We start from the raw sequence: 57,671 nt of genomic DNA, 5'->3' as shown, positions 1-57,671 counted from the left end.
CTTACGGTTACGCATCTTCGCGCCAATCCAGAACACCATAATGACGGACAGTACTGCCGGGAAGAAGTTAGAGCCGATATCCGGATATTCCGCACGAACTACCGTGCTGTACAGCAGTACGCCGAGAATAAAACAAGCAGCAGCCAGACCCGGCAAGCCTACCGGCATAGTGCGATTAAGATAACGTTGATGCAGGCAGTAAACTGTCAGCACCAGGGAAATAATCGGGAATACAGAAAATGGCACAATGGAGCTAAACAGCGCTGCGAAAGTACCATTAATCGATAAGCCAGCAACTAACGCCAGCAGCAGCGTACCTCTATCTTGATTTGCTTGTTTCATTACTCGTCCTTCACATTTCCCGGAATAATTGCGGTTTTCTCTTGTTCACGGCGATACCAGTAATAAGCCCCTTTCGAAATCATTCGCAGTTGCAGTACCAGTCGCTCTTCTAATTGCCGACGTTGTTCGACGCCGACGTCCAACGCCTCGGCACCCGCACTGAAGACAATCGTCACCATGGCTTCGGCTTGCGCTTCAGTAAACGCACGCGGCATATGGTTTTCGAGTTCCAGATAGTCCGCAAGTTCCGCAATGAAGTGCTGAATTTCACGCGCAACGGCGGCACGAAACGCAGCGGAGGTGCCGGAGCGTTCCCGCAATAATAACCGGAAGGCGTTAGGATTATTACCGATGAACTCCATAAATGTGGAGACCGAGGTGCGGATCACACTCCCACCTTTGGCGATACGCTGACGCGCCTGGCGCATGAGTTGGCGCAGCATTAAACCGCTCTCATCAACCATGGTCAGACCGAGTTCGTCTACGTCGCGAAAATGCCGATAAAAAGAGGTGGGAGCAATGCCCGCTTCACGCGCCACTTCACGCAAACTCAGGCTGGCGAAGCTGCGTTCAGCACTTAATTGGCTAAATGCGGCTTCCACCAACGAACGGCGGGTTTTTTCTTTTTGTTGCGCTCTTACGCCCATCACGATGTCTGAATCCTTGCCAAAAGTACTGCTGGCACTATACCAGAGAATGAACATACTGGATTGCTCCAGTGTTGTGAATGAACCGTAACGCAATAAAACATATTTACTGCAATTCTTTGGCCGGTTCTTTTACGAACATCGGAAACCTGCCGCTTAAACGGTGAGTATTGGCGATAAAAATCCAATAAAACGTTCAAGGCAAAAGTAAGAAACAGACAAAGCAAAGGCCGCTCACGATATAGCCAGATAAATGACGGGGATCAATTGGCTTACCCGCGATAAAATGTTACCATTCTGTTGCTTTTATGTATAAGAACAGGTAAGCCCTACCATGCCACATTCCTACGATTACGATGCCATAGTAATAGGTTCCGGCCCCGGCGGCGAAGGCGCTGCAATGGGCCTGGTTAAGCAAGGTGCGCGCGTCGCAGTTATCGAGCGTTATCAAAATGTTGGCGGCGGTTGCACCCACTGGGGCACCATCCCGTCGAAAGCTCTCCGTCACGCCGTCAGCCGCATTATAGAATTCAATCAAAACCCACTTTACAGCGACCATTCGCGACTGCTCCGCTCTTCTTTTGCCGATATCCTTAACCATGCCGATAACGTGATTAATCAACAAACGCGCATGCGTCAGGGATTTTACGAACGTAATCACTGTGAAATATTGCAGGGGAACGCTCGCTTTGTTGACGAGCATACGTTGGCGCTGGATTGCCCGGACGGCAGCGTCGAAACACTAACCGCTGAAAAATTTGTTATTGCCTGTGGTTCTCGCCCTTATCATCCAACAGATGTTGATTTCACCCATCCACGCATTTACGACAGCGACTCAATTCTTAGCATGCACCACGAACCGCGCCATGTACTTATCTATGGTGCTGGAGTGATCGGCTGTGAATATGCGTCGATCTTCCGCGGTATGGATGTAAAAGTGGATCTGATCAACACCCGCGATCGTCTGCTGGCGTTTCTCGATCAGGAGATGTCAGACTCTCTCTCCTATCACTTCTGGAACAGTGGCGTAGTGATTCGTCACAACGAAGAGTACGAAAAGATCGAAGGCTGTGACGACGGTGTGATTATGCATCTGAAGTCGGGCAAAAAGCTGAAAGCCGACTGTCTTCTCTATGCCAACGGTCGTACCGGTAATACCGATTCGCTGGCGTTACAGAACATTGGGCTGGAAACTGACAGTCGTGGACAGCTGAAGGTCAACAGCATGTATCAGACCGCACAGCCGCACGTTTACGCGGTGGGCGACGTGATTGGTTATCCGAGCCTGGCGTCGGCAGCCTATGACCAGGGGCGCATTGCCGCGCAGGCGCTGGTGAAAGGTGAAGCCACCGCACATCTGATTGAAGATATCCCTACCGGCATTTACACCATTCCGGAAATCAGCTCTGTAGGCAAAACCGAACAGCAGCTGACCGCGATGAAAGTGCCGTATGAAGTGGGCCGCGCCCAGTTTAAACATCTGGCACGTGCACAAATCGTTGGCATGAACGTGGGTACGCTGAAAATTTTGTTCCATCGGGAAACAAAAGAGATTCTGGGCATTCACTGCTTTGGCGAACGCGCTGCCGAGATTATCCATATCGGGCAGGCGATAATGGAACAGAAAGGTGGCGGCAACACTATTGAGTACTTCGTCAACACCACCTTTAACTACCCGACGATGGCGGAAGCCTATCGGGTAGCCGCGTTAAACGGTTTAAACCGCCTGTTTTAACACTTTATCGAAATGGCCATCCATTCTTGCGCGGATGGCCTCTGCCAGCTGCTCATAGCGGCTGCGCAGCGGTGAGCCCGGACGATAAACCAGGCCAATAGTGCGGCGTGGTTCCGGCTTAATACACGGCAAATAAACAACCCCATCGCGTTTGCGCTCCGGCGGCACAGCCAGTGCAGGCAGTAAAGTGATCCCGCTACCTGCCGCCACCATGTTGCGCAGAGTTTCCAGGCTGGTCGCGCGGAAGTGTGTATCTTCATCCGCCCCGGCTTCAAAGCAGAAACCCATTGCCTGATCGCGCAAACAGTGACCATCTTCCAGCATCAGCAGTTTTTCCCCTGCCAGATCGGCCATCGGTACGCATTCGCGGTTCGCCCACGGGTGATCTTCATAGATAGCCAGCAACATTGGCTCATCAAACAACGGCACTTCAATGAATGCTTCGCTCTCTTTCACCAGCGCGAGGATCACGCAATCGAGTTTGCCGCTGTCCAGTTGCGCCAGTAACTGGTGGGTCTGTGCTTCATGCAGATACATTTCCAGCTTTGGAAAGGTCTGGTGCAGCATCGGAATAATATGCGGTAACAGGTAAGGCCCAACCGTGGGAATCAAACCAATATGCAGCGGCCCGGACATTGTCTCGCCCTGCTGGCTTGCCATCTCTTTAAGGACTTTCACCTCACGCAGCACGGTACGCGCCTGATCCACCAGCAGCATTCCCGCCTGGGTGAACAACACTTTACGGCTGGTCCGCTCCAGCAACATCACGCCCAGCTCATCTTCCAGCTTACGAATTTGCCCGCTAAGCGTCGGCTGGCTAACGTGGCAGGAATCTGCCGCACGCCGAAAATGACGGTGTTCAGCCAATGCCACCAGGTACTCAAGATCACGAATATTCATTATCCATCCTCCATCGCCACGATAGTTCATGGCGATAGGTAGAATAGCAATGAACGATTATCCCTATCAAGCATTCTGACTGATAATTGCTCACAGAAACGGAGCGGCACCTCTTTTAACCCTTGAAGTCACTGCCCGTTTCGAGAGTTTCTCAACTCGAATAACTAAAGCCAACGTGAACTTTTGCGGATCTCCAGGATCCGCTTTTTTTTATTCTACAGGCCCACAGCAAGAGAGCCTGATAGTAACAGTTACTCAATCCGATCTTTGACAATAAAGAAGTAACACAGCGCCCCGGTGAACGTCACACAGGCCGCGATAACCAGCGCCAGATTAAACGAGTGCGTGGTATCCACTACCCAACCGGTTACGATCGGAGCAAAGGAAGCAAAAACAAAACTGCCAAAGTTTTGAATCCCGGCGATGGAAGCCACTTTTGTTTCTGACACCATCACCTGCACCAGTCCCCATGCAGATGTTCCCGCGAAATGCACGCAGAACAGCGCCATTGAGATAAACGCTACAGCCTGGGCTGGCGAGGAGGATTGCACGACCAGCAACGTGCCTAATGCCGACATCATCAAACCGCAAACAATAGCCGTTTTACGCGTCTTCGCCAGGTCGTAGCCTTTTTTCGCCAGCCGATCGACAACAATACCGTTAACCCACATCCCGACCGCCGCCGCGAGGAAAGGAATCGCCGCCACCCAACCGGTTTTCGCCAGACTGAAGCCTTGCTCGGCTTGTAAATAACCGGGTAACCACGCGATGTAGAGCCAACCGGTATAATTGACGCCAGAGAAACCTAAAATCATCCCCCAGGTTGTCCGATGCTTAAACAGCGCCAGCCACTCGCTAAATTGTAATTGTGGACGCGGTTTAACCGGCGCGGAGAGATAGGTCCGTTCTTCGTCGGTCAGGACAAACTGCGCCCGGTTGCGATACCACGCGTACCAACAGATCCCAACCAGAATCCCCGCCACGCCGATGATGACGAACATTGCCCGCCAGCCCCATGCCAGCTGCATCAATACAAGAGCAGGAGGCGCAATAGCCTGACCGATAACGGTAGATGAGTTAAAAATCCCCAGCGCCGTGCCGCGTTCTTTTTGCGCATACCAGTCGGTGATCGACTTTACTCCCGCAGGCATAAATGGCGCTTCGCCAATACCCAGACCGATACGCATTAAAATAAAGTGGCTAAAAGAATTAACCATTCCTGTTAATGCCTGCATTAATGACCAGAATATTAAGCCTGCGCCTAAAACTATTCGTGGGCCAAAGCGGTCTAGCAAAATACCGGAAGGGAGTTGTGAAAAACCATAAGACAGAGAAAATGCAGAAAGCAAAACGCCAAATTCTGTCGCCGATAATCCTAACTCGCCACGAATCGCTTCGCCTGCCACGCTCAATGACGAACGGTCGAGGAAATTAACGATCCCCGCCATAAATAATAAAACCAGCGTTACTGTCTGAATACGACGAATCCGTTGCGGTTTATTACCCGCAACACTGGTTGACACATCAACGTCCATTTTTAGCTCCTTGAGCGGAATTAATCGATTTGCTGACTATTCAGAAAATAATTAAGCGAACCGTTATTACCAGTTCCACAATGTGCCATCTTCCAGTCGTGCGACGGGGAGATACGCCGGGTCATACGGATATTTCGCCGCCAGTTTCTCATCGAAAGAAATACCCAGCCCCGGTTCATCGCCTGGGTGCATATAACCTTCATCGAAGCGCCAGCTGTGCGGGAAGACTTCAAGCATTTGTTCGGAATAGCCCATGTACTCCTGAACGCCAAAGTTTGGCACCCAGAGGTCAAAATGCAGCGCCGCCGCATGACAAACAGGCGATAAATCTGAAGGGCCATGCGAACCGGTACGTACCTGATAAAGCGATGCAAAATCGGCAATCCGTCGCATCCCGGTAATGCCGCCTGCATGGGTAATCGTCGTGCGAATATAGTCAATCAGCTGCTCTTCGATTAACTGCTTGCAGTCCCAGATACTGTTAAACACTTCACCGACCGCAATCGGCGTCACAGTATGCTGGCGAATCAGACGAAAACATTCCTGGTTCTCGGCAGGCGTCGGATCTTCCATCCAGAACAGGCGGTAATCCTCAATGCTCTTCCCAAAGCGCGCCGCTTCGATAGGAGTCAGGCGATGGTGCATGTCATGCAACAGATGTTCGTTAAAACCGAACTTATTACGCACCGCTTCAAATAACTTCGGTGTAAAATCGAGATACTTTTCTGAAGACCACAACTGCTCTTCCGGCCACAGGCCTTTGGTTGCCGGTTCATACGCCAGTCCTTTGCCCTTCGCCAGGCCATAAGTGGTTTGCATACCCGGTACACCGCACTGCACACGAATCGCCTTAAAGCCCATCAGCTGGTGCTTTGCATAGTCTTCAAGGACTTCATCAATCGTGCGCCCGGTGGTGTGGCAATAAACCATCACGCCTTCACGAGAAGCCCCACCAAGCAGTTGATACAATGGCATATTTGCCGCTTTGGCTTTGATATCCCACAACGCCATATCAATGGCAGAAATGGCCGACATCGTGACGGGGCCACGTCGCCAGTAAGCACCTTTATAAAAGAATTGCCAGATATCTTCGATACGGCTGGCATCGCGGCCAATTAATTGTGGACAAAGATGATCTTTCAGATAAGAAGCGACCGACAATTCGCGACCATTTAATGTGGCATCTCCCAATCCACAAAGTCCGCTTGCAGTGGTTATTTTAAGCGTAACGAAATTACGTCTTGGGCAAGTAACAAAAACATCTGCAGCAATAATTTTCATTATTGCAATCTCCTGTGTTGTAAATAGATGCTTCAAACTTAATTTTACGCCTACTACCATACAAGAGAGAAAGAGCGATTATTCAACCGTGATCACATTAAAAATAAAAATTTCCGCCGAGGAGAAAAAACACCCTCAAAAACCACCTGAATAATTAACCATTATCGTTAAAACAACACGTTAAATAATCACATAACAAACTCCATTAATCATTAAATATGAGCGCAGCAATAGAAATGAATTATATTCAATTAATTAAAATATGTATTGATTGATGTATTGAAAATATGATTTTCATGGGGAGAGTGAAGGTAAAGAAGACGCAAGAATAAAAAGGAATATGACAAATAATAGTTCTGGTTGGGCGTTAAATTTAAGGTCACCAGAATGCTGACAAATTTCTGCCTGAGGCAGTCCGCCTACGTAGTGTCGCTACTTTATAGGCGTGGTAAGCTCCCCATTTTCAGGGGAGCAATATAAACCAATTACCCCAACCGCGCCTGCGCAAAAGCAATCGCCTGCGCCACCTGCTGCGGGGAGACGCCGCCTTTTGCCGCACGCTTGTCGAGGCACGATTGCAGCGACAGAATCGGATAGACATCTTCGCCAATCACCTCGCTGAATTTCTGCAACTCACTGAGCGGCAGTTCTTCCAGCGGTTTGCCCTGACGAATGGCTTCCACCACCGCTTCACCAACAATATGGTGCGCCTCGCGGAACGGCACACCTTTCGCCACCAGGTAATCCGCCAGTTCAGTGGCGTTCGCATACCCCTGCTGCGCCGCTTCCTGGCAACGTGGGCGTTTCACCTGAATCCCGTCCAGCACCAGCGCCGCCATATGCAGGCAGTCCAGCCAGGTATCGAGCGCATCGAACAGACCTTCTTTGTCTTCCTGCATATCTTTGTTATAGGCCAACGGCAGACCTTTCAGCGTCATCATCATGCCGGTCAACGCGCCCTGAACACGACCGCATTTACCGCGAATCAACTCCAGCGCATCCGGGTTTTTCTTCTGCGGCATTAATGATGAACCGGAAGTAACACGATCAGAAAGCTCCACAAAACCCGCTTCGCCGGTGTTAAAGAAAATCAGATCTTCGGCAAAACGCGACAAATGCACCATACCGATAGCGGCGGCAGATAGCAGTTCCAGCACGTGGTCGCGGTCAGAAACGCTGTCGAGACTGTTACGGGTCGCCGAGGCAAAGCCCAGCCAGCCTGCTAACTGTTCACGGTCGATTTCATAGGCCGTTCCCGCCAGGGCGCCACAGCCTAGCGGGCTGACATCCAGACGCTTAAGCGCATCCTGCAAACGGCTTTCATCACGCGCCAGCATCTCAACATAGGCCAGGCACCAGTGCGCAAACGTCACCGGCTGGGCGCGTTGCAGGTGAGTGTAACCAGGCATTACCGCGTCCTGATTATTCTGCGCGGTTTCCACCAGCGCCGATTGTAACTGTCGGTTAGCCGTCAGCAACTCGCTAACGGTATCCTTGCACCACAGTTTCAGGTCAGTCGCTACCTGATCATTACGGCTACGCCCGGTATGCAGTTTTTTGCCTAACTGGCCCACTTTGTCGATCAGTTTGCCTTCCACCCAGCTATGGATATCTTCGGCGTCGCTTTCAAGAATTTGTTGTGGCCTGGCGCGAACATCTTCCAGCAGCACATTGAGCGCCTCTTCCAGTTGCACCTGTTCTTCTGCGGTTAACACGCCTACCGTTACCAGCGCTTTGGACCAGGCCACAGAGCCAACAATATCCTGCTCCGCCAGACGGTAATCAAAGCGCAGTGAGTCGTTGAATTGTTTAAACCGTTGATCTGCTGCCTGGGTAAAACGCCCGCCCCAAAGTGCCATAACTCTGTTTCCTTATTTTGAAATTCAATGCCAGAAAGCTACGTCTCTGGCCAACAAAACTTAAGCTAAAATCCGCGTACCCATCGGCATACCGTTAAACAGTGCCGGAAGCTGTTCCGCATGACGCCAGGAGGCAATATCTACCGGGCGACCCAGCGTGCGCGCAGCGTCCAGCGCCGCGTTCACTTTCACTATCATGCCGTCAGTAATAATGCCCTGCTCAATCAGTTGTTCTGCTTTCGCTGCGGTCATTTCGGCAATACGTTGCCCTTTGCCGTCGAGAATACCGCTGACATCAGAGAGCAAAATCAGATCCGCGCCCAGCGTTGCCGCCAGCGCCGTCGCCGCCTGGTCAGCATTGACGTTCATCAGTTGCCCTTCGTCCGTTACGCCAATGGAGCTGACCACTGGTAGATAACCGTTTTCCAGCAACGTGTTGATAAGCTTAGGCGAACCTGGCTGCGCCAGTCCAACATGGCCTAACTCTTCATCGAGCTGGGTCACTTTTACGCTGTCGCCGTCACCGAGAAACAAACCTACGGCTGCAATCTGATGTTTCTTCGCCCATGCCAGCAGGGTTTTATTTGCCGTTCCCGCCAGCGCTCCGGTGATAATGTCTATCTGATCCGCAGGCGTCACCCGCAGGCCGTTTTTCTTTTTCACCGGCAGATTCAGTCCTTTCATCAGCTCATCCACCACGCAGCCGCCGCCGTGGACAATCACCAGCGGACGCTGATGTGACTCGCGATAATTCACCAGGGCGCTAAACAGACGTTCCAGCGCCTCTTCACTATCCAGCAGTACGCCGCCCAGTTTGATAATTAATGGATTCATCATTGCACCCCTAAATAAGAGACTGCGTTTCCGCATAGCCGAAACGAATATTGGCGCACTGTACCGCTTGTGCTGCCGCGCCTTTCAATAAGTTGTCTTCGGTCGCCACAATAATCAGATGTTCCCCCTGAACGGCAAAACCGATATCGCAGAACGGCAGCCCGACGACATTTTTCAGCGCCGGAACGCCTTTGTCATACAACCGTACCAGCGGTTTATGGGCATACGCCTGCTGTAACGCTTGCGCGACTTGCGCCTGGTTCACGCCAGGCTTCAGGCGGCAGGTAATGGTTTCGAGAATGCCGCGCGGGAAATTGCCCAGATGCGGGGTAAAAATAACGTCAGCACCGAGATGCGTGGCGATCTCCGGCTGGTGGCGATGGGTAAAGACACCATACGGTTGCAGGCTAACTTCACAAAAACTATTTGAAATCGCTGCCTTACGTCCTGCTCCGCTCACACCACTGGTGGCGTTGATAACCGGCCACTGATTGAGGTCAAGAAGATCGGCATCAATCAACGGTTTCAGCGCCAATTGCGCCGCCGTCGGATAACAGCCAGGCACCGCAATTAAGTTCGCTTCTTTTAATTTATGACCGCACCACTCCGCCAGACCGTAAGCTGCCTGTTCCAACAGTTCCGGGTATTGATGGCTAAAGCCGTAATATTTTTCATAGAAGGTGGCGTCGTTAACACGAAACGCGCCGGAAAGGTCGAACACCACACAGCCCGCTTCAAGAAATTGTGGCGCTAAATCGTGACTAACTTCATGGGCAGTAGCAAGAAACACCACGTCCACCCCTGGGCTAAACTCACTGATATCCGACATCGGCTGCAACGGCAGATCAACGATGCCTTTTAGCTGCGGATGCAAATCGGAGATTAACTTTCCCGCATCATTGCTTTGCGCTGAAACAGTCAAAGCGGTTATGTTCATATGCGGATGGCGATTTACATAGGTCACTAGCTCTGCGCCAGCGTAACCGCTGGCACCCACAATCAGCGTATTCAACATCGGGGCTATTCACCTTCTTATGTCTGGTTGCCTGGTTAAACGTAAAACATTCACCTTACGGCTGGTGGGTTTTATTACGCTCAACGTTAGTGTATTTTTATTCACAAATACTGCATGAATATTGATACTATCATGACCAGAGGTGTGTCAACAATGAAAAACAAATTACCGCCATTTATCGAGATTTACCGTGCTCTGATTGCCACACCTTCAATAAGCGCCACGGAAGAGGCACTCGATCAAAGCAATGCAGATTTAATCACTCTGCTGGCGGACTGGTTTAAAGATTTGGGCTTCAATGTGGAAGTGCAGCCCGTGCCGGGAACTCGCAACAAATTTAATATGCTGGCAAGTACCGGACAGGGAGCTGGCGGTTTGCTGCTGGCGGGGCATACCGATACGGTGCCATTTGATGACGGCCGCTGGACGCGCGATCCGTTTACGCTGACGGAGCATGACGGCAAGCTTTACGGCTTAGGCACCGCCGACATGAAAGGCTTTTTTGCGTTTATCCTCGATGCACTACGCGATGTCGACGTCACGAAACTGAAAAAACCGCTCTACATTCTGGCGACTGCCGATGAAGAGACCAGTATGGCAGGAGCGCGTTATTTTGCCGAAACTACCGCCCTGCGCCCGGATTGCGCCATCATTGGCGAACCGACGTCGCTGCAACCGGTACGCGCGCATAAAGGCCATATCTCGAACGCCATCCGTATTCAGGGCCAGTCGGGGCACTCCAGCGATCCAGCACGCGGAGTTAACGCGATCGAATTGATGCACGACGCCATCGGGCATATTTTGCAATTGCGCGATAATCTGAAAGAACGTTATCACTACGAAGCATTTACCGTGCCATACCCTACGCTCAACCTCGGGCATATTCACGGTGGCGATGCATCTAACCGTATTTGCGCTTGCTGTGAGTTGCATATGGATATTCGTCCGCTGCCAGGCATGACACTCAATGAACTTAATGGTTTGCTCAACGATGCATTGTCTCCGGTGAGCGAGCGCTGGCCGGGTCGTCTGACGGTCGACGAGCTGCATCCACCGATTCCTGGCTATGAATGCCCACCGAATCATCAACTGGTTGAAGTGGTTGAGAAATTGCTCGGAGCAAAGACCGAAGTAGTGAACTACTGTACCGAAGCGCCGTTTATTCAGACGTTATGCCCGACGCTGGTGCTGGGACCTGGCTCAATTAATCAGGCTCATCAGCCTGATGAATACCTGGAGACACGGTTTATCAAGCCCACCCGCGAACTGATCACCCAGGTGATTCACCATTTCTGCTGGCATTAAAACGTAGGCCAAACAATGTCGGATGCGATGCTTGCGCATCTTATCCGACCTACACCTTTGGTGTTACTCAAGGCGATTTTTTAACATTTCCATAAGTTACGCTTATTTAAAGCGTCGTGAATTTAATGGCGTAAATTCCTGCTATTTATTCGTTTGCTGAAGCGATTTCGCAGCATTTGACGTCATCGCTTTTACGTGGCTTTATAAAAGACGACGAAAAGCAAAGCCCGAGCATATTCGCGCCAATGCGACGTGAAGGATACAGGGCTATCAAACGATAAGATGGGGTGTCTGGGGTAATATGAACGAACAATATTCCGCATTGCGTAGTAATGTCAGTATGCTCGGCAAAGTGCTGGGGGAAACCATCAAGGATGCGTTGGGAGAACACATTCTTGAACGCGTTGAAACTATCCGTAAGTTGTCCAAATCTTCACGCGCTGGCAATGATGCTAACCGCCAGGAGTTGCTCACCACTTTACAAAATTTGTCGAACGACGAGCTGCTGCCCGTTGCGCGTGCGTTTAGTCAGTTCCTGAATCTGGCTAACACCGCCGAGCAATACCACAGCATTTCGCCGAAAGGCGAAGCAGCCAGCAATCCGGAAGTGATCGCCCGCACCCTGCGTAAACTGAAAAACCAGCCGGAACTGAGCGAAGACACCATAAAAAAAGCAGTGGAATCGCTGTCGCTGGAACTGGTCCTCACGGCTCACCCAACCGAAATTACCCGTCGTACGCTGATCCACAAAATGGTGGAAGTGAACGCCTGCTTAAAACAGCTCGACAACAAAGATATCGCCGACTACGAACATAACCAGCTGATGCGCCGCCTGCGCCAGTTGATCGCCCAGTCATGGCATACCGATGAAATCCGTAAGCTGCGCCCAAGCCCGGTAGATGAGGCCAAATGGGGCTTTGCCGTAGTAGAAAACAGCCTGTGGCAAGGCGTACCGAATTACCTGCGCGAACTGAACGAACAACTGGAAGAGAACCTCGGCTACAAACTACCCGTCGAATTTGTTCCGGTGCGTTTTACCTCGTGGATGGGCGGCGACCGCGACGGAAACCCGAACGTCACTGCCGATATCACCCGCCACGTCCTGCTGCTCAGCCGCTGGAAAGCCACCGATCTGTTCCTGAAAGATATTCAAGTTCTGGTTTCTGAACTGTCGATGGTTGAAGCAACTCCGGAACTGCTGGCGCTGGTCGGCGAAGAAGGTGCCGCAGAACCGTATCGCTATCTGATGAAAAACCTGCGTTCCCGCCTGATGGCGACACAGGCATGGCTGGAAGCGCGCCTGAAAGGTGAAGAAGTACCAAAACCAGAGGGTCTGCTGACGCAGAACGAAGAACTGTGGGAGCCGCTCTACGCTTGCTACCAGTCCCTTCAGGCGTGTGGCATGGGTATTATTGCCAACGGCGATCTGCTCGACACCCTGCGCCGCGTGAAATGTTTCGGTGTACCGCTGGTCCGTATTGATATCCGTCAGGAGAGCACCCGTCATACCGAAGCGCTGGGCGAACTGACCCGCTACCTCGGCATCGGCGACTACGAAAGCTGGTCAGAGGCCGACAAACAGGCGTTCCTGATCCGCGAACTGAACTCCAAACGCCCTCTTATGCCGCGTAACTGGCAACCGAGCGCCGAAACGCGCGAAGTACTTGATACCTGTCAGGTAATTGCTGAAGCACCGCAAGGTTCCATTGCCGCCTACGTGATCTCGATGGCAAAAACGCCGTCCGACGTACTGGCTGTACACCTGCTGCTGAAAGAAGCGGGTATTGGATTTGCGATGCCGGTTGCACCGCTGTTTGAAACCCTTGATGACCTGAACAACGCCAACGATGTCATGACCCAGTTGCTCAATATCGACTGGTATCGCGGCCTGATTCAGGGCAAACAGATGGTGATGATTGGCTATTCCGACTCAGCAAAAGATGCGGGGGTGATGGCGGCTTCCTGGGCGCAATATCAGGCACAGGATGCATTAATCAAAACCTGCGAAAAAGCGGGTATTGAACTGACGCTGTTCCACGGCCGCGGCGGTTCCATTGGTCGCGGCGGCGCACCTGCCCATGCGGCGCTGCTGTCACAACCGCCAGGAAGCCTGAAAGGCGGCCTTCGCGTGACCGAACAGGGCGAGATGATCCGCTTTAAATATGGTCTGCCAGAAATCACCGTTAGCAGCCTGTCGCTGTACACCGGGGCGATTCTGGAAGCCAACCTGCTGCCACCGCCGGAGCCGAAAGAGAGCTGGCGTCGCATTATGGATGAACTGTCAGTCATCTCCTGCGATCTCTACCGTGGCTACGTACGTGAAAACAAAGATTTTGTGCCGTACTTCCGCTCCGCTACGCCGGAACAAGAGCTGGGCAAACTGCCGTTGGGTTCACGTCCGGCGAAACGTCGCCCGACCGGCGGCGTCGAGTCACTGCGCGCCATTCCGTGGATTTTTGCCTGGACACAAAACCGCCTGATGCTCCCCGCCTGGCTGGGTGCAGGTACGGCGCTGCAAAAAGTGGTCGAAGATGGCAAGCAGAGCGAACTGGAAGCCATGTGCCGCGACTGGCCATTCTTCTCGACGCGTCTCGGCATGCTGGAGATGGTCTTCGCCAAAGCAGACCTGTGGCTGGCGGAATACTATGATCAACGTCTGGTAGACAAAGCATTGTGGCCGTTAGGTAAAGAGTTACGTAATCTGCAAGAAGAAGACATCAAAGTGGTGCTGGCGATTGCCAACGATTCTCACCTGATGGCCGATCTGCCGTGGATTGCGGAGTCTATTCAGCTGCGAAATATTTACACCGACCCACTGAACGTATTGCAGGCCGAGTTGCTGCACCGCTCCCGCCAGGCAGAAAAAGAAGGCCAGGAACCGGATCCTCGCGTCGAGCAAGCGTTAATGGTTACTATTGCCGGGATTGCGGCAGGTATGCGTAATACCGGCTAATCTTCCCCTCCTGCAAACCCTCGTGCTTTTGCGCGAGGGTTTTCTGAAATACTTCTGTTCTAACACCCTCGTTTTCAATATATTTCTGTCTGCATTTTATTCAAATTCTGGATATCCCTTCAGATATCCTTAAGGAATTGTCGTTACATTCGGCGATATTTTTTCAAGACAGGTTCTTACTATGCATTCCACAGAAGTCCAGGCTAAACCTCTTTTTAGCTGGAAAGCCCTGGGTTGGGCACTGCTCTACTTTTGGTTTTTCTCTACTCTGCTACAGGCCATTATTTACATCAGTGGTTATAGTGGCACTAACGGCATTCGCGACTCGCTGTTATTCAGTTCGCTGTGGATGATCCCGGTATTCCTCTTTCCGAAGCGGATTAAAATTATTGCCGCAGTAATCGGCGTGGTGCTATGGGCGGCCTCTCTGGCGGCGCTGTGCTACTACGTCATCTACGGTCAGGAGTTCTCGCAGAGCGTTCTGTTTGTGATGTTCGAAACCAACACCAACGAAGCCAGCGAGTATTTAAGCCAGTATTTCAGCCTGAAAATTGTGCTTATCGCGCTGGCCTATACGGCGGTGGCAGTTCTGCTGTGGACACGCCTGCGCCCGGTCTATATTCCAAAGCCGTGGCGTTATGTTGTCTCTTTTGCCCTGCTTTATGGCTTGATTCTGCATCCGATCGCCATGAATACGTTTATCAAAAACAAGCCGTTTGAGAAAACGTTGGATAACCTGGCATCGCGTATGGAGCCTGCCGCACCGTGGCAATTCCTGACCGGCTATTATCAGTATCGTCAGCAACTAAACTCGCTAACAAAGCTACTGAATGAAAATAATGCCTTGCCGCCGCTGGCTAATTTCAAAGATGAATCGGGTAACGAACCGCGCACCTTAGTGCTGGTGATTGGCGAGTCGACCCAGCGTGGACGCATGAGTCTGTACGGTTATCCGCGTGAAACCACGCCGGAGCTGGATGCGCTGCATAAAACCGATCCGAATCTGACCGTGTTTAATAACGTGGTGACGTCTCGTCCGTACACCATTGAAATCCTGCAACAGGCGCTGACTTTTGCCAATGAAAAGAACCCGGATCTGTATCTGACGCAGCCGTCGCTGATGAACATGATGAAACAGGCGGGTTATAAAACCTTCTGGATCACCAACCAGCAAACGATGACCGCCCGCAATACCATGCTGACGGTATTTTCGCGCCAGACCGACAAGCAGTACTACATGAACCAGCAACGTACGCAGAGTGCGCGTGAATACGACACCAACGTGCTGAAGCCGTTCCAGGAAGTGCTGAATGACCCTGCGCCGAAGAAACTGATCATCGTTCATCTGCTGGGTACGCATATCAAATACAAATACCGCTACCCGGAAAATCAGGGCAAGTTTGATGGCAATACCGATCATGTTCCGCCGGGACTAAGCGCAGAAGAGCTGGAGTCATATAACGATTATGATAACGCTAACCTGTATAACGATCATGTGGTTGCCAGCCTGATTAAAGACTTTAAAGCAGCAGACCCGAACGGTTTCCTGGTTTACTTCTCTGACCACGGTGAAGAGGTTTACGACACGCCGCCGCACAAAACTCAGGGGCGTAATGAGGACAACCCGACGCGTCATATGTACACCATTCCGTTCCTGCTGTGGACGTCAGAAAAATGGCAAGCGACTCATCCGCGTGATTTCTCGCAGGATGTTGATCGTAAATACAGCCTGGCGGAACTGATCCACACCTGGTCAGATTTGGCGGGCTTATCTTACGACGGTTACGATCCAACCCGTTCAGTGGTGAATCCGCAGTTCAAAGAAACTACCCGCTGGATTGGTAACCCGTACAAGAAAAACGCGCTGATCGATTACGACACTCTGCCGTATGGCGATCAGGTGGGTAATCAGTAAATGACCTTTGTATCGCGTCTGGCACTATTTGCCGGATGCGATACTGGCACAATGTTTACATCGAACTCCCATCAGGCCACACTTTTCAGGTGGCCTTTTTTCATAATGCCAGTTACTGTTTTCCCGTCTATGTACCTAAGGGAATAACATGTATCACGACGTCAGCTATCTGCTCTCCCGCCTGATCAACGGCCCGCTGTCGCTGCGCCAGATTTACTTTGCCAGCAGCAACGGTCCGGCGCCCGATCTTGCGTATCAGGTCGATTTTCCACGGCTGGAAATAGTGCTGGAAGGTGAATTTGTTGATACCGGCGCTGGCGCAACGTTAGTTCCCGGCGATGTGCTGTACGTTCCCGCTGGCGGCTGGAATTTCCCACAATGGCAAGCCCCCGCGACCACCTTTAGCGTGCTGTTTGGCAAACAGCAACTCGGTTTCAGCGTCGTGCAATGGGATGGCAAACAGTATCAAAATCTGGCGAAGCAACACGTCGCCCGACGCGGCCCGCGCATTGGTTCTTTTCTGCTACAAACGCTCAATGAAATGCAAATGCAGCCACAGGAGCAGCAAACGGCAAGGCTTATCGTCGCCAGCCTGCTTAGCCACTGCCGCGATTTGCTTGGCAGCCAAATCCAGACCGCCTCACGCAGCCAGGCACTATTCGAAGCTATTCGCGATTATATCGACGAACGCTATGCCTCCGCGCTTACCCGCGAATCTGTCGCACAGGCGTTCTATATTTCGCCAAATTACCTCTCGCACCTGTTTCAAAAAACGGGGGCCATTGGTTTTAACGAATACCTGAATCACACGCGACTGGAACACGCTAAGACGTTATTGAAAGGCTATGACCTGAAGGTAAAAGAAGTGGCGCACGCCTGCGGCTTTGTTGACAGCAACTACTTCTGCCGTCTGTTTCGTAAAAACACCGAACGCTCGCCGTCGGAATATCGTCGGCAATACCATAGCCAACTGACAGAAAAATCGACTACTCCAGAATAAGATGGGTTTGCTGCGGCGCAGAAAGCACTTTGCGCACCGCGCTCATTACCCGCTGCGGCTCACGCAGGAATGCGTAGATGCTGCATTGCACATAGCGGCAATGTTCAAATCGCTCGGCACCGGCAAGCTCGATATCCGTAATTAACAGCGCAACATCCGCCCGACGGATATCCTCGTCCGCTAAACGATTCTCCGTCCCCAGCGCGCCCTGAGTTTCAATGCTGACGCCCCACTTCTCTAACTGGCACAACTTTTCCAGCCGTTCCGCCGCCATATAAGTATGCGCCACGCCACTGACGCAGGCGGTTACTGCCACCAGGTATGCCATTTTAACCTCCCACGGTAACCTGAAATCCGGCCCGTTCTGCCATGTCACGCATCGTTGCCACATCAGCTGACGACGGCGCAGCAACATCTTTCATCGACCATGTTTTCCCCAGCAGACGGTATTTCGGTTCGCCGTACTGATGAAACGGCAACAGATGGATCTGCCTGATATTCAGCGGGATCAGCACGTCCAGCGCCTGCTGCATATTCTCCCGACTGAGCGTGAAACCTGGGATCAGCGGTAAACGCGGTATCACGTTGACACCCTCACTCACCAGCAAACGCAGGTTCTCCAGCACGCGCGGCAGGTTCATCTTCACCACATCCCGCGCCTGAGTTGCATCCATTATTTTTAAATCGAACAACACTTCATCGCACAATTTCGCCAGCGGTAACAGCTTGCTGGCTGGCGCGTCTCCGGCAGTTTCGATGGCGCATGACACGCCCCACAATCGCAGCCGTTGCAAAAAACGGGTAGCAAACTCCGCCTGCATTAGCACTTCACCGCCAGAAAGCGTGACGCCGCCGCCAGACGTGCGAAAGAAAATGTCATCTTTCATCACTTCCCGTTCCAGCGCGTCGAGGCTGATATCACGACCAATCCGTTCAAACGCGCCGGAGGGACATTCATCCGCATCGCGCAAACATTTCGCGCAGTGCAGACATTTCGCCTCTCTGCGTACCGTCTGGATTTTGCCGGAGATCGACTCCGGATTAGCACACCACGGGCAAAGATGCGGACAGCCTTTAAAAAATACCACCGTACGAATGCCCTCGCCGTCATTCAGTGAATAACGCTGAATGTTGAAAATGCGCGCCACATCATCGCGGCGCGTTTCCACAACGTTACAGCTGATGCGCTGTCCGGCGGATGATGTCATCCTGGATCTCCTTCGACAATTCGACAAAGAAGGCGCTGTATCCGGCTACGCGCACCACCAGCCCGGCATAGTCCTGTGGGCGCTGTTGGGCTTCCCGCAACGTGTCAGCGTTCACCACGTTAAACTGAATATGCTGTAACTTAAGCTGGGTAAATGCCCGTAAGAAGTCGGCTAGTTTGCGTAATCCCGCTTCACCTTCCAGGGTCGCCGGAGTGAATTTCACGTTCAGCAATGTACCGTTAGAAAGCAGCGTGTTATCGAGCTTGCTGACTGATTTCAGTACCGCCGTTGGTCCTTGTGCGTCCTGGCCCAGCATGGGTGACAAGCCTCCGTCTGCCAGTTGTTCCCCGGCAAAACGACCGTCTGGCGTCGCACCAACCACCGCTCCCAACGGGACATGAGCAGAAACGGTATACGATCCTGGCGTGAAGTAGCCACCGCGCGGGTTCTGGTAATTTTCCACTTCTTTGCAGTAATGACGCAGGAGTTCGGCGCTAATGTTATCCACCTCGTCGATATCGTTACCGTATTTCTCAAAGCGGTTAATTAAGCGAGCGCGGACTTTTTCGCCTTCTGGCGTTGCGAAGTTGGCTTTTAATACCGACAGCAATTCGTCAAAACTTAAACGCTGTTGCTCAAAAACCATCCCTTTCAACGCATGGAGAGAATCGCTCAGGTTGGCGATACCGATCCCCTGTACGCCGGAGAAGTTATAACGCGCGCCGCCATCGGTAATATCGCGGCCATTTTCCAGACAATCGCTGATAAACGACGAGAGCAGCGGTACAGGAGCCCAGTCACGATGGCCGATATCACAAATATTGCTGCCTTCAACCATCAGGGTGATGTAGTGGCTGATCTTGACGCGGATCTGTTCCAGCAAACCTTCATAACTCAGCGCGGCATTGCCTTCATTTTCATGCAAGCAGATTTCCATCACTTTCAGCAGGTTAAACATCGCGATGTCATGCAAGCCGTAGGTTCTGCCAGGAATAGATAATTCCACGCAGCCCACTACGGAATAGTCGCGCGCATCTTCCAGCGAAACGCCACGGTTGAGGAACGCTGGCACCACCACTTCATCGTTAAAGATTTGCGGAATCCCCGTGCCGAGGCGGATGGTTTCTGCGGTTTTCATCAGGAAAGGCGTGTCGATCAAGGCGTTAGTGCGCACGCCGAGGTTCGGTTGCGGCAATTGCACGCTTTGATAAGCATCGAGACAGAGGAACGAAAGCACGTTCACTGCGCTACGTCCGTTCTCGGTTAACCCACCGAGCAGGGCGGTATAGCCGGTTGGGAAACCTGCGAAATAACGCGCGCTGCTGGTGGAGCGCAACAGCACGATGTCATTGCATTTCACCCATAAAGATTCGAGCAGTTCTTTCAGGAACGCCGGATCTTCGCCCTGGGTTAATGATGCCTGATAGAAAGGCAACATATACTGGTCGAAGCGCCCTAAAGACAGCGAGCTGGCGTTGGATTCGTATTGCAGAATGATGTTCATGTACCAGAACAACTGACACGCCTGCCAGAATGTCTGCGGCTTATGTTCGGCGTTATGGCGGGAGTTCTCCGCGATAGTCAGCAGTTCTTCGCGACGCTGGGCATCGGTGCAGTTTGCCGCCATCGTTTCCGCCAGTTCGGCGTAACGCAAAATGTGTTTCTGCGAGGCTTCGAGCAATAACAGCGCAGCCTGATAAAAGTGATTCTCCGGCTGTTGCTGGCAATGTTGCTGCATCTGCGCCACCAGCTCACCCAGCCCGTGATTCAGCAGGCGCGGGTAATCAATAATGATGTGCCCCTGGCCTTTATCTGTCTGGTTGATACTGAAAATCTGCGTGCTGGTCGCGGCTTTTACTTCATCCGTCATCTGCCCGTTAATAAAATCTTTCATCGAGCGTTTTTCCCAGTATGGGAACAGCTCTTCGCGGTAGATACGTTTATCTTCTTCACTAATGGCGAAGCGGTCCTGCGGTCGCGTCGGAAATTGATCCAGCTCTTTCAGCAGCCAGTAAGGGTCCATTTCCGGCGACATAATCCCGGCGCGCGGTTTTACGGTACGGTTACCAGCAATCAGTTCTTCATCACGAATCGAAATTTCAACATGTTCAAGGATATACGCTGTTGCTTTCGCCCGGCGCAATATCACTGGATCGCCTTCGGTTTGCCGATGGCTGGCGGTATAAAGCAGCGCCCGCTCCAGCGAGATTTCACGGGTATTAGCAAACAGTGCAGTTTTAAGGCGAGAGATACGATTCGTCATGAGGAACTCCTGTGGGGAAGCGAACCCGCCCTTGCGAGCGGGATAAGGACTTAAGCGGTTTGTGCCAGGTGAGCTTCAATTTTGCTCATAATGGCGTCAGCACGTTTTACCGCGTCGCTGATGTTGACGCGCACAATGGTCTTGCCAGCAAAACGCTCTTCAAACTTGATGCCGATATCTTTGGTCAGAATCACCATATCGGCGCTCGCCACGTCTTCCGCAGTCAGTTCATTTTCCAGACCAATCGAGCCCTGAGTTTCTACTTTCACTTCCCAACCTTTCGCTTTCGCGGCACTTTCCAGCGCCTCTGCCGCCATATAAGTATGGGCAACACCAGATGGACATGCGGTTACTGCAATAATTTTCGTCATGGCTCGTTCCTCAATTAATTAATTTCAAAATCCAGATCCAGGTCGTCTTCCTTCTCATCAGTCGAAGGCCCATTTTTACGCGCCAGACTTTTCAGCACGTTCACACAAACTGCTGTCACTACTGCCCCGACAGCCACTGCTGCGATATAACCCAGCTTGCCTTCAACCACAGGCAGCACAATCAGACCACCCCAGCCTGCATAGCACTGCGCACCGACCAGCGCCGCAGTCACTGCACCACAAACTGAACCGACCATGATGGAAGGAATGACACGCAGCGGATCGGCAGCGGCGAAAGGAATCGCCCCTTCAGTAACACCAACGCACCCCATCACCAGCGCCGCTTTGCCGGTTTCGCGCTCTTCTGCAGAGAAATTTTTACGACCAATCAGCGTCGCCAGCCCCATGCCCAACGGTGGAACACAAATCCCAACAGCGGCAATAGCCACCACGGTATAAACACCCTGAGCAACGCAAATCAGCATGAAGGCATAGGCCACTTTGTTAACCGGACCGCCCATATCGAACGCCAGCATCAGCCCCATGATCACCGCCAGCATAACAATGCTGCCCTGCTGCATCCCCTGTAGCCACTGAGTCAGGCTGTTGGTCAACGCACCCACCGGCTCGCCCAGTCCCCACATCATGACACCAGCGGTAATCAGTGTGCCGACGATCGGAATGATGAAGATTGGCATCACCGAGCGCAGAACTTTATGCACCGGAATTTTCTTCAGATAATGCACCACGATGCCGCCGATAATCCCTGCGATCAGCGCACCAAAGAAGCCCGCGCCAAAGCTGTTACCAACCCAGGCACCGATGGCGCACGGAGCCAGCGCAGAACGTTCTGCAATGGAATAACCGATGTACGCTGCGAGGAAAGGCACCATCAGCGTCAACCCCGCAACGCCGATATCAAACAGTTTTTTTAGATTCGGATCGGCTACGGCATCCGGCACTGCGCCTTTGCCATACAACATGACGGAAACCGCCAGCAAAATACCGCCCGATACCACGAAGGGAATCATATGTGAAACGCCCGTCATTAAATGCTGACGGGTATTTTTCAGGATCTGCACCAACTCATTCATAAGCTGCTCCCGGGCTTGCAAAAGCCCATGTCCATATTTTTGATGGAGGAAACAATAGGCAATCGCAGGCGGAGCAAACAGTGGATAAAAAGGCCATTTACTGGACTTTTGTAATATCAGTACAAAAATGCGATCCGCCTCATAACTTGCGATAATCCGGAAGCCTGCCGCAAAACGGCATCTTGTGAGACGCGTCGCAAATTGACGGTTACATTACATTTGTCCAGCTTTTGGCAGATTTGTCACATGGCAGGCCGTTGCCGTGCGCTCTTATCCTGTAAACAGAGAACCGTACCGGGAGAAAGGCAATGGCCCTGATTGTGGAATTTATTTGTGAGCTACCTAACGGCGTACATGCCCGTCCGGCAAGCCACGTTGAAACGCTGTGTAATACTTTTTCATCACAAATTGAGTGGCATAACCTGCGCACTGACCGCAAGGGCAACGCCAAAAGCGCCCTTGCGCTGATTGGCACCGATACGCTGGTGGGCGATAGCTGCCAGTTACTGATTTCCGGGGCCGATGAACAGGAAGCGCATCAGCGTTTAAGCCAATGGCTGCGCGATGAATTTCCCCACTGCGACGCGCCGCTGGCGGAAATAAAATCTGACGAACTGGAGCCGCTGCCGGTATCATTAACCAACCTGAATCCGCGTATTATCCGCGCCCGCACCGTATGCAGTGGTAGCGCAGGCGGCATTCTGACGCCAATCTCTTCTTTAGATCTCAACGCGCTGGGTAACCTCCCCGCAACCAACGGCGTTGACGCCGAGCAATCCGCGCTGGAAAACGGCCTGACACTGGTACTGAAAAATATTGAGTTTCGTCTGCTGGATAGCGACGGTGCTACCAGCGCGATTCTGGAAGCGCACCGCTCCCTGGCTGGCGATACTTCCCTGCGCGAACATTTACTGGCAGGCGTCAGCGCTGGATTAAGCTGCGCCGAAGCGATTGTCGCCAGTGCGAATCACTTTTGCGAAGAGTTTTCCCGTTCCAGCAGCAGCTACCAGCAAGAACGCGCGCTGGATGTGCGCGATGTCTGCTTCCAGTTACTCCAGCAAATCTACGGCGAGAAACGCTTTCCGGCACCGGGCAAGCTAACGCAGCCCGCCATTTGTATGGCGGATGAACTGACCCCTAGCCAGTTCCTCGAACTGGATAAAAATCACCTCAAAGGATTGTTGCTCAAAAGCGGCGGCACCACCTCACACACGGTGATCCTTGCCCGTTCGTTCAACATTCCGACGCTGGTTGGTGTGGATATTGATGCCCTTACTCCGTGGCAGCATCAAACGATTTATATCGACGGCAACGCTGGGGCGATTGTGGTTGAGCCTGGAGAAGCCGTAGCCCGTTATTATCAGCAAGAAGCCCGCGTACAGAACGCCCTTCGTGAGCAACAGCGTGTCTGGCTGACCCAACAAGCCCGTACCGCTGACGGTATCCGCATTGAAATTGCCGCTAACATCGCTCACTCCGTCGAAGCGCAGGCCGCATTCGGCAATGGTGCGGAAGGCGTTGGTTTGTTCCGCACTGAAATGCTCTATATGGATCGCACCAGTGCACCGGGCGAAAGCGAGCTGTACAACATTTTTTGTCAGGCGCTGGAGTCCGCCAACGGACGCAGCATTATTGTGCGCACTATGGATATTGGCGGTGACAAACCCGTTGATTATCTGAATATTCCCGCAGAGGCAAACCCGTTCCTCGGTTATCGCGCCGTACGTATTTATGAAGAGTACGCCTCGTTGTTTACCACGCAGCTACGATCGATCCTGCGCGCCTCCGCTCATGGCAGCCTGAAAATCATGATCCCGATGATCTCTTCAATGGAAGAGATCTTATGGGTGAAAGAAAAACTGGCAGAAGCTAAACAGCAGCTGCGTAACGAACACATTCCGTTTGATGAGAAAATCCAGCTCGGTATCATGCTTGAAGTGCCGTCAGTAATGTTCATCATCGATCAATGCTGTGAAGAGATTGATTTCTTTAGTATTGGTAGTAATGACCTGACGCAATATCTGCTGGCAGTGGATCGCGATAACGCTAAGGTAACTCGTCACTACAACAGCCTGAATCCGGCATTCTTACGAGCGCTTGATTACGCCGTGCAGGCAGTGCATCGCCAGGGCAAATGGATTGGTCTGTGCGGTGAACTGGGGGCGAAAGGTTCCGTGCTGCCGTTGCTGGTCGGTTTAGGGCTGGATGAGTTGAGCATGAGTGCACCGTCAATTCCGGCGGCGAAAGCGCGGATGGCGCAACTTGATAGCCGCGAATGCCGCCAGTTACTCAACCAGGCAATGGCCTGCCGTACTTCGCTGGAAGTGGAACACCTGCTGGCACAATTCCGCATGACGCAACAGGACGCACCGTTGGTCACCGCCGAGTGCATCACGCTGGAAAGCGACTGGCGCAGCAAAGAAGAAGTGCTCAAAGGCATGACCGATAACCTGCTGCTGGCGGGCCGCTGCCGCTATCCGCGTAAACTGGAAGCCGACTTGTGGGCGCGCGAGGCCGTTTTCTCTACCGGTCTGGGCTTTAGTTTTGCCATTCCACACAGCAAATCAGAACACATTGAGCAGTCCACCATCAGCGTGGCGCGTCTGCAAGCGCCAGTGCGCTGGGGCGATGATGAAGCACAATTCATCATTATGTTAACCCTTAACAAACACGCTGCCGGCGATCAGCATATGCGCATTTTCTCGCGCCTCGCTCGCCGCATCATGCACGAAGAATTCCGTAACGCGCTGGTTAACGCCGCCTCTGCCGACGCTATCGCCAGCCTGCTGCAACATGAACTGGAACTGTAAAAGGAAACATCATGGAACTGTATCTGGACACCGCTAACGTCGCAGAAGTCGAACGTCTGGCACGCATATTCCCGATTGCCGGGGTAACAACTAACCCGAGCATTATCGCGGCCAGCAAGGAGTCCATCTGGGAAGTGCTGCCGCGTTTGCAAAAAGCGATTGGTGATGAGGGTATTTTGTTTGCTCAGACCATGAGTCGTGACGCGCAGGGTATGGTGGAAGAAGCGAAGCGCCTGCGCGACGCCATTCCGGGCATTGTGGTGAAAATCCCGGTAACTTCCGAAGGTCTTGCCGCCATTAAAATGCTGAAAAAAGAGGGTATTACTACACTTGGCACCGCTGTATATAGCGCCGCACAAGGGTTATTAGCCGCGCTGGCAGGGGCAAAATATGTTGCTCCGTATGTTAACCGCGTCGACGCCCAGGGCGGTGACGGCATTCGTACGGTTCAGGAGCTGCAAGCGCTGTTGGAAATGCACGCGCCAGAAAGCATGGTGCTGGCTGCCAGCTTTAAAACACCGCGTCAGGCGCTGGAATGTTTGCTGGCAGGATGTGAGTCCATCACCCTACCCTTAGATGTAGCGCAACAAATGCTCAACACTCCTGCGGTAGAGTCGGCTATAGAGAAGTTTGAGCACGACTGGAATGCCGCATTTGGCACTACTCATCTCTAAAGGAGCAATTATGGACCGCATTATTCAATCACCGGGTAAATACATCCAGGGCGCAGATGTCATTAATCGTCTGGGCGAGTACCTGAAGCCGCTGGCAGAACGCTGGTTAGTGGTGGGTGACAAATTTGTTTTAGGTTTTGCTCAATCCACTGTCGAGAAAAGCTTTAAAGATGCTGGACTGGTAGTAGAAATTGCGCCGTTTGGCGGTGAATGTTCGCAAAATGAGATCGACCGTCTGCGTGGCATCGCGGAGACTGCGCAGTGTGGCGCAATTCTCGGTATCGGTGGCGGAAAAACCCTCGATACTGCCAAAGCGCTGGCACATTTCATGGATGTTCCGGTAGCGATCGCACCGACTATTGCCTCTACCGACGCACCGTGCAGCGCGCTGTCTGTTATCTACACCGATGATGGTGAGTTTGACCGCTATTTGCTGTTGCCAAATAACCCGAATATGGTCATTGTCGACACCAAAATCGTCGCGGGCGCACCTGCACGTCTGTTAGCGGCGGGTATCGGCGATGCGCTGGCGACCTGGTTTGAAGCGCGTGCTTGCTCTCGTAGCGGTGCGACCACAATGGCGGGCGGTAAGTGTACTCAGGCAGCGCTGGCGCTGGCTGAACTGTGCTACAACACGCTGCTGGAAGAAGGCGAAAAAGCGATGCTTGCCGCCGAACAGCATGTAGTAACTCCAGCACTGGAACGCGTGATTGAAGCGAACACCTATTTGAGCGGCGTTGGCTTTGAAAGCGGTGGGCTGGCTGCGGCGCACGCGGTGCATAACGGCCTGACTGCAATCCCTGATGCCCATCACTATTATCATGGTGAAAAAGTGGCATTCGGTACGCTGACGCAGCTGGTTCTGGAAAATGCGCCGGTGGAAGAAATCGAAACCGTAGCTGCACTTAGCCATGCGGTAGGTTTGCCAATAACCCTCGCTCAACTGGATATTAAAGAAGATGTCCCGGCGAAAATGCGGATTGTGGCAGAAGCGGCATGTGCAGAAGGTGAAACCATCCACAACATGCCTGGCGGCGCGACGCCAGATCAGGTTTACGCCGCACTGCTGGTAGCCGACCAGTACGGTCAGCGTTTCCTGCAAGAGTGGGAATAATCTATGCCAAACTCCCGGCTTGTCCGGGAGTTTGAACGCAAAATTGCCTGATGCGCTACGCTTATCAGGCCTACGAAATATCTGCAATGCATTGAATTTACGTGTTTTTTATGTCTGACAAGGCGTTCACGCCGCATCCGGCACTCTGTGCCATTAATCTGATACTCCCACGTTGTTCGGGAGTTTTTATCCGCTTCTGGACATTTTCTCCACAGAACAATCGTTAGCCCGGAAGGTCGAATCTGTGAATATTTTTTCACGGACGAAACAGATGAAAGCTTCACTGGCGTTGTTCAGTCTTCTGACGGTATTTACCAGTTACTCCTTAAAATCTCCCGCTGTTCCACCAACCGTGGTACAAATCCAGGCCAACACCAATCTTGCCATCGCAGACGGTGCCAGACAGCAAATTGGCAGCACGCTATTTTACGATCCGGCGTATGTGCAGCTTACTTATCCTGGCGGTGATGTCCCACAAGAACGCGGTGTATGTTCCGATGTGGTGATCCGCGCCCTGCGCAGCCAGAAGGTCGATTTGCAAAAACTGGTTCACGAAGATATGGCGAAGAATTTTGCCGATTATCCGCAAAAGTGGAAGTTAAAGCGCCCGGACAGCAACATCGATCACCGTCGGGTGCCTAATCTGGAAACCTGGTTTACCCGCCACGATAAAACGCGCCCCACCAGCAAAAACGCCAGTGACTACCAAGCGGGCGATATTGTCTCCTGGCGATTAGATAATGGGCTGGCGCATATCGGAGTAGTGTCAGATGGCTTAGCCCGCGACGGTACGCCGCTGGTGATACATAACATTGGCGCAGGCGCGCAGGAAGAAGACGTGCTGTTTAGCTGGCGGATGGTGGGGCATTATCGGTATTTTGCTAAATAAGCGCTCGCCCCACCTGTAAAAAATTCAGATCCTTTTTACGCTGACGGCTTCTTTTTTCTTACGGCTCACCAGCGCCAGTGCCAGCACAATCAGCACAATACCGCTGCCTTCAACCGCGCCGGGATTCTCACCGAGCAACCACCAGGAAAAGAGTACGCCGCAAACGGGAACCGCCAGTGTACTTAAGCTGGCAATACTGGCGGGCAAGTTTTTCAGCACAAACAGCCATAAGCTCCAGGCCAGCGCCGTCGCCAGAATCGCACTGTAGGCCAGCGCCCAGAATACGGTGGGCTGCCAGTCAATTTCACGTTGCGGCACCAGTAAAGCGACCGCACTCATCACCAGCGCCGCATACAACATCTGCCAGGATGTTAACGACAATAAATCTACGCGCGGATGACGGGCGTAAAGGCGTTTAGCGACAATGGCACTCGCCCCCCAACTGACACCAGAGAGGATCGCCAGCATGGCGCTTTTCATCGAAGAGAAATCGAGTTGCCACGGCTGCAACACCAAAAATAAGCCGAAAGCGGCAATCAGAATCGCCAAATATTGCCCGCGTCGCAGGCGTTCACCGAGAAACAACGCGGCGAAAATCACCACCCAGAATGGCATGGTATAGCTCAGGATCGCCACCTTCCCCGCTCCGCCGCTCACCAGCGCCCACTGCGCCAGGCCAACCATCCCGCAGGTTTGTAACAGGGCAATGGCTAAGGTGTATTTAAAGGGCGTCGGGCGCATGCCGCGACCGCGTAATAAAAGGACGATGAATAAAACGAGAGCGCCGAAAATGCAGCGTAAAGCGGTAAAGTCGAAGGCACCGATGTAGCTGGTGACTTGCTTCATGAAAATCCAGCTATAACTCCAGATAAGTGTGAGCACAACCAGGCCACTGATTGCCAGTGGGTTGCTCTTTCCTGCGGCAGACATGAGAGATCCAGTGTGTAGTTTTCCTGTGGACACTATACGCCGGTAAAGAAACTTCAGCGACTGCCTGAAAGACAGTCGCTGAAGAAGGTCAGATTACAGCAGGTCGAAACGGTCGAGGTTCATCACTTTCACCCATGCCGCCACGAAGTCTTTAACAAATTTCTCGTGGGCATCGCTGCTGGCGTAAACTTCCGCCACCGCACGCAGGACTGAGTTAGAACCAAAGACCAGATCCGCACGACTGGCCGTGTATTTCACTTCGCCGGTTTCACGGTCACGACCTTCGAACAGCTCTTTCGATTCGTCAGTCGCTTTCCACTCGTAACGCATGTCCAGCAAGTTCACGAAGAAGTCATTGCTCAATACACCAACGCGGTCAGTGAAGACGCCGTTTTTGCTGCCATCGAAGTTGGCACCCAGTACACGCATCCCGCCCACCAGCGCGGTCATTTCCGGCGCGGTCAGAGTCAGTTGCTGTGCTTTATCAATCAGCAGTGACTCAGTGGTGGAAACATCCAGACGAGCGCGGTAGTTACGGAAACCGTCAGCAATCGGCTCCAACAGCTCAAACATTTCAATGTCAGTTTGATCCTGACGCGCATCAACGCGACCCGGCGCAAACGGGACATGAATGCTCAAACCTGCGGCGCTTGCGGCTTTCTCGACGCCAACCACACCAGCCAGCACAATGATATCCGCCAGCGAAGCTTTGCCAGACTCTTTCTGAATTTTCTCCAGAACTGGCAGGGCACGAACGGCTGCGGCGTTCACGTCCCAGTCACGTTGCGGCATTAATGCCAGACGCGCACCGTTGGCACCACCGCGTTTGTCTCCACCACGGAAGGTTGAAGCAGACGCCCAGGCCACCGACACCAGTTCGCTGACAGACAGACCAGAATCCGCAATCGCGAATTTCAGATCGATAATGTCCTGCTCGGTCGGGTTGTAGATCGGCTGCGGCAGCGGATCTTGCCAGATCAGATCTTCTTTCGGTACTTCCGGTCCGATGTAACGAGATTTCGGCCCCATATCCCTGTGCGTCAGTTTGAACCAGGCACGGGCAAAGGCTTCGTTGAACGCCTGCGGATCATTAAGGAAGCGACGAGAGATCTTCTCGAACTCCGGATCAAAACGCAGCGTCAGGTCGGTGACCAGCATTGTCGGTTTACGTTTCTTCGACGGATCGAACGGATCCGGAATAATTTCCGGTGCGTCTACCGCTTCGAACTGGATTGCGCCAGCCGGGCTGCGGGTCTGTACCCACTCATATTTGAACAGGTTCTCGAAGAAATAGTTGCTCCACTGGGTCGGTGTCTGGGTCCAGACCACTTCCAGACCAGAGGTGATGGCATCTGCGCCAACGCCGCTGCCGTAAGTGCTCGCCCAGCCTAAACCTTGTTCTTCAATCGGTGCAGCTTCTGGATCAGGACCTACGTTTGATGTCGGACCGGCACCGTGGGTTTTACCCAACGTATGACCACCCGCAATCAGCGCCACGGTTTCTTCGTCGTTCATGCCCATGTTGCCGAAGGTCGCGCGGATAGCTGCTGCCGCAGAAAGCGGTTCGCCGCTGTGATCCGGGCCTTCCGGGTTAACATAAATCAGGCCCATCTCGGTTGCGCCCAGCGGTGCTTTCGCCAGCGCTTCCGGATGACGGTGAGTCAGCCAGGCTTTTTCATCACCCCAGTTAACGTCCAGATCCGGTTCCCAGACGTCTTCACGACCAGCACCAAAACCGAAGGTACGGAAGCCCGAGTTTTCCAGCGCCACGTTACCCGCGAGGATAAACAGGTCTGCCCAGGAGATTTTCTGACCATATTTCTGTTTGATTGGCCACAACAGACGACGCGCTTTATCGAGGCTGACGTTATCCGGCCATGAATTCAGCGGTGCAAAACGTTGCTGACCACGACCCGCGCCGCCGCGTCCGTCGATGGAACGGTAAGTACCCGCACCGTGCCAGGCCATACGAATAAACAGACCGGCGTAGCTGCCCCAGTCGGCTGGCCACCACGGTTGAGATTCTGTCAGCAGGGCTTTCAGATCTTTTTTCAGGCCGTAGTAATCTAATTTGCTGAATTCTTTGCGGTAGTCAAAGTCCTCACCCAGCGGGTTAGAACGATTAGAATGTTGGTTTAACAGGTCAACACGGAGTTGATTTGGCCACCAGTCGCGAGTGGTTGTGCCCGCCCCCGCGCTCTGGTCGTGACCGCCCTGATGGAACGGGCATTTGCCAGTGGCTGTCGTGTTATGGATATCGTCTGACGTGCTCATCAATGTGCTCCCCTCTACAGTGTTACCGTTACGATACACAGCGTTAGAGAGAAGTTATAATTGAATTAATCCACGGATGCGATAGTTGAGATCTTACATATTGTTGGTTAAAGAGATGTAGATCAAATTGATCGTAATTAAGACTTTTTGATTATGTCCGATTTCGGACAAATGCTTTATAAAAAAGGTTTTAGCTTCGTATTCTTCAAGAAATGAGGGAGAAAACAAGGCTGACTACCTTATTTTCTCACTCGCATTTCGAGGCAGCATTTTGTGCTCTGTTTAAAATTTGTGATCACAGTGTGATTTTCACAAAAGGCACACTATTTATAAACCAGGTCGAACACCCAGCGTATGGCAAATCGCATAACTCATTTCAGCGCGGTTAAGCGTATAGAAGTGGAAATCTTTCACTCCTTCACGGCTTAAAATCTTCACCATATCCATCGCGATATTTGCGCCCACCAGCTTGCGGGTTTCAGCATCGTCATCCAGGCCGTCGAACATTTGTGCCATCCACGCCGGAATACGCACGTTAGTCATGTCGGCAAATTTCTTCGCCTGTTTAAAGTTCGAAACCGGCAAAATGCCCGGAATAATTTCCACATCAATGCCTGCCGAGACGCAGCGATCGCGAAAACGTAGGTAGCTTTCAACATCGAAGAAGAACTGAGTAATGGCGCGGTTGGCTCCGGCATCCACTTTTCGTTTCAGATTAAGCAAATCTGCCTGGGCGCTTTTCGCTTCCGGATGCACTTCCGGATACGCCGCCACGGAGATATCGAAATCCGCGACCTCTTTTAACAACGTCACCAGGTCAGAAGCATACATTTCTGGCTTACCACTTCCCGGCGGCAGGTCGCCACGCAGCGCCACGATATGGCGAATACCGTTGTTCCAGTAGTCGCGTGCAATAGTGCGCAGCTCGTCGGGCGTCGCATCAATACAGGTAAGATGTGGTGCTGCTTCCAGACCAGTGCGATCTTTAATGCCTTTAATAATGCTGTGCGTACGGTCGCGCTCGCCGGAGTTCGCGCCATAGGTCACCGATACAAACTTCGGTTTCAGACTGCTAAGGCGATCGATGGAGTTCCACAGGGTCTGCTCCATTTCACTGGTACGCGGCGGGAAAAACTCGAACGAAACGTTAATCTGCCCCTGGACTTCTGCCAGACTCTGATTCAGGGCATCCCGCTGGCTGGCGTGAAAAAAGCTCATACCTTACCTCATCAATCGCTTGTAGTTATATGTTGTGTTGTGCACATCTATCCGTTTAGACGTCCAGATGTAAAGATGAAGGAAAAGCTGAAGGGCGTCAACCGAAAAATGACCAATGATGGTGAGGAAAAATCAGGGAAGATGAAAAAAATTCATCTTAATTAGAGGTAATAAATAGATTTCTTTATAGCGCAATCAACCTCACTCGTTTTGACTGATATACAGGCAACACAACGGCACCTGTTCTCATTCGAAAAACAACGCCCTGCCACCAGATGGTGATGCTAAAGCATCTGATTCGGCCTGCGCTCTCGTGTAGGCCGAATACAGAATCTGCGAAATCAACGGGTAACAAACAGCAGAGTCAACTCAGTGCGTACTTTTATTTAATATCTTTCACGCGCATACCGTTGATCTGTTCATCCGTGATGGTATTACCCGCTTTAAAGTAATCAACCACCGCGTGATAAACGTAATAACCGCCCGTCGTATTGCGCGCTTTACCCTCGGTAAACGCGGTAAAACCATCTCCACCATCAGCAAGGAAACTCTGAGTGGCAATGTGGTAAACCGTCGCATCTTCAATCGGTTTGCCATTCAAAGTCAGTGAGATAACCCGCTGACCAACCGGCTTGCTGCTGTCGTACTTCATTTCCAGGCCTTTCGATACCTGTAAAACGCCATTACTTAAACTTGCGCCGTGTTCCATCAAACTGCGTAATTGTTTACCCGTGAGATCCATCGTCACCAGTTCGTTGGGGAACGGGAAGGTACTGATGACGCCACCCATCGTAATTGCACCCGCCGGGATCTCATTGCGAATCCCGCCAGAGTTGGTTAACGCCAACTGGGTATTTTTACCCGCCGCTGCCAGCAAAGCGTCCGCCGCCAGGTTCCCGAGGGAAGCCGATTCACCATAGGCACGTTTTAATTCAACCGGCGATTGCGCCACCGTTTGCTGACTTCATCCAGCTTTTTGTTCCAACTATCAATCACCTGTTTCGTTTGCGGATCGGGCTTCCACTCATCGGCGTAAAGGGTTTTAAGCTCGAAGTTTTTCACCGTAAAAGTGTGCGGCTTCTCTTTGTAGTCGAGAACCAGTTTACCCACATCAATCCCGCCGCTGTCAGTGGAGAGGATTAACGTATTGCCGACTTTAATCGGTTCCGGCGTACCCACATGTGCATGCCCGGTGATCAAAATATCCAGCCCTTTCACCTGACTTGCCGTCTGAATATCTTTATCCAGCGCGCGACGCACATCTGTGCCTCCCATACTGGACTGGCGGGCCGGAACACCTTCGTGGATCAGGGCAACGGTCAAATCAACCTTGCCTTTGAGTTCATCGATATAACGTTGTAGCCATTTAATTTCATCACGCGCCTCAATACCCACTCGCGTTGCCGCAGATACCGTATCATTAAAGGCAAATACACCGTGCAAACCAATCACGCCAATTTTCACGCCGTCTTTTTCAATGATGGTATAGGGCTTATCCCAGAATGATTTACTGCTGTTCTGATAAAAAACATTACCCTGCACAATCGGGAATTTTGCCTGACTCAGCTGTAATAACGTATTGTCCCAGCCGTGATCAAATTCATGATTACCTATAGTGACCGCATCGAACGGCATGGTATTCATAATATCGATAATCGCCTTGCCTTTAGTCAGGCTGCTGATATACGGCCCGGTAAAATAGTCACCCGCATCAAAAAACCAGGTCGCTTTGTTTTTAGCTTTTTCTTGTTTAACAAGCGTAGTGATATTTGCCCAGCCGCCAATATCTCGTTTACCGTCAGCAATCCACGGCACTTTATAAGGCTCTACATGTGCATGGAGGTCGTTGGTATAAATGATGGTGACATCTTTGGCGCAAGCCCAAAACGGCAGTGTTAATGCGATACCCGCAGCAAGCATTTTAATTTTCATAAACAATCCCTTCCAGTGAGATAAAGGATTGCTACATTACGTTCTGAAAGGCTTTTTTATGTGAGAATACTCACATCCAGAGGCGATAACTGTAGGACAAAATCAACGACCTTATGAAATCGTTGGTGATATATGTCAAATCTGTTTGCGATTAATGTCTGTAAAACGTTCGGTTGTCGAAATTTGGGATTGGCCTCATCGGAAGATTACAGTTGGCCAGACTATAAACTGGGTTTTCCGGCACTACACTGCCAGGCATGCGGAAGTTACCCCCCTTTGTTTGATGAACAACAATTTCGTGACTGGTTGTCAGTTCACATGACTACGTGTGCCATAGAAACAGGGCATTTTTGTCCATCATGCTATTGTAAAGAAAAGATTTTTTATGGCCACAACCCGCAGGGAACACAACGCGTTCAATGCCGTTCATGCAAAAAAGTCTGGACTCCGAAACAGCAGCCAGCAAGAGAAATTACGTATCCCCAGTCCATTGAAACCGTTCAACTGTTCATGCCCTTTCAAGGAGCCAGCGCACTACAAAAGCTCTATGTTTTAGTCAGTCTTGACGCCACTCGTGGCAACATCCTTCATCTCTCCACGAATTATACGCAACATCAGACAGGAGACAGTCTGCGGTACAGTTACAGAGGCAATACAGAACCAACTGAGCACCATAGCGATATTGTGCAGAGGGTAGATATGCGTGAAGCGCAATTCTTGCGCCGGAGCCAGTTCGATGAAATTCAGTATGGCAGTGCTGTGCTCAAGCGCAATGGCAAGGGAGCCATACTACGCCCGGTTATCACGGCACACGGGCATTTCAGAATACTGAAAATCCGCTTTCCACATGTCAAAACGCATATCATTTCACACGAATGTTTTCTGAGAGGCGCAATTATTACAGCCTGGGCAGATCAGTTCCGCCAACAACAAGGCGAACTTTGGTTCGTAGAAGAAGAAATCAGCGACCGTAACGCTGATATTCCCTGGCATTTTCAGGGAACGACATACCATGGTTGGTGGCAAAATCAGTGGCAACGCTGGGGGCAGGGGAATAACAGCAAGATGGTCTGCCTGCTCACAGGAGTCTCCTTAGAAAGGGGCGCAAATGTTTCTCTGGCAACCAGTCGTTGCTTTATCACATGGCTGACAGACCAACACGACTTTACCCAAAGCGCGTTATTATCCGCAGGTCGCGTAACGAAAATGCTGACCTCACTGGCGTTAAAATACAATGAATCGCTCAATCCATCTTGTTAGTCAATACACTCGACAAACGACCATAAATTAATGGGATCACTATTTCTCATTTAATTAAATATATGAATGTATGACTGAAAAATATAATCACAGTCAATGTTTAATTAATAACATTATTTGTTACTAAGATCACATAATACTTTCCTGACCTATGCTTACATAAAAATAAGACACGGAGTTCCTTTTATTTAAATAATTCAACCAATGTAACAACCCCTATCAAGGAGGGATGATGAGAACTGTATTTACGACTTTATCAGTCATATTCAGCGTGATGTTTTCTCACAGTATACTAGCTCAGGACGTTACTATTTATTATACGAATGATATTCACGCACATGTCAATCCGGCAAAAATTCCCGCTGTTGATAAGAACAGACTTGTAGGTGGTATGGCTAATATCGCAGGCATCGTTAATGAAGCGAAGAAAAAAAACAAAGATGTCTTTTTCTTTGATGCAGGCGACTATTTTACCGGTCCGTATATCAGTACCCTGACCAAAGGTGAAGCTATTATTGATATCATGAACACCATGCCCTTTGATGCGGTGTCCGTTGGTAATCACGAGTTCGATCACGGCGTGCCCAATATGGTATCTCAGTTATCAAAAGCAAAATTCCCCATTCTGCTGGGAAATATTTACTACACCGATACAAATAAACCAGTTTGGGATCATCCGTGGACCATTATCGAAAAAGATGGTTTAAAGATTGGTGTGATTGGATTGCATGGTGCATTCGCTTTCTATGATACAGTCGCGGCAAAAGCACGTGAAGGCGTAGAAGCCAGAGACGAAATTAAATATTTAAATAAAGCACTTGCAGAATTAAAAGGTAAAGTCGACATTACCGTTTTGCTAATTCACGAAGGTGTTCCGGCGCGTCAATCAAGCTTTGGTAGTAAAGATGTGGAGCGGCTACTACAGGCAGATATTGAGACAGCTAAAAAAGTGAATGGTGTTGATGTCTTAATTACCGGTCACGCACATGTCGGAACACCGCAACCAATAAAAGTTAATAACACATTAATTGTATCTACCGATGCATACGGCACCGACATCGGAAAACTTGTGCTTGATTACAATCCGAAAACAAAGAAAATTGATAGTTATAATGGTGAGTTAATCACCATCTTTGCAGATCAATTTAAACCTGACACCATCGTTCAAAATACTATCGATAAATGGAGCGTAAAACTTAACAAAATAACACAGGAAGTTGTCGGCCATTCTCCCGTAGTTTTAACACGTGAGTATGGCAGTTCTTCTTCTACCGGTAACCTTATTCTGGATGCAATGATGGAAAAAACACCTGATGCCATTGCCGGATTTCAAAATAGCGGTGGGATGCGAGCTGATTTTCCTAAAGGTGATATCACACTGGGAGATGTTATTAGCACATTCCCCTTTAATAATGACCTCATCGAGATGGATTTGACGGGCCGCGATCTCAAATCGTTGATGACGCATGCAACCAATCTAACTAACGGTGTGTTACAGGTTTCAAAAAGCGTTGCGGTTGTCTATGACAGCAAAAAACCACTCAACCAACGGTTAATCTCTTTCACCATTAACGGCAAACCCGTGGAAGATAATCAAACATATCGTATTGCCACGCACTCCTTTTGTGCCAGTGGTGGTGACGGTTTTGAAGCATTTTTGAATGGAAAAAATGTGAAGACGATACCGGGAACAACCTCGGCGGAATCAATCATCGATTATTTCAAAAATCATAAACCTGTCACCCCAGACTTAACTAAACGAGTCATGGACGTCGCCAAATAAAATATCATTTATCAGTCTATATATTTAACAAGGAATGCGAATGAAAACAGTGCAGCGTACTTTACTTGCCGCAACATTGCTGACTATTTTTTCGGTCTCAGTCATGGCGCAGGATGGCACGATTATTTATACAAATGATCTTCACACTCATGTGGATTCTTATAAAGTGCCGTATATCGCAGACGGAAAACGCGACATTGGCGGCTTTGCCAATATATCTACTTTAGTAAAACAAGAGAAAGCGAAAAATAAAGCCACCTTTTATTTTGATGCTGGAGACTATTTCACCGGCCCTTATATCAGCAGTCTGACAAAGGGCGAAGCAATAATTGACATTATGAATACCATGCCTTTTGACGCAGTATCAATCGGCAATCATGAGTTTGACCATGGCTGGGATAATGCCCTGCGACAATTAAGCAAAGCGAATTTTCCTGTTTTATTGGGCAATGTTTATCATAAAGAGAGTGAGAAACCCTTCTGGAACAAGCCCTACACCATCCTGGAAAAAGATGGCATCAAGATTGGTATTATTGGGCTACACGGCGTATTTGCATTTAATGATACGGTCTCGGAGCTCTCTCTCCAGGGACTCGATAATGACAATAATAACCGCTTTGATAAATCTTCCGAGACCCTTAAGAATCAGGGGATTGAAGCACGTGATGAAGTGAAGTATTTGCAGCATTATATCGACGAGTTACGTGATAAGGTTGACCTCACTGTGGCGCTGGTTCATGAAGGCGTTCCGGCGCGTCAGTCCAGCATTGGCAATACAGATGTTAGACGCGCTCTTGATAAAGATATTCAAACCGCTAGCAAGGTGAAAGGATTGGATATTCTGATTACCGGGCATGCCCACGTCGGAACGCCAGAACCAATCAAAGTCGGCAACACCTTAATCCTTTCGACTGATAGTGGCGGTATCGATATTGGTAAATTAGTCCTTGATGTCAACCCTACAGCTCGTACCCATAAAATGAAGAGCTTTGAGCTGAAAACAGTTTATGCCGATGAATGGATACCCGATCCAACGACACAAAAAGTTATCAATGGCTGGAATAAAAAACTGGCGGATATTGTACGCCAACCAGTGGGTGAATCATCGATTGTATTAACTCGCGCCTATGGTGAGTCATCGCAACTAGGCAACCTGTTTACCGATGCAATGCTTGTCGCTGCTCCGACTGCACAGATTGCATTGATAAACTCCGGCAGCTTACGTGCGGATATAAATGCAGGCACGATTACCTTTGGCGACATTACCAGTACATTCCCCTTCAAGAATGAACTTACTGAAATGGATCTCAGCGGTAAGGATCTGCGTAACCTACTGGAACACGGGGCATCGCTTACCAATGGCATCCTGCAAATGTCAAAAGGCGCAGAAATGCGCTATACCCCGCAGAAACCAGTAGGTCAGCGCATAGTATCTTTTAAAATTAATGGTGAAGAGATCGTTGATACGAATATTTACCATGTTGCAACAACGACTTTCCTTGCACTGGGGGGCGATGGTTTTCTGGCATTCAAAGAAGGGAAAAATGTTCAGGTCCGCGCCAGAAATAACATGTCCGATGTCGTGATCGATTATTTGAAGAAAGGCCACAAGATTACGCCTGCACAGGTAAATGAAATGCGGGTGGACGTTAGCAAATAATAAAAAATTATAATGCCATTCATTCACTGAATGGCATTATTTTTCTCTAAATCAACAATAAATAATGAGATATATTTATGTGTATAAAAAAGCACGGGATAGCTTTATCGATTCTATTAATACCTTGCATTGGAAACGCTCAGGAAATTAAAAGTGAGGAAGGCTGGTTACATCAAAGCTTGAATGTCATTGGTCGCACAGACTCTCGCTTTGGCCCAAGGCTGACTAACGACCTCTACCCTGAATATACTGTAGCAGGAAGAAAAGACTGGTTTGATTTTTATGGTTATGTTGATCTACCAAAATTCTTTGGCGTCGGCAGTCACTATGATGTTGGGATCTGGGATGAGGGCTCACCACTATTTACGGAAATAGAACCTCGGTTTTCCATTGACAAATTGACCGGATTAAATCTTGCGTTCGGCCCTTTTAAAGAATGGTTCATTGCAAACAACTATGTCTATGATATGGGTGACAACCAGTCATCCCGGCAAAGTACATGGTATATGGGGCTTGGTACAGATATCGACACGGGTCTACCAATTAAGCTTTCTGCCAATATATACACCAAGTATCAGTGGCAAAACTATGGTGCCGCTAATGAAAATGAATGGGACGGATATCGATTCAAAATAAAATATAGCATTCCTCTTACCCATTTATTCGGAGGGCGATTGGTATACAATAGTTTTACTAACTTTGATTTTGGCTCCGATCTTGCGGACAAATCACACAATAATAAACGAACCAGTAATGCTATTGCTTCAAGCCATATCCTTTCCCTGCTATATGAACACTGGAAATTTGCATTTACACTACGTTATTTTCACAACGGTGGACAATGGAATGCTGGGGAGAAAGTTAACTTCGGAGATGGTCCATTTGAATTAAAAAACACAGGATGGGGAACCTATACTACTATTGGTTATCAATTTTAAATCAGGTGATGTTTTAGATATTTTTACTTAATGCCATTTTGTAATTGTCATAAATAACTTCACCATTCACACTGTGAATTCATCGCTCAACACAAAAGCCCCTTATTACCGGGGCACTGACCAAAGGCAAAATGACAATCAATCACCACCTCCGCAGGAGGTGGTTTAGAGGTGACAACAAAAGCTGGCAACTGCCAGCTTTTGTTCAATAATCACTACAACAACTGCGCCAGACGGTTAATATCCGACTGAATCGCCCCGGCGGTGACGTCGCGCCCTGCACCTGGCCCGCGGATCACCAGCGGGTTGTCGCGATACCAGCGGCTTTCGATGGCAAAGACGTTATCGCACGGTAGTAGTGATGCCAGCGGATGGTCTTCTCGCACCGCTTCCACGCCTACTCGCGCTTTGCCGTTGGCATCGAAACGCGCCACGTAGCGCAACACCAGCCCCATTTCACGGGCCGCTTCCAACCGTTGTACCATCTGCTCATTAAGTTCATCGCCATTTTCAAAGAAATGGTCGATGCTTCCACCTTCGCAATGGGTTGGCACCAGTGATTCAACACGCACCTGGTCCGGTTCAATGTTGTAACCCGCTTCACGCGCCAGAATCACCAGCTTGCGCATCACGTCTTTGCCGGAGAGGTCATCACGCGGGTCAGGTTCAGTTAAGCCCTGCTGCCACGCCTGATCCACCAGCTCGGTAAACGGCACGCTACCGTCGAATTGCAGGAACAGCCAGGAGAGTGTGCCGGAGAAGATCCCGCTGATCGACAAAATAGTGTCGCCGCTGTCGATCAGATCGCGCACGGTATGGTTGATCGGCAAACCTGCGCCGACGGTGGCGTTGTATAGCCAGTGACGCCCGGTTTTTTCGAACGCGTCGTGGATCTGGCGATATTTATTGCTGTCGCTCGCTCCCGCCAGTTTGTTGGCACTGATGACGTGGAAACCGTGGCTGGCGAAATCGAGGTATTGATCGGCCAGTTGCTGACTGGCGGTAACGTCCAGCACCACTAAATCATCATACGGATGGGCACGCATCCACAGGAACAGCGACTCTTCATCCTGTTCGACGGCTTCATCATTAAAGAAGGCTAGCGCACGGCTGGCGTCCAGCCCGTCATAGCTCAACAGGCTGCGACGGCTGTCCACCACGCCTGCCAGCACAAATTCAAAGCCGGTGCGCGCCGAGAGCGTGCTCTGCTCACGGGCGAACAGTTCCAGCCAGCGGGAACCGATATTGCCCTTACCGAACAATACCAGGCCGATGCGTTTTTCTGCGCGGAAGACGGACTGATGCAGCCCCTGAATCAGGCTTTCGGTCGGCCCGGTGCGCAGTACTGCCACCAGGCTGATGCCGTCATCGGACTGCCAGGTAAACTCGACCGGCTGGCCTTTCAGTTGCTGCCAGAAGCGGTGGCAATGCAGCGGGTTACGGGTGACGCCCGCCCCAACCATCGCCACCAGCGCCAGCCCCTGACGCAGGCGCAGTTCGCCAGGTAATCCTGCTTCGTCGAGGATTTTCAGCGCACTGTCGGCCACTTCCGAGGTGTAGCAAAATTGCAGCAACTGGCGATCGTTATGCACGCCAACCGCCAGTGGGCGCACCTGAGCACGTTTCAGGATTTGGTCGATCTCTTTATGCGCCAGTTTGAAATCCTGACTGGCGGGCACCTGAAACTCAATCAAACAGACATCATCGTGGCTGGTGACAATACGCGCGCCCGTACCGGAAGCCAGCACGCGTTCAATGCGCGTGGAACCTTGATCCGGTGTATAGCTACAGCGCAGCTGCAGGTCGATTTCACTGCCAGAAACTGGCTGTAAAGTACGCGCGTGCAACACTGGCGCGGCAAGACGCGCCAGTTCGCTGGCTTCATCAAGACGCAGCAATGGCAGCAGACAGGCATCTTTCACTTTACGCGGGTCGGCGCTATATACCCCGGCGACGTCACTCCAGATGGTTACGCGGGAAACTCCCGCCAGCGCACCGATTTGTGTCGCGGAATAGTCGGAACCGTTACGCCCCAGCAGCACCGTTTCACCGGCGTTGTTACGGCTGATAAACCCGGTCACCACCAGACGTTTGCCCGGATGTTGTACCAGTAGCTGTTGCAGCAACGGGTAAGAAAGCCCTTCATCAACCTGCGGCTGCGCGGCGCGTTCAGCGCGTAAAAACTCGCGGGCATCAAGCCAGGCCGCTGGCAATCCTTGTTGATTAAGTACCGCAGACATCAGGCGCGCCGACCACACTTCACCGTGGCCCACCACTTCCGCATACACCGCATCGTTAATACCGCTGTCGAGCAGCGCCGCCAGGCGTTCCAGATCGCTGACAAAAGCGCTAATGAGGCTATCGGCTTCTTCAGCGGGTAGCAGGCCGCTAATCAGATCGCACTGATAACGACGTAGCGTTTGTTGAACCTGATGCGCAGAGAGACGATCGGTCTGGCTTAGTTTCAACCAGTTAATCAACTGGTTAGTGGTGCTACCGGCGGCGGAAACCACCATCATATCGTCAGGCTGAGAGTACTCCGCCATAATGCCCGCGACACGCAAATAACACTTCACATCAGCCAGACTACTGCCACCAAATTTATGCAGTTGACGACCTTTCGCCCCTGCCTGCGCAATCACACTCATTTTTACCCCTTGTTTGCAGCCCGGAAGCCATTTTCCAGGTCGGCAATTAAATCTTCGCCATCTTCAATACCGGTGGAGATACGCAGCAGCGTCTCGGAGATCCCGGCGGCAGCACGCGCTTCTGGTGCCATGCCTGCATGTGTCATGGTTGCGGCGTGAGAGATTAAACTTTCCACTCCCCCTAATGATTCCGCCAGCGTAAACAACGACAGCCCACCCAGGAAACGACGCAGCGTCTGCTCATCGCCATCCAGTTCAAAACTCAACATTGCGCCAAAGCCTTTTTGCTGGCGCGCAGCAATTTCATGCCCTTGATTTTCCGGCAGCGACGGGTGATACAGTTTTTTCACCAACGGCTGGGTTTGCAGATATTTCACAATCGCCTGCGCGTTGCGCTGCGCCAGCTCCATACGCGGCACCAGCGTTCGCAAACCGCGCAGCAACAAATAACTGTCAAACGCGCCGCCCGTCACGCCAATATTGTTTGCCCACCAGGCCAGTTCGGTGACAACGTCCGGGTCTTTAGCAATCACCACGCCAGCCACTACATCTGAGTGACCGTTCAGATATTTCGTGCATGAATGCAACACCAGATCGGCACCTAATGCCAGTGGATTTTGTAATGCCGGGCTTAAGAAGGTGTTATCCACCACGCTCACCGCCCCGACTTCCCTTGCCAGATGGCAGATTTTCGCAATATCCACGACGCGTAACAATGGATTACTTGGGCTTTCTACCAGTACTAGTTTGGGTTTTTCTGCCAGTGCAGCCTGCAATGCCTGCTCATCTCCTTGATCAACAAACAGCACGCGATAACAGCCGCGTTTCGCCAGGCTGTCGAACAGGCGATAGCTGCCGCCGTAGCAGTCGTGCGGTGCAACCAGCAAATCGCCAGGTTTCAAAAAGACGGTCGTTACCAGGTGGATGGCAGACATGCCGGTATTAGTCAGCACTGCACCAGCACCGCCTTCCAGTTCAGCCAGCGCACGCTGAACCACATCGCGCGTTGGGTTGCCGCGACGCGAGTAATCATGCGCGCGCGGTTCATTAAATCCGGTAAAGTTATAGGTGCTGGAAAGATGGATTGGAGGGACAACGCAACCATACTGTTCGTCGTCATTTAACCCGCTACGCACTGCGATGGTGGCCTGTTTACGCGTCATGTGATGAAGTTCCCTGGGCTTTGTCGGTGAAATCTCAGGCACCAGAGTAAACATTGTGTTAATGGACGTCAATACATCTGGACATCTAAACTTCTTTGCGTATAGATTGAGCAAATCCCCAATAACCGTTAAAATTACATGCATTATCACGCCGACAGGTGCATTACACGATGTCACGGTAACGCCTGTACGGTAAACTATGCGGGTTTACGGTCAGTACCCACATAAATTGTGTGGTCTGGTCTCAATTTATTGACGAAGAGGATTAAGTATCTCATGGCTGAATGGAGCGGCGAATATATCAGCCCATACGCTGAGCACGGCAAGAAGAGTGAACAAGTCAAAAAGATTACGGTTTCCATTCCTCTTAAGGTGTTAAAAATCCTCACCGATGAACGCACGCGTCGTCAGGTGAACAACCTGCGTCACGCTACCAACAGCGAGCTGCTGTGCGAAGCGTTTCTGCATGCCTTTACCGGGCAACCTCTGCCGGATGATGCCGATCTGCGTAAAGAGCGCAGCGACGAAATCCCGGAAGCGGCAAAAGAGATCATGCGTGAGATGGGGATTAACCCGGAAACGTGGGAATACTAAAGCGGAAAAGAGCGGCGCGGAGTTAACCAGCCGCTTTTTTCATACATGGACGTTTAACTATGAAATACAGGCTACTGATCCTCAGCCTGCTGGTTTCTGTGCCTGCCTTTGCCTGGCAGCCGCAAACTGGCGACATCATCTTTCAAATCTCTCGCTCATCGCAAAGTAAAGCGATCCAACTGGCGACCCATTCCGATTACAGCCACACCGGTATGCTGGTGATGCGTAACAAAAAGCCCTACGTTTTTGAAGCGGTCGGCCCGGTGAAATACACCCCGCTCAAGCAGTGGATCGCCCATGGTGAAAAGGGCAAATACGTTGTTCGCCGCGTTGAAGGCGGACTGAGTGTTGAACAACAGCAAAAACTGGCGCAAACGGCAAAACGTTATCTCGGAAAACCGTATGACTTCAGCTTCTCGTGGAGCGACGATCGCCAGTACTGTTCGGAAGTGGTGTGGAAGGTTTATCAGAACGCGCTGGGGATGCGCGTAGGTGAACAGCAGAAGTTGAAAGAGTTCGATCTTAGTAACCCGCTGGTTCAGGCGAAACTCAAAGAACGTTATGGGAAAAATATTCCGCTTGAGGAAACAGTAGTTTCACCCCAGGCCGTTTTCGATGCGCCACAACTCACCACAGTCGCCAAAGAATGGCCGCTGTTTTCGTGGTAATACGACCAAAATTCAGACACAAAAAAAGCGCCGTGCGGCGCTTTTTTCGGAAATCCGGTCTTATTTGCTGCCCGGGATGTTGAAACGCTTGTTGAAGCGGTCAACACGGCCACCGGTAGCAACATCACGCTGTTTGCCAGTGAAGAACGGGTGGCACTTGCTGCACACGTCGAGGTTCAGATCATGACCAACGGTGGAGCGGATTTTCATTACGTTACCGCAAGAGCAGCTAGCAGTAATTTCTTCGTATTTCGGGTGAATATCTTTTTTCATGGGAAAACCTCGGTTTAAGGCCGCGTCGCTCTTCCAGCCCTAACGCCAGACACCACGCGATGTTTAAAGTATAGTTTGACACGATCATTTCGTATCAAAGGCGCCGAATCATACAGAAATTAACCAGCGTATGCAAACTGATCCGCACTCCTCTACGGCAATGTGTATACTGTTCCACCGAATTTCAAGTCAGGATGATGCTATGCCCGTTGCTCACGTTGCCTTGCCCGTTCCGCTTCCTCGTACCTTTGACTATCTGCTGCCAGAAGGCATGACGGTTAAAGCCGGGTGTCGCGTGCGTGTGCCGTTTGGCAAACAGCAGGAGCGTATCGGGGTTGTGGTGTCAGTTAGCGATGTCAGCGAGCTGCCGCTTAACGAGCTGAAAGCGGTAGTAGAAGTGCTGGACGTTGAGCCGGTATTTACTCACTCCGTCTGGCGATTACTGCTATGGGCCGCGGATTACTATCATCATCCGATTGGCGATGTGCTGTTTCATGCCTTGCCGATTTTACTACGCCAGGGGCGGCCTGCGGCGAACGCGCCGATGTGGTACTGGTTTGCCACTGAACAAGGTCAGGCGGTGGATCTGAACAGCCTGAAACGCTCACCCAAGCAACAACAGGCGCTGGCAGCGTTACGGCAAGGCAAAATCTGGCGTGCTCAGGTTGCCACGCTCGAATTTAATGATGCCGCGTTGCAGGCGCTGCGCAAAAAAGGTCTGTGTGATTTAGCAAGTGAAACACCAGAGTTTAGCGACTGGCGCACGAACTATGCCGTTTCTGGTGAACGGTTGCGATTGAATACCGAACAGGCCACCGCCGTTGGCGCAATTCATAGCGCGGCAGATACTTTTTCTGCCTGGCTGCTGGCGGGTGTTACCGGTTCCGGTAAAACGGAAGTCTATTTAAGCGTGCTGGAAAACGTGCTCGCTCAGGGCAAACAGGCGCTGGTGATGGTGCCGGAAATCGGCCTGACACCGCAAACTATTGCCCGTTTTCGTGAGCGGTTTAATGCGCCAGTGGAAGTTCTGCATTCCGGCCTGAACGACAGCGAACGTCTTTCGGCGTGGTTGAAAGCGAAAAATGGTGAGGCGGCGATTGTGATCGGCACCCGCTCCGCGCTGTTTACGCCGTTTAAAAATCTCGGTGTGATTGTCATTGATGAAGAGCACGACAGTTCCTACAAGCAGCAGGAAGGCTGGCGCTATCATGCCCGCGACCTGGCGGTGTATCGTGCGCACAGCGAGCAAATCCCGATTATTCTTGGCTCCGCAACGCCCGCGCTGGAAACGTTATGCAACGTCCAGCAGAAAAAATACCGCCTGCTACGCCTGACCCGTCGGGCAGGGAATGCGCGTCCGGCAATTCAACACGTGCTGGATTTAAAAGGTCAGAAGGTGCAGGCTGGTCTGGCTCCGGCGTTAATCACCCGTATGCGCCAGCATTTACAGGCCGACAACCAGGTTATCCTCTTTCTTAACCGCCGTGGCTTTGCACCTGCCCTGCTGTGCCACGACTGCGGCTGGATTGCCGAATGCCCACGTTGCGATCACTACTACACGCTGCATCAGGCGCAACAGCATTTGCGCTGTCACCACTGTGACAGTCAGCGTCCGGTGCCGCGCCAGTGCCCTTCCTGCGGTTCCACGCACCTGGTCCCCGTGGGGCTGGGCACCGAACAGCTTGAACAGACGCTTGCGCCGATGTTCCCCGGCGTGCCCATTTCTCGTATCGACCGCGATACCACCAGCCGCAAAGGGGCGCTTGAACAACAACTGGCGGAAGTACATCGCGGCGGTGCGAGGATTTTGATCGGCACGCAAATGCTGGCGAAAGGTCACCACTTTCCGGATGTGACGCTGGTGGCATTACTGGACGTAGACGGCGCGCTGTTTTCTGCCGATTTTCGCTCGGCAGAGCGTTTCGCCCAGCTTTACACCCAGGTCGCCGGTCGTGCCGGGCGTGCGGGTAAACAGGGTGAAGTGGTGCTGCAAACGCACCATCCGGAACATCCTCTGTTGCAAACATTGCTCTATAAAGGCTACGACGCCTTTGCCGAACAGGCGCTGGCTGAACGACGCATGATGCAACTGCCGCCGTGGACCAGCCATGTGATTGTGCGTGCGGAAGATCATAACAATCAGCACGCGCCGCTGTTCCTGCAACAGTTGCGTAATCTGATCCTCGCCAGCCCGCTTGCAGACGACAAACTGTGGGTTCTCGGTCCGGTTCCGGCACTGGCCCCTAAGCGTGGTGGCCGCTGGCGCTGGCAGATATTGTTGCAGCACCCTTCCCGCGTGCGCTTGCAACACATCATTAGTGGTACGCTGGCGCTCATCAATACAATACCGGATTCCCGTAAGGTGAAATGGGTGCTGGATGTCGATCCCATCGAGGGCTAATGCGCAAACGATGCGAGGCGGATCGAAAAATTCAATATTCATCACACTTTTCATGAAAATTCTGTAACCGTTTTCACGCGCTATCTGCTAAAAATGTTGCCGATGTGAAGTAAACATGGAAGTAGTACGCCTGCCGTGCCGGGCGAGGAGTGAGTGTGAAAGCGAAGAAGCAGGAAACTGCCGCGACCATGAAAGACGTTGCCCTGAAGGCAAAAGTCTCTACAGCGACCGTCTCCCGAGCATTAATGAATCCCGATAAAGTCTCCCAGGCCACCCGTAATCGGGTTGAAAAAGCGGCCCGGGAAGTAGGTTATTTGCCGCAGCCTATGGGGCGCAACGTCAAACGTAATGAATCCCGCACCATTCTGGTGATTGTCCCGGATATCTGCGATCCCTTCTTTAGCGAAATTATTCGCGGTATCGAAGTTACGGCGGCAAATCACGGATATCTGGTGCTGATTGGCGACTGTGCGCATCAAAATCAGCAGGAAAAAACCTTTATCGATTTGATTATCACCAAGCAAATTGATGGCATGTTGCTGCTGGGTTCAAGGCTGCCGTTTGATGCCAGCATTGAGGAACAGCGTAATCTGCCGCCGATGGTGATGGCGAACGAATTTGCGCCGGAACTGGAGCTGCCTACAGTTCATATCGACAATCTGACCGCGGCATTTGATGCAGTAAATTATTTATATGAGCAAGGTCATAAACGGATTGGCTGTATAGCCGGTCCCGAAGAGATGCCGCTGTGTCACTACCGCCTGCAAGGCTACGTTCAGGCGCTGCGTCGCTGCGGCATTATGGTTGATCCGCAATACATCGCCCGGGGCGACTTCTCCTTTGAAGCCGGAAGCAACGCGATGCAACAGCTGCTTGCTCTTCCGCAACCGCCTACTGCTGTCTTCTGCCATAGCGATGTAATGGCGCTCGGCGCACTTTCTCAGGCAAAACGCCAGGGGCTGAAAGTCCCGGATGATCTATCCATAATCGGTTTTGATAACATCGACCTGACGCAATTTTGTGATCCGCCGCTGACAACCATCGCGCAGCCGCGTTACGAAATCGGTCGGGAAGCTATGCTGTTATTGCTTGATCAAATGCAGGGGCAACACGTTGGCAGTGGCTCTCGTTTAATGGACTGCGAACTTATCATCCGGGGATCAACACGCGCGTTACCTTAAAGTAAACCTTTAAGACTGCCGTGACTGGTCAAAGGCCCGCCGCTTAAGTAACATGGCGGGCTGACGAACGAATAAATACAGCGAAACGATAGTGGCACAACGAGATTATGTACGCCGCAGCCAACCGGCACCTTCGCGGCGAAAAAAAAGCACCTCACGGAAAAAGCAACGAAATCTGCCTGCGGTTTCTCCCGCAATGGTCGCTATTGCTGCCGCCGTTCTTGTGACCTTTATCGGTGGTCTGTACTTCATTACGCATCACAAGAAAGAAGAGTCCGAGACGCTGCAAAGCCAGAAAGTGACCGGAAACGGATTACCACCGAAACCAGAAGAACGCTGGCGCTACATTAAAGAGCTGGAAAGTCGCCAGCCGGGTGTGCGTGCACCAACAGAACCTTCTGCCGGTGGTGAAGTGAAAACGCCGGAACAACTGACACCAGAACAACGTCAGCTTCTTGAACAAATGCAGGCTGATATGCGCCAGCAACCAACGCAACTGGTTGAAGTCCCATGGAATGAACAGACGCCGGAACAGCGTCAGCAAACGCTTCAACGTCAGGCACAACAGCGTCAGATTCAGGCGGCTCAACAGCAGCAGCGTCAGGCTGAGCAGGCATATCAACAACCGCGTACCGCGCAAGCGCAGCAACCACCGCGCCAGACGCAGCAGACTCGCCAGGCGGCTCAGCAGCCGTACCAGGATCTCCTGCAAACGCCAGCACACACTGCCGCGGCGCAGCCGAAGTCACAGCAAGTCGCGCCTGTTAGCCGGGCCGCTGACGCGCCAAAACCGACGGCGGAGAAAAAAGACGAACGCCGCTGGATGGTGCAGTGCGGTTCGTTCAGAGGCGCGGAACAGGCAGAGACGGTACGTGCTCAGCTGGCGTTTGAAGGCTTTGACTCGAAGATCACCACCAACAATGGCTGGAATCGTGTGGTCATTGGCCCGGTGAAAGGCAAAGAGAACGCAGACAGCACCCTCAATCGCTTGAAGATGGCGGGTCATACAAACTGTATTCGACTCGCTACCGGGGGTTGAAACCCTCAAAATCCCCCCCATCTATAATTGCATTATGCCCCGTACTTTTGTACGGGGTTTGTACTCTGTATTCGTAACCAAGGGGTCAGCTCGTGACAACTATAGTAAGCGTACGCCGTAACGGCCATGTGGTCATCGCTGGTGATGGTCAGGCCACGTTGGGCAATACCGTAATGAAAGGTAACGTGAAAAAGGTCCGCCGTCTGTACAACGACAAAGTCATCGCGGGCTTTGCGGGCGGTACTGCGGATGCTTTTACGCTGTTCGAACTGTTTGAACGTAAACTGGAAATGCATCAGGGCCATCTGGTCAAAGCCGCCGTTGAGCTGGCAAAAGACTGGCGTACCGATCGCATGTTACGCAAACTTGAAGCACTGCTGGCAGTCGCGGATGAAACTGCATCGCTTATCATCACCGGTAACGGTGACGTGGTGCAGCCAGAAAACGATCTTATTGCTATCGGCTCCGGCGGCCCTTACGCCCAGGCTGCGGCGCGCGCGCTGTTAGAAAACACTGAATTGAGTGCTCGTGAAATTGCTGAAAAGGCGTTGGATATTGCAGGCGACATTTGCATCTATACCAACCATTTCCACACCATCGAAGAATTAAGCTACAAAGCGTAAGGATCTCCCATGTCTGAAATGACCCCACGCGAAATCGTCAGCGAACTGGATAAACACATCATCGGCCAGGATAACGCCAAGCGTTCCGTGGCGATTGCACTGCGTAACCGCTGGCGTCGCATGCAGCTTAACGAAGAGCTGCGCCATGAAGTGACCCCGAAAAATATCCTGATGATCGGCCCGACCGGTGTCGGTAAAACTGAAATCGCTCGTCGTCTGGCTAAGCTGGCGAATGCGCCGTTCATCAAAGTTGAAGCGACCAAATTCACCGAAGTGGGCTATGTAGGTAAGGAAGTGGATTCTATTATCCGCGATCTGACCGATGCCGCCGTGAAAATGGTACGCGTCCAGGCTATTGAGAAAAACCGGTATCGCGCTGAAGAACTGGCAGAAGAACGTATTCTCGACGTGCTGATCCCACCGGCTAAAAACAACTGGGGACAGACCGAACAACAGCAGGAACCGTCCGCTGCTCGTCAGGCATTCCGCAAAAAACTGCGTGAAGGCCAGCTCGATGACAAAGAAATCGAGATCGATCTTGCCGCAGCACCGATGGGCGTTGAAATTATGGCGCCTCCGGGAATGGAAGAGATGACCAGCCAGCTGCAGTCCATGTTCCAGAACCTGGGTGGTCAGAAACAAAAAGCGCGTAAGCTGAAAATCAAAGACGCCATGAAGCTGCTGATTGAAGAAGAAGCGGCGAAACTGGTGAATCCGGAAGAGCTGAAGCAAGACGCTATCGACGCCGTTGAACAGCACGGGATCGTATTTATCGACGAAATCGACAAAATCTGTAAGCGCGGCGAGTCTTCCGGTCCGGATGTTTCTCGTGAAGGCGTTCAGCGTGACCTGCTGCCGCTGGTAGAAGGTTGCACCGTTTCCACCAAACACGGGATGGTCAAAACTGACCACATTCTGTTTATCGCTTCTGGCGCGTTCCAGATTGCGAAACCGTCTGACCTGATCCCGGAACTGCAAGGTCGTCTGCCAATCCGCGTTGAACTGCAGGCACTGACCACCAGCGACTTCGAGCGTATTCTGACCGAACCGAATGCCTCTATCACCGTGCAGTACAAAGCATTGATGGCGACTGAAGGCGTAAATATCGAGTTCACCGACTCCGGTATTAAGCGGATCGCGGAAGCAGCATGGCAGGTGAACGAATCTACCGAAAACATCGGTGCTCGTCGTTTACATACTGTTCTGGAGCGTTTAATGGAAGAGATTTCCTACGACGCCAGCGATTTAAGCGGTCAAACCATCACTATTGACGCAGATTATGTGAGCAAACATCTGGATGCGTTGGTGGCAGATGAAGATCTGAGCCGTTTTATCCTATAATCGCGTTCAATCATTTTCATCATTGTTTGATGGGGCTGAAAGGCCCCATTTTTATTGGCGCGTATTATGACTGAACAACAAATTAGCCGAACTCAGGCGTGGCTGGAAAGTTTACGACCTAAAACCCTCCCCCTCGCCTTTGCTGCAATTATCGTCGGGACGGCGCTGGCATGGTGGCAAGGTCACTTCGATCCGCTGGTCGCCCTGCTGGCACTGATTACCGCCGGACTGCTTCAAATTCTCTCTAACCTCGCTAATGATTACGGCGATGCAGTAAAAGGCAGCGATAAACCTGACCGCATTGGCCCGCTACGTGGCATGCAAAAAGGGGTCATTACCCAGCAAGAGATGAAACGGGCGCTCATTATTACCGTCGTGCTCATCTGTCTCTCCGGGCTGGCACTGGTTGCAGTGGCGTGCCATACGCTGGCCGATTTTGTCGGTTTCCTGATTCTTGGCGGGTTGTCGATCATTGCCGCTATCACCTACACCGTGGGCAATCGTCCTTATGGTTATATCGGTTTGGGTGATATTTCCGTACTGGTTTTCTTTGGCTGGTTAAGCGTCATGGGCAGCTGGTATTTACAGGCTCATACGTTGATTCCGGCGTTGATCCTTCCGGCGACCGCATGCGGCCTGCTGGCAACGGCAGTACTGAACATTAATAACCTGCGTGATATCAATAGCGACCGCGAAAATGGCAAAAACACGCTGGTAGTGCGCTTAGGTGAAGTGAACGCGCGTCGTTATCATGCCTGCCTGCTGATGGGCTCTCTGGTGTGTCTGGCGCTGTTTAATCTCTTTTCACTGCATAGCCTGTGGGGCTGGCTGTTCCTGCTGGCGGCACCATTACTGGTGAAGCAAGCCCGTTATGTGATGCGGGAAATGGACCCGGTGGCGATGCGACCGATGCTGGAACGCACTGTCAAGGGAGCGTTACTGACTAACGTGCTGTTTGTTTTAGGGATATTCCTAAGCCAGTGGGCAGCATAACTGACAAATATCAATTAACAATTGATGATTTTGCCAACAGCCCACATAGCGCGATATACTGAAAATTCTCGCAGCAACTGAATGTTAAGCCTATGAAATACGATACTTCCGAGCTTTGTGACATCTATCAAGAAGATGTTAACGTCGTGGAACCGCTGTTCTCCAACTTTGGCGGACGGGCGTCGTTTGGCGGACAAATAATCACGGTAAAATGTTTCGAGGACAACGGGTTGCTGTACGATCTGCTCGAACAGAATGGCCGTGGTCGTGTTCTCGTCGTTGACGGCGGTGGTTCTGTTCGTCGCGCACTGGTCGATGCTGAGCTGGCGCGTCTGGCAGTACAAAATGAATGGGAAGGCCTGGTCATTTACGGCGCGGTGCGTCAGGTAGATGACCTGGAAGAGCTGGATATCGGCATCCAGGCGATGGCAGCAATTCCAGTCGGTGCCGCTGGCGAAGGCATTGGCGAAAGCGATGTCCGCGTTAATTTTGGCGGCGTCACCTTCTTCTCCGGTGACCATCTTTATGCCGACAATACCGGAATTATTCTTTCAGAAGATCCGCTGGATATTGAATAAGTACCTGCCATGCGTTAAAAGGGGAATTAAATTCCCCTTTTTTATATGCAAAATATTCATAAAGACTATCGTTTGTTTTTATTTAATTCATTTTAAATATCAATAGTTCACATCTGACAATATAAATTAATTATCGATAAATCATTTCATAAAAATATGCAGCATTAAAAATTAATGCTATATGGTAAATTAACTATTCTGGGAATAGGGATATGAATCATCGTTAGTAGCGAACGTATTAAATAATAATGGATTGATATGAAATACGTTATCTTATTAATACTATGGATAATAACTACTTTTCTTAGTCATCTTCAGCACAGCAACCTACTGTCTGGAGATCCTGGCATGGTTGGCGAGTATATCGGTTCAGTATTTCTGGGGCCGTTGTTACTTCCCGTGCTTGTGTCAGGTATTCTGTGCGTATTTATTAAAAAAAAACGTAACTTCGCCAGTTTTACTCGCGGGTGCTGTTGGGTATTGGGAATCCTGCTTTTATCCAAAGTCGGCAATACGTTTCGTATGTTTACCCCGTGACAATATACCTTTGAGAATGCTGCGATAACCGTGACTATCCCGAACCGACACTGGAATACGGTTTCCATTAGTACTAATAAAACCATTGATATAAGAAGTGAGGATAATAGCGTCTTCATTTCTGCTTTCCGCCTGCCCGCAGGACGTAGCGCCGATGACCCGCTGGAAGCGTTAAAGAAGAAGCAGCGAGACAATCTCAAGGATCAATACAATGAGGAAGCCTTCCAGTTTCATGATTGTAATGCCAAACATTTCACCTGTAAGTATCAGGATGTGTTGATAAATTTTGATGGTCAGCAGAAAAGAACCATCAGTGTTTATCTTGAAGACACCCCTAGGGCTGTGGGGATCATTGCATTAATGGCGCCAGATACGGCAGATAAATATCGCCAACAGGCGATGGAGATTATGCTTTCCGCTAAAAATGCAGTGAAGTAAAAAATAAGGCGCCTTGCGGCGCCTCTGCGTGGAAGAGATTAAACCTCTTCCATGCGACCCAGCAGGGCCTGCAGACGTTCCTGCCAGCCGTTCTGCTGTTCTTTCAGATGGTTGTTCTCACGCTCCAGCTCTTCGCGCTGATGCTGGGCATTTTGAACTTCCTGCGACAGTGAGTTGTTTTTTTCTTTCAGCTCTTCGATTTCCATCTGCAACAGAGTGATGGTATCAATCGCCTGCTGTACTTTTGCTTCCAGTTTCTCAAACACTTCTAATGACATTGTCATACCTCTCCTGAATTGCAAGGCGTTGATGGATAAAAATCCTCGTCCCGATTACCGGTGACGCCTTAATAAATACGAGCGCACTTTAGTTAGCTCCGATTGTATGAAGCCGCGCCATCGCTGTCCAGCGGCACGCCTTGCAGATTACGGTTTGCCACACTTTTCATCCTTCTCCTGGAGACATAATCCACGCAAATCGAAAATGTTAATAAATTTGTTGCACGAATGATCTAACAAACATGCATCATGTACAATCAGATGGAATAAATGGCGCGATAACGCTCATTTTATGACGAAGCACACACATTTTAAGTTCGATATTTCTCGTTTTTGCTCGTTAACGATAAGTTTACAGCATGCCTACAAGCATCGTGGAGGTCCGTGACTTTCACGCATACAACAAACATTAACTCTTCAGGATCCGATTATGAGTCAAACATCAACCTTGAAAGGCCAGTGCATTGCTGAATTCCTCGGTACCGGGTTGTTGATTTTTTTCGGTGTGGGTTGCGTTGCAGCACTAAAAGTCGCTGGTGCGTCTTTTGGTCAGTGGGAAATCAGTGTCATTTGGGGACTGGGGGTGGCAATGGCCATCTACCTGACCGCAGGGGTTTCCGGCGCGCATCTTAACCCCGCTGTTACCATTGCATTGTGGCTGTTTGCCTGTTTCGACAAGCGCAAAGTTATTCCTTTTATCGTTTCACAAGTTGCCGGCGCTTTCTGCGCTGCGGCTTTAGTTTACGGGCTTTACTACAATTTATTTTTCGACTTCGAACAGACTCATCACATTGTTCGCGGCAGCGTTGAAAGTGTTGATCTGGCTGGCACTTTCTCTACTTACCCTAATCCTCATATCAATTTTGTGCAGGCTTTCGCAGTTGAGATGGTGATTACCGCTATTCTGATGGGGCTGATCCTGGCGTTAACGGACGATGGCAACGGTGTACCACGCGGCCCTTTGGCTCCCTTGCTGATTGGTCTACTGATTGCGGTCATTGGCGCATCTATGGGCCCATTGACGGGCTTTGCCATGAACCCAGCGCGTGACTTCGGTCCGAAAGTCTTTGCCTGGCTGGCGGGCTGGGGCAATGTCGCCTTTACCGGCGGCAGAGACATTCCTTACTTCTTGGTGCCGCTTTTTGGCCCTATCGTTGGCGCGATTGTAGGTGCATTTGCCTATCGCAAACTGATTGGTCGCCATTTGCCTTGCGATATCTGTGTTGTGGAAGAAAAGGAGACCACAACTCCTTCAGAACAAAAAGCTTCGCTGTAATATGACTACGGGACAATTAAACATGACTGAAAAAAAATATATCGTTGCGCTCGACCAAGGCACCACCAGCTCCCGCGCGGTCGTAATGGATCACGATGCCAATATCATTAGCGTGTCACAGCGCGAATTTGAGCAAATCTACCCAAAACCAGGCTGGGTAGAACACGACCCAATGGAAATCTGGGCCACCCAAAGCTCCACGCTGGTAGAAGTGCTGGCGAAAGCCGATATCAGTTCCGATCAAATTGCAGCTATCGGTATTACGAATCAACGTGAAACCACTATTGTCTGGGAAAAAGAAACCGGCAAGCCTATCTATAACGCCATTGTCTGGCAGTGCCGTCGTACCGCAGAAATCTGCGAGCATTTAAAACGTGACGGTTTAGAAGATTATATCCGCAGCAATACCGGTCTGGTGATTGACCCGTACTTCTCTGGCACCAAAGTGAAGTGGATCCTCGACCATGTGGAAGGCTCTCGCGAGCGTGCACGTCGTGGTGAATTGCTGTTTGGTACGGTTGATACGTGGCTTATCTGGAAAATGACTCAGGGCCGTGTCCATGTGACCGATTACACCAACGCCTCTCGTACCATGTTGTTCAACATCCATACCCTGGACTGGGACGACAAAATGCTGGAAGTGCTGGATATTCCGCGCGAGATGCTGCCAGAAGTGCGTCGTTCTTCCGAAGTGTACGGTCAGACTAACATTGGCGGCAAAGGCGGCACGCGTATTCCAATCTCCGGGATCGCCGGTGACCAGCAGGCGGCGCTGTTTGGTCAGTTGTGCGTGAAAGAAGGGATGGCGAAGAATACCTATGGCACTGGCTGCTTTATGCTGATGAACACCGGCGAGAAAGCGGTGAAATCAGAAAACGGTCTGCTGACCACCATCGCCTGTGGCCCAACTGGCGAAGTAAACTATGCGCTGGAAGGTGCGGTGTTTATGGCAGGCGCATCCATTCAGTGGCTGCGCGATGAGATGAAGCTGATTAATGACGCCTACGATTCCGAATATTTCGCCACCAAAGTGCAAAACACCAACGGTGTGTATGTGGTTCCGGCCTTTACCGGGCTGGGTGCGCCATACTGGGATCCGTATGCGCGCGGGGCGATTTTCGGTCTGACCCGTGGAGTGAACGCTAACCACATTATACGCGCGACGCTGGAGTCTATTGCTTATCAGACGCGTGACGTGCTGGAAGCGATGCAGGCCGATTCTGGTATTCGTCTGCACGCCCTGCGCGTGGACGGCGGCGCGGTGGCGAACAATTTCCTGATGCAGTTCCAGTCCGATATTCTCGGCACGCGCGTTGAACGCCCGGAAGTACGCGAAGTCACCGCATTGGGTGCGGCCTATCTTGCCGGTCTGGCGGTAGGCTTCTGGCAGAATCTTGACGAGCTGCAAGAGAAAGCGGTGATTGAGCGCGAGTTCCGTCCTGGCATCGAAACCACCGAGCGTAATTACCGTTACGCTGGCTGGAAAAAAGCGGTCAAACGCGCGATGGCGTGGGAAGAACACGACGAGTAATATCAGGCATCTGAACCAATTGCCTGATACTGATCGCCTGATGCGACGCTTACGCGTCTTATCAGGCCTACGAGCCGATGCCATTTTGTGTAGGCCGGATAAGGCGTTCACGCCGCATCCGGCATGTCGTAGACTCTGAAATCGTGCGGGGGCAACCCCCGCACACATCAATAATCCCGCCCTTCCCCTGTGCTACACTTCGCGCCATTCCTTACTGCTTAGAGTTTGCTATGAGACGAGAACTTGCCATCGAATTTTCCCGCGTCACCGAATCTGCGGCGCTGGCTGGCTACAAATGGTTAGGACGCGGCGATAAAAACACCGCGGACGGCGCGGCGGTTAACGCCATGCGTATTATGCTCAACCAGGT

The 57,671-nt window shown here is 51.2% G+C and carries 44 protein-coding genes and 3 pseudogenes (2 of these 47 running past the window's edge); 26 read left to right on the top strand and 21 right to left on the bottom strand.

Going from position 1 to position 57,671, the window contains the following annotated elements; translation table 11 throughout:
• Positions 1–342, bottom strand: the 5' portion of a protein-coding gene (locus tag QUE74_RS24670) for a YijD family membrane protein (protein ID WP_000806411.1). 18 nt of this gene lie to the left of the window's left edge; 342 of the gene's 360 nt are visible here — the first part of the coding sequence; the start codon lies at positions 340–342; its stop codon lies beyond the left edge, outside the window.
• Positions 342–992 carry an HTH-type transcriptional repressor FabR gene (fabR, locus tag QUE74_RS24665; RefSeq protein ID WP_001309117.1) on the bottom strand — a complete coding sequence of 217 codons (651 nt, stop codon included), beginning with the start codon at positions 990–992 and terminating at the stop codon, positions 342–344. The genes QUE74_RS24670 and fabR overlap by 1 nt, the downstream gene beginning before the upstream one ends.
• Before the next feature lie 331 nt (positions 993–1,323).
• Between fabR and sthA the strand changes: the two genes are divergently transcribed.
• Positions 1,324–2,724, top strand: a complete 1,401-nt coding sequence (gene sthA / locus QUE74_RS24660) for a Si-specific NAD(P)(+) transhydrogenase (protein ID WP_001120810.1) — start codon at positions 1,324–1,326, stop codon at positions 2,722–2,724.
• Here sthA and oxyR read toward each other — a convergent pair.
• From oxyR to argC, 6 genes are all read right to left on the bottom strand, one after another.
• Entirely contained in the window at positions 2,707–3,624 is a 918-nt protein-coding gene (gene oxyR, locus QUE74_RS24655) for a DNA-binding transcriptional regulator OxyR (protein ID WP_001025939.1), read from the bottom strand. The two genes, sthA and oxyR, sit on opposite strands and share 18 nt — an antisense overlap.
• Before the next feature lie 251 nt (positions 3,625–3,875).
• A complete protein-coding gene (locus QUE74_RS24650) occupies positions 3,876–5,159 on the bottom strand; it encodes an MFS transporter (protein WP_000382176.1) in 1,284 nt (427 codons plus the stop codon).
• A 66-nt stretch (positions 5,160–5,225) separates the two neighbouring features.
• On the bottom strand, positions 5,226–6,440 hold the full coding sequence (gene manD / locus QUE74_RS24645) for a D-mannonate dehydratase ManD (RefSeq protein WP_000690949.1): 1,215 nt from the start codon (positions 6,438–6,440) through the stop codon (positions 5,226–5,228).
• Between the two features lie 485 nt (positions 6,441–6,925).
• The gene (gene argH / locus QUE74_RS24640; protein WP_001230111.1) at positions 6,926–8,299 is read right to left on the bottom strand and encodes an argininosuccinate lyase; all 1,374 of its coding nucleotides are present in this window, start codon (positions 8,297–8,299) and stop codon (positions 6,926–6,928) included.
• A 60-nt stretch (positions 8,300–8,359) separates the two neighbouring features.
• Positions 8,360–9,136, bottom strand: coding sequence for an acetylglutamate kinase (gene argB, locus QUE74_RS24635; RefSeq protein WP_001362445.1), 777 nt, complete (start codon positions 9,134–9,136; stop codon positions 8,360–8,362).
• Between the two features lie 7 nt (positions 9,137–9,143).
• The gene (argC, locus tag QUE74_RS24630) at positions 9,144–10,148 is read right to left on the bottom strand and encodes an N-acetyl-gamma-glutamyl-phosphate reductase (protein WP_000935360.1); all 1,005 of its coding nucleotides are present in this window, start codon (positions 10,146–10,148) and stop codon (positions 9,144–9,146) included.
• 153 nt (positions 10,149–10,301) lie between these two features.
• Here argC and argE point away from each other — a divergent pair, with 153 nt between their 5' ends.
• The 4 genes from argE (at position 10,302) to QUE74_RS24610 (ending at position 17,321) form a co-directional block, all read left to right on the top strand.
• The gene (gene argE, locus QUE74_RS24625) at positions 10,302–11,453 is read left to right on the top strand and encodes an acetylornithine deacetylase (protein WP_001355357.1); all 1,152 of its coding nucleotides are present in this window, start codon (positions 10,302–10,304) and stop codon (positions 11,451–11,453) included.
• A gap of 301 nt (positions 11,454–11,754) precedes the next feature.
• Entirely contained in the window at positions 11,755–14,406 is a 2,652-nt protein-coding gene (gene ppc / locus QUE74_RS24620) for a phosphoenolpyruvate carboxylase (protein ID WP_001005599.1), read from the top strand.
• A gap of 181 nt (positions 14,407–14,587) precedes the next feature.
• Positions 14,588–16,321 carry a phosphoethanolamine transferase CptA gene (locus tag QUE74_RS24615; RefSeq protein WP_000556323.1) on the top strand — a complete coding sequence of 578 codons (1,734 nt, stop codon included), beginning with the start codon at positions 14,588–14,590 and terminating at the stop codon, positions 16,319–16,321.
• Between the two features lie 148 nt (positions 16,322–16,469).
• Positions 16,470–17,321 (top strand): AraC family transcriptional regulator, encoded by an 852-nt coding sequence (locus QUE74_RS24610; protein ID WP_000274609.1) that lies wholly within the window; start codon positions 16,470–16,472, stop codon positions 17,319–17,321.
• On the opposite strand, the gene QUE74_RS24605 is transcribed toward QUE74_RS24610, so the two are convergent.
• From QUE74_RS24605 to QUE74_RS24585, 5 genes are read right to left on the bottom strand one after another with little or no spacing between them, the layout of a single operon-like run.
• On the bottom strand, positions 17,308–17,649 hold the full coding sequence (locus QUE74_RS24605; protein WP_000323849.1) for a PTS fructose-like transporter subunit IIB: 342 nt from the start codon (positions 17,647–17,649) through the stop codon (positions 17,308–17,310). The two genes, QUE74_RS24610 and QUE74_RS24605, sit on opposite strands and share 14 nt — an antisense overlap.
• Position 17,650: 1 nt before the next feature.
• A complete protein-coding gene (locus QUE74_RS24600; RefSeq protein WP_000204103.1) occupies positions 17,651–18,529 on the bottom strand; it encodes a [formate-C-acetyltransferase]-activating enzyme in 879 nt (292 codons plus the stop codon).
• A complete protein-coding gene (locus tag QUE74_RS24595) occupies positions 18,495–20,792 on the bottom strand; it encodes a formate C-acetyltransferase (protein ID WP_000184795.1) in 2,298 nt (765 codons plus the stop codon). Before QUE74_RS24595 ends, QUE74_RS24600 begins: the two co-directional genes overlap by 35 nt.
• Positions 20,793–20,842: 50 nt before the next feature.
• Positions 20,843–21,163 (bottom strand): PTS fructose-like transporter subunit IIB, encoded by a 321-nt coding sequence (locus QUE74_RS24590; protein WP_000161265.1) that lies wholly within the window; start codon positions 21,161–21,163, stop codon positions 20,843–20,845.
• A 14-nt stretch (positions 21,164–21,177) separates the two neighbouring features.
• Positions 21,178–22,257 carry a PTS fructose transporter subunit EIIC gene (locus QUE74_RS24585; RefSeq protein WP_001004468.1) on the bottom strand — a complete coding sequence of 360 codons (1,080 nt, stop codon included), beginning with the start codon at positions 22,255–22,257 and terminating at the stop codon, positions 21,178–21,180.
• A gap of 308 nt (positions 22,258–22,565) precedes the next feature.
• Here QUE74_RS24585 and ptsP point away from each other — a divergent pair, with 308 nt between their 5' ends.
• The 4 genes from ptsP (at position 22,566) to QUE74_RS24565 (ending at position 27,744) form a co-directional block, all read left to right on the top strand.
• Positions 22,566–25,067, top strand: a complete 2,502-nt coding sequence (ptsP, locus tag QUE74_RS24580) for a phosphoenolpyruvate--protein phosphotransferase (RefSeq protein ID WP_001185164.1) — start codon at positions 22,566–22,568, stop codon at positions 25,065–25,067.
• Positions 25,068–25,078: 11 nt separating this feature from the next.
• Complete coding sequence (gene fsa / locus QUE74_RS24575; protein ID WP_000424847.1) at positions 25,079–25,741, top strand: fructose-6-phosphate aldolase; 663 nt, start codon at positions 25,079–25,081, stop codon at positions 25,739–25,741.
• A gap of 10 nt (positions 25,742–25,751) precedes the next feature.
• Positions 25,752–26,855 (top strand): bifunctional L-1,2-propanediol dehydrogenase/glycerol dehydrogenase, encoded by a 1,104-nt coding sequence (gene gldA, locus QUE74_RS24570; RefSeq protein WP_000373986.1) that lies wholly within the window; start codon positions 25,752–25,754, stop codon positions 26,853–26,855.
• 271 nt (positions 26,856–27,126) lie between these two features.
• The gene (locus QUE74_RS24565) at positions 27,127–27,744 is read left to right on the top strand and encodes a DUF1287 domain-containing protein (RefSeq protein ID WP_000647864.1); all 618 of its coding nucleotides are present in this window, start codon (positions 27,127–27,129) and stop codon (positions 27,742–27,744) included.
• Between the two features lie 24 nt (positions 27,745–27,768).
• On the opposite strand, the gene yijE is transcribed toward QUE74_RS24565, so the two are convergent.
• From yijE to QUE74_RS24545, 4 genes and pseudogenes are all read right to left on the bottom strand, one after another.
• A complete protein-coding gene (gene yijE / locus QUE74_RS24560; protein WP_001271249.1) occupies positions 27,769–28,674 on the bottom strand; it encodes a cystine transporter YijE in 906 nt (301 codons plus the stop codon).
• Positions 28,675–28,767: 93 nt separating this feature from the next.
• Positions 28,768–30,948: a catalase/peroxidase HPI gene (gene katG, locus QUE74_RS24555; protein WP_001297636.1), complete on the bottom strand. Its 2,181-nt coding sequence runs from the start codon at positions 30,946–30,948 to the stop codon at positions 28,768–28,770.
• A 327-nt stretch (positions 30,949–31,275) separates the two neighbouring features.
• Entirely contained in the window at positions 31,276–32,166 is an 891-nt protein-coding gene (gene metF, locus QUE74_RS24550) for a methylenetetrahydrofolate reductase (RefSeq protein WP_000007523.1), read from the bottom strand.
• Positions 32,167–32,548: 382 nt separating this feature from the next.
• A pseudogene (locus QUE74_RS24545) lies at positions 32,549–34,098 on the bottom strand (bifunctional metallophosphatase/5'-nucleotidase).
• 132 nt (positions 34,099–34,230) lie between these two features.
• On the opposite strand from QUE74_RS24545, the gene QUE74_RS24540 reads away from it, so the two are divergent.
• From QUE74_RS24540 to QUE74_RS24525, 4 genes and pseudogenes are all read left to right on the top strand, one after another.
• The gene (locus QUE74_RS24540) at positions 34,231–35,358 is read left to right on the top strand and encodes a hypothetical protein (RefSeq protein ID WP_000067199.1); all 1,128 of its coding nucleotides are present in this window, start codon (positions 34,231–34,233) and stop codon (positions 35,356–35,358) included.
• A gap of 232 nt (positions 35,359–35,590) precedes the next feature.
• Positions 35,591–37,141: a bifunctional metallophosphatase/5'-nucleotidase gene (locus QUE74_RS24535; RefSeq protein ID WP_001261171.1), complete on the top strand. Its 1,551-nt coding sequence runs from the start codon at positions 35,591–35,593 to the stop codon at positions 37,139–37,141.
• Positions 37,142–37,181: 40 nt separating this feature from the next.
• Positions 37,182–38,801 (top strand): bifunctional metallophosphatase/5'-nucleotidase, encoded by a 1,620-nt coding sequence (locus QUE74_RS24530; protein WP_001355354.1) that lies wholly within the window; start codon positions 37,182–37,184, stop codon positions 38,799–38,801.
• 77 nt (positions 38,802–38,878) lie between these two features.
• A pseudogene (locus tag QUE74_RS24525) lies at positions 38,879–39,724 on the top strand (nucleoside-specific channel-forming protein Tsx); the annotation flags it as partial.
• 230 nt (positions 39,725–39,954) lie between these two features.
• Here the strand turns inward: QUE74_RS24525 and metL are convergent.
• Together metL and metB are read right to left on the bottom strand one after the other, a co-directional pair.
• Entirely contained in the window at positions 39,955–42,387 is a 2,433-nt protein-coding gene (gene metL, locus QUE74_RS24520) for a bifunctional aspartate kinase/homoserine dehydrogenase II (RefSeq protein WP_000110774.1), read from the bottom strand.
• 2 nt (positions 42,388–42,389) lie between these two features.
• Positions 42,390–43,550 (bottom strand): cystathionine gamma-synthase, encoded by a 1,161-nt coding sequence (metB, locus tag QUE74_RS24515; RefSeq protein WP_001353720.1) that lies wholly within the window; start codon positions 43,548–43,550, stop codon positions 42,390–42,392.
• Between the two features lie 276 nt (positions 43,551–43,826).
• On the opposite strand from metB, the gene metJ reads away from it, so the two are divergent.
• Positions 43,827–44,144, top strand: a complete 318-nt coding sequence (gene metJ / locus QUE74_RS24510; protein ID WP_000852812.1) for a met regulon transcriptional regulator MetJ — start codon at positions 43,827–43,829, stop codon at positions 44,142–44,144.
• Between the two features lie 59 nt (positions 44,145–44,203).
• On the top strand, positions 44,204–44,812 hold the full coding sequence (locus tag QUE74_RS24505; protein ID WP_000877403.1) for a YiiX family permuted papain-like enzyme: 609 nt from the start codon (positions 44,204–44,206) through the stop codon (positions 44,810–44,812).
• A 60-nt stretch (positions 44,813–44,872) separates the two neighbouring features.
• Here QUE74_RS24505 and rpmE read toward each other — a convergent pair whose 3' ends face one another.
• Positions 44,873–45,085 carry a 50S ribosomal protein L31 gene (rpmE, locus tag QUE74_RS24500; RefSeq protein ID WP_000710769.1) on the bottom strand — a complete coding sequence of 71 codons (213 nt, stop codon included), beginning with the start codon at positions 45,083–45,085 and terminating at the stop codon, positions 44,873–44,875.
• A gap of 202 nt (positions 45,086–45,287) precedes the next feature.
• On the opposite strand from rpmE, the gene priA reads away from it, so the two are divergent.
• The 8 genes and pseudogenes from priA (at position 45,288) to QUE74_RS24460 (ending at position 54,216) form a co-directional block, all read left to right on the top strand.
• Positions 45,288–47,486, top strand: coding sequence for a primosomal protein N' (gene priA / locus QUE74_RS24495; protein ID WP_001355353.1), 2,199 nt, complete (start codon positions 45,288–45,290; stop codon positions 47,484–47,486).
• A 155-nt stretch (positions 47,487–47,641) separates the two neighbouring features.
• Positions 47,642–48,667, top strand: a complete 1,026-nt coding sequence (cytR, locus tag QUE74_RS24490; protein ID WP_000644901.1) for a DNA-binding transcriptional regulator CytR — start codon at positions 47,642–47,644, stop codon at positions 48,665–48,667.
• 91 nt (positions 48,668–48,758) lie between these two features.
• Complete coding sequence (gene ftsN / locus QUE74_RS24485; protein WP_001355352.1) at positions 48,759–49,706, top strand: cell division protein FtsN; 948 nt, start codon at positions 48,759–48,761, stop codon at positions 49,704–49,706.
• Between the two features lie 92 nt (positions 49,707–49,798).
• The gene (hslV, locus tag QUE74_RS24480) at positions 49,799–50,329 is read left to right on the top strand and encodes an ATP-dependent protease subunit HslV (protein ID WP_000208242.1); all 531 of its coding nucleotides are present in this window, start codon (positions 49,799–49,801) and stop codon (positions 50,327–50,329) included.
• A 9-nt stretch (positions 50,330–50,338) separates the two neighbouring features.
• Complete coding sequence (gene hslU / locus QUE74_RS24475) at positions 50,339–51,670, top strand: ATP-dependent protease ATPase subunit HslU (protein ID WP_001293344.1); 1,332 nt, start codon at positions 50,339–50,341, stop codon at positions 51,668–51,670.
• 66 nt (positions 51,671–51,736) lie between these two features.
• Complete coding sequence (gene menA, locus QUE74_RS24470; protein ID WP_001353716.1) at positions 51,737–52,663, top strand: 1,4-dihydroxy-2-naphthoate polyprenyltransferase; 927 nt, start codon at positions 51,737–51,739, stop codon at positions 52,661–52,663.
• Positions 52,664–52,755: 92 nt separating this feature from the next.
• Positions 52,756–53,241 (top strand): ribonuclease E activity regulator RraA, encoded by a 486-nt coding sequence (gene rraA, locus QUE74_RS24465; protein WP_000872908.1) that lies wholly within the window; start codon positions 52,756–52,758, stop codon positions 53,239–53,241.
• A 348-nt stretch (positions 53,242–53,589) separates the two neighbouring features.
• A pseudogene (locus QUE74_RS24460) lies at positions 53,590–54,216 on the top strand (hypothetical protein).
• Positions 54,217–54,254: 38 nt separating this feature from the next.
• On the opposite strand, the gene zapB reads toward QUE74_RS24460, so the two are convergent.
• Positions 54,255–54,500 (bottom strand): septal ring assembly protein ZapB, encoded by a 246-nt coding sequence (zapB, locus tag QUE74_RS24455; protein WP_001296623.1) that lies wholly within the window; start codon positions 54,498–54,500, stop codon positions 54,255–54,257.
• Between the two features lie 424 nt (positions 54,501–54,924).
• Between zapB and glpF the strand changes: the two genes are divergently transcribed.
• From glpF to glpX, 3 genes are all read left to right on the top strand, one after another.
• Positions 54,925–55,770: a glycerol uptake facilitator protein GlpF gene (gene glpF, locus QUE74_RS24450; RefSeq protein ID WP_000084268.1), complete on the top strand. Its 846-nt coding sequence runs from the start codon at positions 54,925–54,927 to the stop codon at positions 55,768–55,770.
• Positions 55,771–55,792: 22 nt separating this feature from the next.
• Complete coding sequence (gene glpK, locus QUE74_RS24445; RefSeq protein ID WP_000136788.1) at positions 55,793–57,301, top strand: glycerol kinase GlpK; 1,509 nt, start codon at positions 55,793–55,795, stop codon at positions 57,299–57,301.
• 230 nt (positions 57,302–57,531) lie between these two features.
• Positions 57,532–57,671, top strand: partial view of a class II fructose-bisphosphatase gene (gene glpX / locus QUE74_RS24440; protein ID WP_001250644.1) — the start only. The gene runs 871 nt beyond the window's last position; only the first 140 of its 1,011 coding nucleotides appear in the window; the start codon lies at positions 57,532–57,534; its stop codon lies off the right edge, out of view.

Source organism: Escherichia sp. 10290 (genome assembly GCF_030295155.1).
Classification (GTDB): domain Bacteria; phylum Pseudomonadota; class Gammaproteobacteria; order Enterobacterales; family Enterobacteriaceae; genus Escherichia; species Escherichia coli_F.
Note: the sequence above shows the minus strand (reverse complement) of the source record. Positions and strands in the feature narration are given on the sequence as shown.

Bases quoted from the DNA above. Each gene is read 5' to 3' on its own strand.
- argE (WP_001355357.1), top strand. From the start codon at position 10,302: ATGAAAAACAAATTACCGCCATTTATCGAGATTTACCGTGCTCTGATT.
- zapB (WP_001296623.1), bottom strand. From the start codon at position 54,500: ATGACAATGTCATTAGAAGTGTTTGAGAAACTGGAAGCAAAAGTACAG.
- yijE (WP_001271249.1), bottom strand. From the start codon at position 28,674: ATGTCTGCCGCAGGAAAGAGCAACCCACTGGCAATCAGTGGCCTGGTT.
- QUE74_RS24540 (WP_000067199.1), top strand. From the start codon at position 34,231: ATGTCAAATCTGTTTGCGATTAATGTCTGTAAAACGTTCGGTTGTCGA.
- QUE74_RS24600 (WP_000204103.1), bottom strand. From the start codon at position 18,529: ATGACATCATCCGCCGGACAGCGCATCAGCTGTAACGTTGTGGAAACG.
- gldA (WP_000373986.1), top strand. From the start codon at position 25,752: ATGGACCGCATTATTCAATCACCGGGTAAATACATCCAGGGCGCAGAT.
- QUE74_RS24535 (WP_001261171.1), top strand. From the start codon at position 35,591: ATGAGAACTGTATTTACGACTTTATCAGTCATATTCAGCGTGATGTTT.
- ppc (WP_001005599.1), top strand. From the start codon at position 11,755: ATGAACGAACAATATTCCGCATTGCGTAGTAATGTCAGTATGCTCGGC.
- ptsP (WP_001185164.1), top strand. From the start codon at position 22,566: ATGGCCCTGATTGTGGAATTTATTTGTGAGCTACCTAACGGCGTACAT.
- QUE74_RS24650 (WP_000382176.1), bottom strand. From the start codon at position 5,159: ATGGACGTTGATGTGTCAACCAGTGTTGCGGGTAATAAACCGCAACGG.
- argB (WP_001362445.1), bottom strand. From the start codon at position 9,136: ATGATGAATCCATTAATTATCAAACTGGGCGGCGTACTGCTGGATAGT.
- QUE74_RS24590 (WP_000161265.1), bottom strand. From the start codon at position 21,163: ATGACGAAAATTATTGCAGTAACCGCATGTCCATCTGGTGTTGCCCAT.
- menA (WP_001353716.1), top strand. From the start codon at position 51,737: ATGACTGAACAACAAATTAGCCGAACTCAGGCGTGGCTGGAAAGTTTA.
- fsa (WP_000424847.1), top strand. From the start codon at position 25,079: ATGGAACTGTATCTGGACACCGCTAACGTCGCAGAAGTCGAACGTCTG.
- QUE74_RS24605 (WP_000323849.1), bottom strand. From the start codon at position 17,649: ATGGCATACCTGGTGGCAGTAACCGCCTGCGTCAGTGGCGTGGCGCAT.
- QUE74_RS24615 (WP_000556323.1), top strand. From the start codon at position 14,588: ATGCATTCCACAGAAGTCCAGGCTAAACCTCTTTTTAGCTGGAAAGCC.
- sthA (WP_001120810.1), top strand. From the start codon at position 1,324: ATGCCACATTCCTACGATTACGATGCCATAGTAATAGGTTCCGGCCCC.
- metL (WP_000110774.1), bottom strand. From the start codon at position 42,387: ATGAGTGTGATTGCGCAGGCAGGGGCGAAAGGTCGTCAACTGCATAAA.
- QUE74_RS24585 (WP_001004468.1), bottom strand. From the start codon at position 22,257: ATGAATGAGTTGGTGCAGATCCTGAAAAATACCCGTCAGCATTTAATG.
- QUE74_RS24565 (WP_000647864.1), top strand. From the start codon at position 27,127: ATGAAAGCTTCACTGGCGTTGTTCAGTCTTCTGACGGTATTTACCAGT.
- hslU (WP_001293344.1), top strand. From the start codon at position 50,339: ATGTCTGAAATGACCCCACGCGAAATCGTCAGCGAACTGGATAAACAC.
- katG (WP_001297636.1), bottom strand. From the start codon at position 30,948: ATGAGCACGTCAGACGATATCCATAACACGACAGCCACTGGCAAATGC.
- manD (WP_000690949.1), bottom strand. From the start codon at position 6,440: ATGAAAATTATTGCTGCAGATGTTTTTGTTACTTGCCCAAGACGTAAT.
- glpF (WP_000084268.1), top strand. From the start codon at position 54,925: ATGAGTCAAACATCAACCTTGAAAGGCCAGTGCATTGCTGAATTCCTC.
- glpK (WP_000136788.1), top strand. From the start codon at position 55,793: ATGACTGAAAAAAAATATATCGTTGCGCTCGACCAAGGCACCACCAGC.
- QUE74_RS24610 (WP_000274609.1), top strand. From the start codon at position 16,470: ATGTATCACGACGTCAGCTATCTGCTCTCCCGCCTGATCAACGGCCCG.
- metJ (WP_000852812.1), top strand. From the start codon at position 43,827: ATGGCTGAATGGAGCGGCGAATATATCAGCCCATACGCTGAGCACGGC.
- metF (WP_000007523.1), bottom strand. From the start codon at position 32,166: ATGAGCTTTTTTCACGCCAGCCAGCGGGATGCCCTGAATCAGAGTCTG.
- QUE74_RS24505 (WP_000877403.1), top strand. From the start codon at position 44,204: ATGAAATACAGGCTACTGATCCTCAGCCTGCTGGTTTCTGTGCCTGCC.
- rpmE (WP_000710769.1), bottom strand. From the start codon at position 45,085: ATGAAAAAAGATATTCACCCGAAATACGAAGAAATTACTGCTAGCTGC.
- rraA (WP_000872908.1), top strand. From the start codon at position 52,756: ATGAAATACGATACTTCCGAGCTTTGTGACATCTATCAAGAAGATGTT.
- priA (WP_001355353.1), top strand. From the start codon at position 45,288: ATGCCCGTTGCTCACGTTGCCTTGCCCGTTCCGCTTCCTCGTACCTTT.
- QUE74_RS24530 (WP_001355354.1), top strand. From the start codon at position 37,182: ATGAAAACAGTGCAGCGTACTTTACTTGCCGCAACATTGCTGACTATT.
- QUE74_RS24595 (WP_000184795.1), bottom strand. From the start codon at position 20,792: ATGACGAATCGTATCTCTCGCCTTAAAACTGCACTGTTTGCTAATACC.
- metB (WP_001353720.1), bottom strand. From the start codon at position 43,550: ATGACGCGTAAACAGGCCACCATCGCAGTGCGTAGCGGGTTAAATGAC.
- oxyR (WP_001025939.1), bottom strand. From the start codon at position 3,624: ATGAATATTCGTGATCTTGAGTACCTGGTGGCATTGGCTGAACACCGT.
- argH (WP_001230111.1), bottom strand. From the start codon at position 8,299: ATGGCACTTTGGGGCGGGCGTTTTACCCAGGCAGCAGATCAACGGTTT.
- argC (WP_000935360.1), bottom strand. From the start codon at position 10,148: ATGTTGAATACGCTGATTGTGGGTGCCAGCGGTTACGCTGGCGCAGAG.